Annotated in this window: 49 protein-coding genes (1 of these 49 only partly in view); 17 read left to right on the top strand and 32 right to left on the bottom strand. The window is 41.6% G+C overall.

All coding sequences use genetic code 11. The features are described 5' to 3' along the window. The first annotated feature begins 306 nt into the window (after nucleotides 1-306). On the top strand, nucleotides 307-1,167 hold the full coding sequence (gene aroE, locus AAEY80_RS06600) for a shikimate dehydrogenase (RefSeq protein ID WP_025651097.1): 861 nt from the start codon (nucleotides 307-309) through the stop codon (nucleotides 1,165-1,167). Between the two features lie 81 nt (nucleotides 1,168-1,248). On the opposite strand, the gene AAEY80_RS06595 is transcribed toward aroE, so the two are convergent. Beyond that, nucleotides 1,249-2,388 carry an FUSC family protein gene (locus AAEY80_RS06595; RefSeq protein ID WP_201616920.1) on the bottom strand — a complete coding sequence of 380 codons (1,140 nt, stop codon included), beginning with the start codon at nucleotides 2,386-2,388 and terminating at the stop codon, nucleotides 1,249-1,251. Between the two features lie 447 nt (nucleotides 2,389-2,835). Between AAEY80_RS06595 and AAEY80_RS06590 the strand changes: the two genes are divergently transcribed. Next, nucleotides 2,836-4,656, top strand: a complete 1,821-nt coding sequence (locus AAEY80_RS06590; RefSeq protein WP_025651099.1) for an acyl-CoA dehydrogenase C-terminal domain-containing protein — start codon at nucleotides 2,836-2,838, stop codon at nucleotides 4,654-4,656. A gap of 199 nt (nucleotides 4,657-4,855) precedes the next feature. Then, complete coding sequence (locus AAEY80_RS06585; protein ID WP_025651100.1) at nucleotides 4,856-5,332, top strand: hypothetical protein; 477 nt, start codon at nucleotides 4,856-4,858, stop codon at nucleotides 5,330-5,332. A 14-nt stretch (nucleotides 5,333-5,346) separates the two neighbouring features. Here AAEY80_RS06585 and AAEY80_RS06580 read toward each other — a convergent pair whose 3' ends face one another. Both AAEY80_RS06580 and ybaK read right to left on the bottom strand, forming a co-directional pair. After that, nucleotides 5,347-5,721, bottom strand: coding sequence for a 5-carboxymethyl-2-hydroxymuconate Delta-isomerase (locus tag AAEY80_RS06580; protein WP_025651101.1), 375 nt, complete (start codon nucleotides 5,719-5,721; stop codon nucleotides 5,347-5,349). A gap of 136 nt (nucleotides 5,722-5,857) precedes the next feature. After that, entirely contained in the window at nucleotides 5,858-6,346 is a 489-nt protein-coding gene (gene ybaK, locus AAEY80_RS06575; RefSeq protein WP_025651102.1) for a Cys-tRNA(Pro) deacylase, read from the bottom strand. Nucleotides 6,347-6,623: 277 nt separating this feature from the next. Between ybaK and plsB the strand changes: the two genes are divergently transcribed. Next, nucleotides 6,624-9,410, top strand: a complete 2,787-nt coding sequence (gene plsB, locus AAEY80_RS06570; RefSeq protein ID WP_025651103.1) for a glycerol-3-phosphate 1-O-acyltransferase PlsB — start codon at nucleotides 6,624-6,626, stop codon at nucleotides 9,408-9,410. A 100-nt stretch (nucleotides 9,411-9,510) separates the two neighbouring features. Here plsB and ettA read toward each other — a convergent pair whose 3' ends face one another. After that, nucleotides 9,511-11,172, bottom strand: coding sequence for an energy-dependent translational throttle protein EttA (gene ettA / locus AAEY80_RS06565; RefSeq protein WP_350588087.1), 1,662 nt, complete (start codon nucleotides 11,170-11,172; stop codon nucleotides 9,511-9,513). 515 nt (nucleotides 11,173-11,687) lie between these two features. On the opposite strand from ettA, the gene AAEY80_RS06560 reads away from it, so the two are divergent. The 4 genes from AAEY80_RS06560 (at nucleotide 11,688) to AAEY80_RS06545 (ending at nucleotide 15,898) form a co-directional block, all read left to right on the top strand. Continuing rightward, on the top strand, nucleotides 11,688-12,959 hold the full coding sequence (locus AAEY80_RS06560; RefSeq protein ID WP_350588086.1) for a flavin reductase family protein: 1,272 nt from the start codon (nucleotides 11,688-11,690) through the stop codon (nucleotides 12,957-12,959). Between the two features lie 437 nt (nucleotides 12,960-13,396). Then, nucleotides 13,397-14,731, top strand: coding sequence for a fatty acid desaturase family protein (locus tag AAEY80_RS06555; RefSeq protein ID WP_025651107.1), 1,335 nt, complete (start codon nucleotides 13,397-13,399; stop codon nucleotides 14,729-14,731). Between the two features lie 181 nt (nucleotides 14,732-14,912). Beyond that, a complete protein-coding gene (locus tag AAEY80_RS06550; protein WP_025651108.1) occupies nucleotides 14,913-15,206 on the top strand; it encodes a GNAT family N-acetyltransferase in 294 nt (97 codons plus the stop codon). A 398-nt stretch (nucleotides 15,207-15,604) separates the two neighbouring features. After that, complete coding sequence (locus AAEY80_RS06545) at nucleotides 15,605-15,898, top strand: 4a-hydroxytetrahydrobiopterin dehydratase (RefSeq protein ID WP_025651109.1); 294 nt, start codon at nucleotides 15,605-15,607, stop codon at nucleotides 15,896-15,898. A 164-nt stretch (nucleotides 15,899-16,062) separates the two neighbouring features. On the opposite strand, the gene AAEY80_RS06540 is transcribed toward AAEY80_RS06545, so the two are convergent. Next, nucleotides 16,063-16,218: a DUF1328 domain-containing protein gene (locus tag AAEY80_RS06540; RefSeq protein WP_350588085.1), complete on the bottom strand. Its 156-nt coding sequence runs from the start codon at nucleotides 16,216-16,218 to the stop codon at nucleotides 16,063-16,065. Between the two features lie 596 nt (nucleotides 16,219-16,814). On the opposite strand from AAEY80_RS06540, the gene AAEY80_RS06535 reads away from it, so the two are divergent. From AAEY80_RS06535 to AAEY80_RS06525, 3 genes are all read left to right on the top strand, one after another. Further along, the gene (locus tag AAEY80_RS06535; RefSeq protein WP_350588084.1) at nucleotides 16,815-18,119 is read left to right on the top strand and encodes a saccharopine dehydrogenase family protein; all 1,305 of its coding nucleotides are present in this window, start codon (nucleotides 16,815-16,817) and stop codon (nucleotides 18,117-18,119) included. A 608-nt stretch (nucleotides 18,120-18,727) separates the two neighbouring features. Next, nucleotides 18,728-19,564: a hypothetical protein gene (locus AAEY80_RS06530; protein WP_101212165.1), complete on the top strand. Its 837-nt coding sequence runs from the start codon at nucleotides 18,728-18,730 to the stop codon at nucleotides 19,562-19,564. 530 nt (nucleotides 19,565-20,094) lie between these two features. Next, nucleotides 20,095-20,523, top strand: a complete 429-nt coding sequence (locus tag AAEY80_RS06525) for a hypothetical protein (protein ID WP_101212164.1) — start codon at nucleotides 20,095-20,097, stop codon at nucleotides 20,521-20,523. A 342-nt stretch (nucleotides 20,524-20,865) separates the two neighbouring features. Here AAEY80_RS06525 and AAEY80_RS06520 read toward each other — a convergent pair whose 3' ends face one another. Next, a complete protein-coding gene (locus tag AAEY80_RS06520; protein ID WP_350588083.1) occupies nucleotides 20,866-23,415 on the bottom strand; it encodes a helix-hairpin-helix domain-containing protein in 2,550 nt (849 codons plus the stop codon). A gap of 361 nt (nucleotides 23,416-23,776) precedes the next feature. On the opposite strand from AAEY80_RS06520, the gene ompR reads away from it, so the two are divergent. Continuing rightward, the gene (gene ompR, locus AAEY80_RS06515; protein ID WP_025651114.1) at nucleotides 23,777-24,535 is read left to right on the top strand and encodes an osmolarity response regulator transcription factor OmpR; all 759 of its coding nucleotides are present in this window, start codon (nucleotides 23,777-23,779) and stop codon (nucleotides 24,533-24,535) included. Nucleotides 24,536-24,590: 55 nt separating this feature from the next. Further along, the gene (locus AAEY80_RS06510) at nucleotides 24,591-25,796 is read left to right on the top strand and encodes a CobW family GTP-binding protein (RefSeq protein ID WP_051395056.1); all 1,206 of its coding nucleotides are present in this window, start codon (nucleotides 24,591-24,593) and stop codon (nucleotides 25,794-25,796) included. A gap of 109 nt (nucleotides 25,797-25,905) precedes the next feature. On the opposite strand, the gene AAEY80_RS06505 is transcribed toward AAEY80_RS06510, so the two are convergent. The 5 genes from AAEY80_RS06505 to ubiG form a co-directional block, all read right to left on the bottom strand. Continuing rightward, nucleotides 25,906-26,172 carry a DksA/TraR family C4-type zinc finger protein gene (locus AAEY80_RS06505; RefSeq protein WP_025651115.1) on the bottom strand — a complete coding sequence of 89 codons (267 nt, stop codon included), beginning with the start codon at nucleotides 26,170-26,172 and terminating at the stop codon, nucleotides 25,906-25,908. Nucleotides 26,173-26,349: 177 nt separating this feature from the next. Then, a complete protein-coding gene (locus AAEY80_RS06500; RefSeq protein WP_025651116.1) occupies nucleotides 26,350-27,144 on the bottom strand; it encodes a substrate-binding domain-containing protein in 795 nt (264 codons plus the stop codon). A gap of 242 nt (nucleotides 27,145-27,386) precedes the next feature. Further along, entirely contained in the window at nucleotides 27,387-28,223 is an 837-nt protein-coding gene (locus AAEY80_RS06495; protein WP_025651118.1) for a YciK family oxidoreductase, read from the bottom strand. A gap of 161 nt (nucleotides 28,224-28,384) precedes the next feature. Beyond that, entirely contained in the window at nucleotides 28,385-29,095 is a 711-nt protein-coding gene (locus AAEY80_RS06490) for an HAD family hydrolase (protein WP_101212160.1), read from the bottom strand. A gap of 71 nt (nucleotides 29,096-29,166) precedes the next feature. Beyond that, nucleotides 29,167-30,051: a bifunctional 2-polyprenyl-6-hydroxyphenol methylase/3-demethylubiquinol 3-O-methyltransferase UbiG gene (ubiG, locus tag AAEY80_RS06485; protein ID WP_350588082.1), complete on the bottom strand. Its 885-nt coding sequence runs from the start codon at nucleotides 30,049-30,051 to the stop codon at nucleotides 29,167-29,169. A gap of 429 nt (nucleotides 30,052-30,480) precedes the next feature. On the opposite strand from ubiG, the gene AAEY80_RS06480 reads away from it, so the two are divergent. Further along, the gene (locus AAEY80_RS06480) at nucleotides 30,481-31,101 is read left to right on the top strand and encodes a thiol:disulfide interchange protein DsbA/DsbL (RefSeq protein ID WP_350588081.1); all 621 of its coding nucleotides are present in this window, start codon (nucleotides 30,481-30,483) and stop codon (nucleotides 31,099-31,101) included. A gap of 229 nt (nucleotides 31,102-31,330) precedes the next feature. On the opposite strand, the gene yjgA is transcribed toward AAEY80_RS06480, so the two are convergent. The 8 genes from yjgA to mazG all read right to left on the bottom strand — a co-directional run bounded on the left by yjgA (nucleotide 31,331) and on the right by mazG (nucleotide 39,227). Next, nucleotides 31,331-31,843 (bottom strand): ribosome biogenesis factor YjgA, encoded by a 513-nt coding sequence (yjgA, locus tag AAEY80_RS06475; protein ID WP_101212158.1) that lies wholly within the window; start codon nucleotides 31,841-31,843, stop codon nucleotides 31,331-31,333. Between the two features lie 52 nt (nucleotides 31,844-31,895). Continuing rightward, nucleotides 31,896-32,819: an RNase adapter RapZ gene (gene rapZ, locus AAEY80_RS06470; protein WP_037024744.1), complete on the bottom strand. Its 924-nt coding sequence runs from the start codon at nucleotides 32,817-32,819 to the stop codon at nucleotides 31,896-31,898. A gap of 118 nt (nucleotides 32,820-32,937) precedes the next feature. Continuing rightward, complete coding sequence (gene panC / locus AAEY80_RS06465) at nucleotides 32,938-33,837, bottom strand: pantoate--beta-alanine ligase (protein WP_201577407.1); 900 nt, start codon at nucleotides 33,835-33,837, stop codon at nucleotides 32,938-32,940. A 64-nt stretch (nucleotides 33,838-33,901) separates the two neighbouring features. Beyond that, the gene (gene panB, locus AAEY80_RS06460) at nucleotides 33,902-34,702 is read right to left on the bottom strand and encodes a 3-methyl-2-oxobutanoate hydroxymethyltransferase (protein WP_025651125.1); all 801 of its coding nucleotides are present in this window, start codon (nucleotides 34,700-34,702) and stop codon (nucleotides 33,902-33,904) included. 93 nt (nucleotides 34,703-34,795) lie between these two features. After that, the gene (gene folK, locus AAEY80_RS06455; protein WP_025651126.1) at nucleotides 34,796-35,362 is read right to left on the bottom strand and encodes a 2-amino-4-hydroxy-6-hydroxymethyldihydropteridine diphosphokinase; all 567 of its coding nucleotides are present in this window, start codon (nucleotides 35,360-35,362) and stop codon (nucleotides 34,796-34,798) included. A 67-nt stretch (nucleotides 35,363-35,429) separates the two neighbouring features. Continuing rightward, complete coding sequence (pcnB, locus tag AAEY80_RS06450; protein ID WP_350588080.1) at nucleotides 35,430-37,775, bottom strand: polynucleotide adenylyltransferase PcnB; 2,346 nt, start codon at nucleotides 37,773-37,775, stop codon at nucleotides 35,430-35,432. 166 nt (nucleotides 37,776-37,941) lie between these two features. Then, a complete protein-coding gene (locus tag AAEY80_RS06445; RefSeq protein WP_201606579.1) occupies nucleotides 37,942-38,334 on the bottom strand; it encodes a ComEA family DNA-binding protein in 393 nt (130 codons plus the stop codon). Then, on the bottom strand, nucleotides 38,331-39,227 hold the full coding sequence (gene mazG / locus AAEY80_RS06440) for a nucleoside triphosphate pyrophosphohydrolase (protein WP_201616905.1): 897 nt from the start codon (nucleotides 39,225-39,227) through the stop codon (nucleotides 38,331-38,333). The genes AAEY80_RS06445 and mazG overlap by 4 nt, the downstream gene beginning before the upstream one ends. Before the next feature lie 225 nt (nucleotides 39,228-39,452). On the opposite strand from mazG, the gene AAEY80_RS06435 reads away from it, so the two are divergent. The 3 genes from AAEY80_RS06435 to AAEY80_RS06425 all read left to right on the top strand — a co-directional run bounded on the left by AAEY80_RS06435 (nucleotide 39,453) and on the right by AAEY80_RS06425 (nucleotide 43,983). Further along, nucleotides 39,453-40,934, top strand: coding sequence for a phosphohexomutase domain-containing protein (locus tag AAEY80_RS06435; protein WP_201616904.1), 1,482 nt, complete (start codon nucleotides 39,453-39,455; stop codon nucleotides 40,932-40,934). Nucleotides 40,935-41,171: 237 nt separating this feature from the next. Continuing rightward, nucleotides 41,172-42,572 carry a glycosyltransferase family 4 protein gene (locus AAEY80_RS06430; protein ID WP_201616903.1) on the top strand — a complete coding sequence of 467 codons (1,401 nt, stop codon included), beginning with the start codon at nucleotides 41,172-41,174 and terminating at the stop codon, nucleotides 42,570-42,572. Between the two features lies 1 nt (nucleotide 42,573). Further along, nucleotides 42,574-43,983, top strand: coding sequence for a glycosyltransferase family 2 protein (locus AAEY80_RS06425; protein ID WP_201616902.1), 1,410 nt, complete (start codon nucleotides 42,574-42,576; stop codon nucleotides 43,981-43,983). A gap of 75 nt (nucleotides 43,984-44,058) precedes the next feature. Here AAEY80_RS06425 and AAEY80_RS06420 read toward each other — a convergent pair whose 3' ends face one another. From AAEY80_RS06420 to AAEY80_RS06360, 13 genes are all read right to left on the bottom strand, one after another. After that, the gene (locus AAEY80_RS06420; RefSeq protein WP_350588079.1) at nucleotides 44,059-45,339 is read right to left on the bottom strand and encodes a UDP binding domain-containing protein; all 1,281 of its coding nucleotides are present in this window, start codon (nucleotides 45,337-45,339) and stop codon (nucleotides 44,059-44,061) included. 25 nt (nucleotides 45,340-45,364) lie between these two features. Then, nucleotides 45,365-47,023, bottom strand: coding sequence for a glucose-6-phosphate isomerase (pgi, locus tag AAEY80_RS06415; protein WP_350588078.1), 1,659 nt, complete (start codon nucleotides 47,021-47,023; stop codon nucleotides 45,365-45,367). 182 nt (nucleotides 47,024-47,205) lie between these two features. Then, entirely contained in the window at nucleotides 47,206-48,066 is an 861-nt protein-coding gene (locus tag AAEY80_RS06410) for a UTP--glucose-1-phosphate uridylyltransferase (protein ID WP_350588092.1), read from the bottom strand. Nucleotides 48,067-48,177: 111 nt separating this feature from the next. Beyond that, the gene (locus tag AAEY80_RS06405) at nucleotides 48,178-49,155 is read right to left on the bottom strand and encodes a DHH family phosphoesterase (RefSeq protein ID WP_350588077.1); all 978 of its coding nucleotides are present in this window, start codon (nucleotides 49,153-49,155) and stop codon (nucleotides 48,178-48,180) included. Nucleotides 49,156-49,166: 11 nt separating this feature from the next. Then, complete coding sequence (gene cysC / locus AAEY80_RS06400) at nucleotides 49,167-49,769, bottom strand: adenylyl-sulfate kinase (RefSeq protein WP_350588076.1); 603 nt, start codon at nucleotides 49,767-49,769, stop codon at nucleotides 49,167-49,169. Between the two features lie 64 nt (nucleotides 49,770-49,833). Next, a complete protein-coding gene (locus AAEY80_RS06395; RefSeq protein WP_350588075.1) occupies nucleotides 49,834-51,561 on the bottom strand; it encodes an SLC13 family permease in 1,728 nt (575 codons plus the stop codon). 151 nt (nucleotides 51,562-51,712) lie between these two features. Next, nucleotides 51,713-51,877, bottom strand: coding sequence for a hypothetical protein (locus AAEY80_RS06390; protein WP_350588074.1), 165 nt, complete (start codon nucleotides 51,875-51,877; stop codon nucleotides 51,713-51,715). A 153-nt stretch (nucleotides 51,878-52,030) separates the two neighbouring features. After that, nucleotides 52,031-52,714, bottom strand: a complete 684-nt coding sequence (locus AAEY80_RS06385) for a Rossmann-fold NAD(P)-binding domain-containing protein (protein WP_350588073.1) — start codon at nucleotides 52,712-52,714, stop codon at nucleotides 52,031-52,033. A 244-nt stretch (nucleotides 52,715-52,958) separates the two neighbouring features. Beyond that, nucleotides 52,959-54,158: a hypothetical protein gene (locus AAEY80_RS06380; RefSeq protein WP_350588072.1), complete on the bottom strand. Its 1,200-nt coding sequence runs from the start codon at nucleotides 54,156-54,158 to the stop codon at nucleotides 52,959-52,961. Nucleotides 54,159-54,284: 126 nt separating this feature from the next. After that, nucleotides 54,285-55,157: an alginate O-acetyltransferase AlgX-related protein gene (locus AAEY80_RS06375; RefSeq protein WP_350588071.1), complete on the bottom strand. Its 873-nt coding sequence runs from the start codon at nucleotides 55,155-55,157 to the stop codon at nucleotides 54,285-54,287. A 27-nt stretch (nucleotides 55,158-55,184) separates the two neighbouring features. Further along, the gene (locus AAEY80_RS06370) at nucleotides 55,185-55,940 is read right to left on the bottom strand and encodes a sulfotransferase (RefSeq protein ID WP_350588070.1); all 756 of its coding nucleotides are present in this window, start codon (nucleotides 55,938-55,940) and stop codon (nucleotides 55,185-55,187) included. A 486-nt stretch (nucleotides 55,941-56,426) separates the two neighbouring features. After that, the gene (locus AAEY80_RS06365) at nucleotides 56,427-57,242 is read right to left on the bottom strand and encodes a glycosyltransferase family 4 protein (protein WP_350588069.1); all 816 of its coding nucleotides are present in this window, start codon (nucleotides 57,240-57,242) and stop codon (nucleotides 56,427-56,429) included. 211 nt (nucleotides 57,243-57,453) lie between these two features. Further along, nucleotides 57,454-57,671 carry the 3' end of a glycosyltransferase gene (locus AAEY80_RS06360; protein WP_350588068.1) on the bottom strand. 2,569 nt of this gene lie beyond the right edge of the window, so the window shows 218 of its 2,787 coding nt (coding positions 2,570-2,787); its start codon lies off the right edge, out of view; it ends in the stop codon at nucleotides 57,454-57,456.

The raw sequence follows: 57,671 nt of genomic DNA, 5'->3' as shown, positions 1-57,671 counted from the left end.
ATAATGAAGAATGTTGTTATTAAAAAGCTTGGTTGTAACCTAGCAGTTCCTGGCGTCTATTGATATCGATTTTTATGCTCACTAGTTTACCCAACTGCTGAACGCTTGACTACCCTTTAGGTTACGGATACCGCTCCCAGACAGTACAGATTTGTTAAAGACCTCACGTCTTAAAACGCTGTGTTTAATCGTGTATTTATTCCTTAACCGCTCCATTTGTCAAACATAACGTTATCCCTTATGATGAGTGGGTTTGAATGCTTACCAATCTGACCACTCCATGCCCTTACTGCCAGCGGACTATTTATGACCCAGCACTTTATTGTTATTGGCAATCCGATTGCCCACAGCAAATCCCCTGCAATCCATACCCAGTTCGCCGCGCAGGCAGGGATTGAAATTAGCTATCAGCGCCAGTATTGTCCCGATGAGGCAGCCAGTTTTATGGCGGTTATTGAGGCGTTTTTTCATGGTGGCGGTGTGGGTGCTAACGTGACGGTTCCTTTTAAACAAGTCGCTTATGCGTGCTGTCAGGCACGTGGTGGCTTATCAGAGCACGCCAAAGTCGCTGGTGCGGTCAATACGATTCTGCTCAATAAAGCGCTATTAAAAAGCGGCGCGCCAATAGCAGAGGCACTATACGGCGACAATACTGATGGGCAAGGATTGGTCAATCATATCAGTAGCTTGGGTTGGCCGCTAGAGGGTGCACGCGTTGCCCTCATTGGCGCGGGCGGTGCGGCACGCGGGGTGATACTACCCCTGATTCAAGCAGGTATCGGAACCCTGACAATTGCCAATCGCACAGTGAGCAAAGCCTGTGACTTAGTCAACGACCTTAGTGCCGCCAGTACCTCTATTAGTCAGCAGCAGATTACCGCTTGTACCACTAGCGAGCTGCGCGGACAGTTCGATATTATTATTAATGCCACATCGATTGGTCTATCAGGTGAGACTTTGCCACTGAGCGACACCCTACACGGTCACTATGCTTACGACATGATGTACGGTCGCACGCTACCGTTCTTGGAGCATTTCGCGGCACGTGGTGCGCAAATATCAGACGGCTACGGCATGCTTATCGGTCAAGCCGCCTTAAGTTTTGAGCGTTGGACGGGTCACAGTATCGATGTAGTGCAAGCCACTAAAGCCCTCAACGTCAAATGACTTACACGACCATTTAGTGGCTTGTGTGTGAACAGCAGAATTATAAGGCTCTCTCATATGCTTTGAATTTATGGTGTTGATTTAGTGTTTCGTTGTTTGACCAAAACGCGCCAGCATCCAGTTTTCTATCTGGCGTAACGGTACGCGCAAACGGTTTGAATGAATCGCCAGACCACCGCTAAGACCGACGACGCAGCCAATCGTGGTATCAAGCATGCGCACACGAATGACTTCCTCAGCCACGGGCTGCAACAGCGACATGCTGCCATATTCAGCGATAAATATGGTTAATGGGGTGATAAATACCACCGCCAAGCCATAATGACGATCAACCAACGCCTCGATACAGAGCATCATGAGCAGCACTGCTATCGCAACGCCCCATATCGACAGCCCCCACGATAGCATCCAACCTGCCACTGCCATTCCGACCAACGTACCGAGCAAGCGATGCACTTGTTTGATCCACATCGTGCGTAGCTGCATACCTTGAATGATGATAAAGCAGCTCATGGCCGCCCAATAGGGATATGGCATCTTTAGCAATACTGCGATTGCCAACGCCAAACTCACAAAGCTGGTCACAATGAGGCTGTCGCTAATCATGTCCGGCTCATAGGTATAAAGCGGCACAGGCACTATAGGACGCGTGGCTAACAAAAACAGACTATAAAGCAGCGCGAGCAACATCGAGATGCCACTACCCAACATCACCAGCCCTGTCGCTGACAATACTTGCGCTAATGGCACAGGTATGAATAAGGCGATTGCTCCCGCCATCATGACAAACAACCCTGCTGGTGGTGGCTGCTGATAATAGCGACCCAACATGACAATAGTAAAGGCAAGTAGCGCAAATACAGGCAGGCGCAGCACAGGTATCTGCTGAGCGATCAGTCCAAGCGCAAAGCTCATCACTATGGCAAAGCCCCACGCCATAATCGTCACCAGACGATACGGTAGCGTGCCTGACAATGGCAAATTAAGGATAATCATCGCCCCCAACGAGGCCTTGATACCTGAGGATAAGGCGTCAAAATAAGCACCAACGAATACGGGAAAGCTAATCGCAATAGCGGCGATAATCGGCATATGCCACGGTCTTTTACTGCGGTTAACCGTTAACAGATGCGTCAGCTCACCTGAAATTAAAGACTTAATATAGGCAAATAGGGTTGTCAACCAAGATACCAGACCTGCCTTGCGCTTTGGTGCGCTCATAACTCGCTTTCCTTATTCTGTCGATAGTCGATCGATATTTCTTAAATGGTTTTTGAGATTTCTTGGATTAATGGCGCGGTACTTATTTGCTATTAATTTACATGCGGTTTATATAAAAATTATTCATGACGCACAAGTACTGCCAATTTAAATACCGCATTATTAACTTATAACTTAATTTGATGTATAATTTAACGAACTATGAATATTAGTTATACGTTATATATTTGTGGCTGTAGAAGTCTTATACTCGTATCACCGTCATAGTAGTTGACTTTTATTAAGTAACGCTTGACCATACCTATAGCGGACAAGAATTTATTCATAAGTCCCATCGATCCTCCATAAGATCATTCATTTGCCACAAAAAATAAGCAAACATTCACTTGAATACACTTAGGTTTGAATCCTAGTGCTATGACAGTGAACCAACCAAAGAGACCAACTATGTTAACTTACAAAGCACCTTTACGTGATATCAAGTTTTTAATAAATGATGTGTTCGACTTTCAGACGCATTACAAAGATTTAGACAACGGCGCAAATGCTGATCCTGAAACGGTCGATATGATTTTGCAAAGCTTTGCTGACTTCTCTGAAAATGTCTTAGCCCCTTTGTACCAGCCAGCAGATGCAGAAGGCTGTCATTTTGAAGAGGGTGTTGTCACTACCCCTAAAGGCTTTAAAGAAGCTTACGATCAGTTTGTAGACGGCGGCTGGCAAGGTATTTCGTACCCTGAAGAGTACGGCGGTATGAACTTGCCTATGTCAATCAACCTCATTAAGTCTGAAATGATGGGTACGGCGAACTGGCCGTGGGCAATGTATCCTGGCCTATCGACAGGTTGTATTAACACCATCATGCAGTACGGTACTGATGAGCAAAAAGAAACGTACCTGCATAAATTGGTTGAAGGCACGTGGGCAGGTACGATGTGCTTGACTGAGCCGCAGTGTGGTACCGATTTAGGACAAGTAAAGTCAAAAGCGATTCCGCAAGAAGACGGTAGCTACAAGCTTAGCGGCACTAAGATTTTCATCTCAAGTGGTGAGCATGACTTGACTGACAATATCGTCCATATCGTCTTAGCACGCCTACCGGATGCGCCAGAAGGCACCCGTGGTATCTCATTATTTATCGTACCAAAATTCTTGCCGAATGCCGATGGCGAAGCAGGCGAGCGCAATGGCGTTACTTGTGGCTCTATCGAGCACAAAATGGGTATCAGCTCATCAGCGACTTGTGTACTGAACTTCGACGGCGCGTTAGGTTATCTCATCGGTGAGCCGAACAAAGGCCTAAAAGCCATGTTCACCTTTATGAACACCGCCCGTATCGGTACTGGTATCCAAGGTTTGGCACACACTGAGCTGTCTTTCCAAAACGCCCTACCGTATGCGAAAGATCGTCGTTCAATGCGTACGTTGTCAGGGACCAAAGATCCTGAAAAAGTAGCCGATGCTATCATTCATCACGCTGACGTTCGTCGTATGCTATTGACGCAAAAAGCCTTTGCTGAAGGCGGTCGCTCAATGATTTATCACTCAGCGCGTTATGCCGACAAAATGTCGCAAGGCGTTGCCAACGGTGATGATGCTGAGTTTGAAAAGTGGGATGACAAATTAGGCTTCTATACGCCTATCCTAAAAGGCTTTTTAACCGAGCTAGGTATCGAAGCGGCCAAGCATGGTCAGCAGATATATGGCGGTCACGGCTATATCAAAGAATGGGGCATGGAGCTGATCGCTCGTGATGCACGTATTGCCACTATGTACGAAGGTACCACTGGCGTACAGGCACTTGATTTGTTAGGTCGTAAGGTTATCTTACAGTCTAAAGGTAAAATCATCCGTGATTACACCTCAAGCATCATGAAATGGTGTGGCGAGTACGCACTTGATAAAGACATGCGTAAATTCGTTTGGGCATTGACCAAGCTTTGTGCTGAGTGGAACACCCTAACCGTACGCTTGATGCTAATGGCACGTAAAGACCGTGAAATCATCTCAGCCGCATCAGAAGATTTCTTGATGTACTCAGGCTATGTCATGATGGGTTACCACTGGGCGCGTATGGCGGCTGTCGCTTATGACAAGCTAAAAAATGGCGGCACTGAGTCACCAGAATTCTACAAAGCTAAAATCCAAACGGCTGAGTTCTATTTTGATAAGATTCTACCACGTACCTCAGGCCACGCCGAGGGTATGGTGGCACCAAGCGAAAGCATGACTGCCATGAAAATCGAAAACTTTGCTTTCTTAGACTAAAATCATGACTAAGACTGTACGAGTTACTTGATTATTAATAAAAAAAGCGCCTATTTATTAGGCGCTTTTTTATGTTTAACTAGGGGGTGTCCTCACTTCAAACGCTTGTATCTAAATGGGCTAAAAATGGCTATGGTATTGCTGATATTACTTTTCACTGACTATAGTAGATAAATAACAAAGTCAGTTAGGAGGTACGATGTTTTTGGTTAAAAATAAAACTACTTTAACAACCGCACAAGTGCTAAAAACGCTGTTGCTTAGTGCCACATTAATAGGCGTTAGCGCACACAGTGCGTTGGCTAAAAATAGCGACATCCCGATTCGTTTTGCCAAAGGCGCGCTTAGTAGTACAGTGACGGGACAGCTTAAGCCTAATGAAAACGAGCGCTGGTATCGCTTTAATGCCAGCAGTTGGCAATATGCCATCATTAATATTGCGCCCCTTACGGGCACCCCAGAGACTGCCAATGTCGGCGTACTGCATATGCCGAATGGCACACAAGATGGCACCAAAGGCGGTATCATTTATCAAGGCTGCTTGCCTGCCACTGGCACGTATCGATTGCGCATTGCTCGTAATCTGATGGCCACTCAAGGTCGCACCGCAGGTTATAGCGTTGAAGTGATTGTCTTACCTAAGTATGCTAGCGAGTCACTGTGCGAGTATTTGTAAGTATTCAATACGCCCTAGTCACCTAGCATTTTCTTATGATAAATCGCGCTGATTTCTTCCACCTCAACACAGATTTGTATGCCTACGCGCTCTGATTGCTCGGTATCTAACACCTCTTCTATGGTAGCCGTTAATAGCTCAGCAAGCTGATGGCGTATGACCTCATCACGACCGGTCATGATTTTTAGATGCGCATAAACAAAGCCATATGCCTGTTCGTCGTCTTCAACACCCACCAAAAATGTCTCAATAGGTATGATGCGTGCTTTGATATCCGTCGGCTTGCCAAAATGTCCACTATCCCAAAGCGCTTTGTTCAAAGATTTAAGTAAGGATTCTGCATGAGGGATACTGACATTGGGCGTGACTTGAATGGTTAAATGTGGCATGAGACTATCCTTAGAATATAATTACCTTAAAAATATAAGCACCTTAAAAATATAAATATCTTAAAAAAATAAGTACATTAAAAAGCATGGAAAACGGATAAAAAATGAGTGTGCTTGGTCAGCACGAACCTAACCCTTATTCATCAGTGATGGCGGCAAAACGTGCGTCAAGGGTGGCAGCCAATTGTATCGGTGGCAGTTCAATCTCTAAGCCGCGACGCCCCGCACTCACATAAATGGTTGGCTGCTGCTCAGCTGAACTGTCTATAATAGTCGCTAAGCGCTTCTTTTGTCCCAATGGACTGACCCCGCCCAGTACGTAACCTGTGCTACGTTCGACTTGCTTAGGGTCTGCCATCTGTACTTTTTTGCATATCAGCATTTTATTAGCAGACAGCGCTTTGGCCATTTTTTTGAAATTTAAAGTTCTATCAACGGGCAAAATAGCCACAGCTAGCGAGCCATGGTCAGTCGACACCACCAAGGTTTTGAATACTTGTTTTACCTCCACGCCCAGCTTTTCGGCAGCTTCTAAGCCATAAGATGCGGCACTACTGTCGTGAGTATATTCGTGCAGCTGATAATCAAGGCCGCGCTGTTTGGCAAGTTGGATAGCAGGAGTCATAGGCGTTAAACTTTTGGTTGTTTGAAGGAGATTTGTTTAACAGCAGTGAGTGCGTGTACAGACTGGTCTGAATATTCATTCATGCTCGCTGACGCTATTATATTATTACGCTAAAGCCTTTAGACTTCAAATAATTGAGCCTTTTAAGCGGCATTTCACTCACAAAATAATTACCGATTCGTATTAATATTAGCAGTATATACAGACATAATATATCGCTTTGATGGCTTTTATGGCATCATAAGAGTAATACATTTCACTAATTTTGATACCCATTATGATACCCAGTTTCTTAAAGAATAAGTTCCTAAAAAAACGGATTTTTAAAGCGCCAGTCACGGCCGATAGCCAGTCAGCGACAGACAACGATGCAATAACTGACGGCGAGCCAGTCGTTACCAAGCCTTACTCGAATGCGCCCATCAATCAGCTCTATCGTAAGGTATCGGGTCAGCTACTCGATGTCGCCGTTAAGCCGAAGCTGTTGGGCGAATTGCCGGAGTTTGATACGGATGATCAGACGCTCAGATTTTATGTGCTGCAAGATTATTCGCGCTCCAACAGTATTTTGATCGACTTGCAGACGCAAGAGCACAACCTACCACCAGCATTGGTCGGGGTGAATGATGTCGCCCATAACATTAAAGAAAACGCGGCCATTATATTTTTGCACCATCCACATTCTAAAGACAGTCAGCTGTCGCCACGACTATCACGCTTGGTGTCTGCCGTTTTACAACATCCAGAGTTAAAGGTTCGTTTAGTGCCCGTCTCTATCCTGTGGGGACGCGCACCCGAAAAAGAAGACTCCCTCTTTAAGCTATTGACCGCTGATAACTGGGAAGACCCTAGCATCACCAAGCAGTTATTTAATATCGGAGTGATGGGACGCGATACCTTTGTCCAGTTCCACCCACCGCAAGACTTGCGCACCCTTATCAATGACAATCTCCAAGGTCATGGAGAAGGCCCCGCTGTCTTTGATTCTACTGCCACTGATTCAACTGATTCGAGCCATTCAACTGCTGATAGCACAAATGAGACCACTACCGTAGCGAATTATGCGTTAGTCGCGGCTGCCGATGGCAATCGTGAGTTGGTGCGCATGCTACAACAACAGCTTAATATTTACCTAGATAAACAGCGGGCCAGTATGCTTGGTCCTGATTTATCAGACAGGCGCAACTTGGTGGATAAGCTGATATATTCACCAGCGATTAAGCATGCGATAGAAGCTGAGGCCACAGCGTCAGGCACCAATGTTCGTGATGCCCGTATCCTTGCCAAGGGCTATGCAAACGAGATGGTCAATGACTACTCGCACTCTATCATACGCGGTTTTTATAAATTTTTGACATGGCTATGGACGCAGCTCTATGACGGTGTAGAAGTCCATCACTTCGAGCGTGTACGCGAGCTTGCCACCGACTACGAGCTGGTATATGTCCCTTGTCATCGTAGTCATGTCGATTACCTTCTACTGTCTTATGTCATTTATAAACGTGGCCTGAGCATTCCTTATGTTGCAGCAGGTGATAACTTAGATGTGCCCATCTTAGGCCCACTATTGCGCGGCGCGGTGGCGTTTTATATTCGTCGAAGCTTCCGTGGTAATGCGCTTTATACCGCCGTACTCCGTGAGTATATGCATACGCTTATTACCCGTAATACCCCAATTGAATACTTCATCGAAGGCGGGCGCTCACGCTCAGGGCGTCTATTACCACCGAAGATGGGTATGCTGGCCATGACGGTACACAGTCAGTTACGCCAAACCAATAAGCCAGTAGTCTTCATCCCGACTTATATCGGTTATGAGCGCATCATGGAAGGCGGCACCTATGTTGGTGAGCTAAAAGGCAAGCCAAAAGAATCTGAGTCGTTAATAGGCTTACTCAAAGTTGGGCGTAAGATTGAGCGTATTTTTGGTAACGTGCATTTGAGCTTTGGCACACCGCTACACCTTAGCGACTTTATGCAAAAATTTGATGTACCCGCCAACAGCTTACCTAGTGATCGCACGGATACCCCACTCGATGAAAAAACCGGCGCGATGGTCGATAACATCGGCGTCAAAGTGATGCAGCATATCAATAAAGCCGCCGTCGTCACTCCGGTGTCACTATTGTCATTAGTCCTGCTATCAGCACCAAAAGCGGCGCTCGATGAAGAGATCTGCCGTGAGCAAATCGCCCTATATCAAGGTCTGGCTCAGCAGCTGCCCTACTCTGATGATACGGTGGTCACTGATATGTCACCACAGCAAATCATCGATTATGGGGTTAAGCTCAAGCTTATCGAGCGTATCCCGCATATTTTAGGGGATATCATTCAAGTCGCTGGCAAACAAGCCGCCCTGCTCAGCTACTTCCGTAATAACATTTTGCATGTCTTTATTCTGCTGTCATTCCTAGCCGCTTTGGTTGCCCGTAACGGTCGTATCGAACGCAGTCGTCTCAATAGCATTGCCGAGCAGTTATATCCGTTTTTACAAAGTGAGCTGTTTTTATACTACCCAGCGCATGGCCTAGCCGAAACGCTCAATAAAAAAGTGGATAACCTGCTCAGTCATGGACTGATCGTCGAGTTGGGCGATGGTGTGCTTAGCGTTCCTGAGTCTAATAGTAAATGCTATCAGCAGCTACAGGTACTCGCGACGCCTGTCGAACAAAGCCTTGAGCGTTACTTTATGACGCTTGCGCTTTTGGCTCAGCAAGGCTCGGGCAATTTGACCGAAAACGAAGTGGTTGATTTGTGTCATCTACTTGGGCAGCGCTTGTCCGTCTTATATGCTGATGATATTCCTGATTTCTTTGACCGCGCCTTATTCACCAGCTTTATTAGTGCCTTGACCCGTCTAGATTATTTGCAAAAAGATGATGAGACGGGTGTGTTGACTTTTGATCAGCGTATCAACGACATTGCCCATCATGCCAAATACGTGCTCAGCCCTGATATGATGCAAATATTACAGCAAGTGGCCAGCTTAGATGAAGAGGAAATCACTCATGCGATTACTGAGATTAGCAATAAAAAGCAGCGTAAATTTGGCCGTAAACGTTAATTTATAGCAAATTAAGTATAAAAAAAGACCTCTAATTAATTAGAGGTCTTTTTTTATGTCTAAAATTATTGTCTAAAAACTCTTATGATAAACAAAGGTTCTAGGTAGAAATCTTTTTATACTTCATACGCTTAGGAGTGGCAGCATCACCCATGGTCTTTTTACGATAAGTCTCAAACTCAGAGTAGTTACCATCGAACCAAATTGGACCTTCTTCTTCGAATGCCAAAATATGGGTGGCGATACGGTCAAGGAACCAGCGATCATGCGAGACGACCATGACCGTGCCTGGGAATACTTGAATTGCATCCTCTAGCGCACGTAAGGTTTCGATATCCAAATCGTTTGATGGTTCATCAAGGAGCAAGACGTTTGCACCCTGTTTTAGTGTCTTAGCAAGCTGCAAGCGGTTACGCTCACCACCTGATAATTGACCAACGTGTTTTTGCTGGTCTGAGCCTTTAAAGTTAAAGCGACCGATATAAGCACGACTTGGTGTGGTGTAATCGCCAACCGTAATAATATCAAGACCGTCAGACACTTCTTCCCAAACGGTTTTACTGTCGTCTAAGTTGTCACGTACCTGACCAACATAAGCGACTTTGACACTTTCACCCAAATCAACGGTTCCAGTATCTGGCGTATCACGTTCAGTAATCATGTTAAATAGTGTGGTTTTACCCGCCCCATTTGGACCAATGATACCAACGATAGCACCTGCTGGGACGTTAAAACTTAGGTTTTCATAGAGCAAGCGATCGCCAAATGATTTAGAGATGTCATTAATCTCAATAACCTTGTTACCCAAACGTGGACCAGGTGGAATATAAATCTCAGAGGTCTCATTGCGCTGCTGGAACTCTGTTGAGTTCAGCTCTTCAAAGCGCTGTACACGAGATTTCGACTTGGCTTGTTGGCCTTTTTGGTTTTTACGAATCCACTCAAGCTCTTTTTTCAGCGCTTTAGCAAAGGATTCTTCTTGCTTGTTCTGCTGCTCTAGACGGGTGTTCTTTTGCTCGAGCCACTCGGTATAGTTGCCTTCGTACGGATAGCCATGGCCACGATCCAGCTCCAAGATCCACTGAGCAACGTTGTCCAAGAAATAACGGTCATGGGTAATAGCCACGATAGTACCGCTGTAGTTCTGTAGGAACTGCTCTAGCCACGCGACAGATTCGGCGTCCAAATGGTTAGTCGGTTCGTCAAGTAACAGCATATCTGGGCGTGACAATAGTAAACGGCATAGTGCCACACGGCGTTTTTCACCACCAGACAGTTTGCTAACGTCAGCATCCCAAGGCGGTAGACGCAATGCATCAGCCGCTTTTTCAAGCTGGGTATTTAAGTTATGCGCATCCCATGCTTGGATGATGTCTTCCATCTTGCCTTGCTCTTCAGCAAGCTTATCAAAGTCTGCATCAGGCTCAGCGTATTCAGCATAGATAGCATCTAAACGAGCGAGCGCATCCAACGCTTCGCGCATGCCGTCTTCGACGTTACCACGTACGTCTTTGCTGTCGTCAAGCTGTGGTTCCTGCGGCAAATAGCCGATTTTGGTGCCCGTTTGCGCGCGTGCTTCGCCACTAAATTCTGTATCCACGCCTGCCATGATGCGTAGCAAGGTTGATTTACCTGAGCCGTTGATACCGAGTACACCGATTTTGGCACCCGGAAAAAACGATAGGTTGATATTTTTTAGGATTTCACGCTTAGGTGGAACAAGTTTTGACACGTTGTTCATCGTGTAAATATATTGAGCCATTAACACTCCGATAGACTGCATAGAAGAGGCAAGCAAATCATACTTAGCAATGATGCTAAGCGTGCTGTACCTCAAAATCAGGGTTACAAATTATAGGCCATTATCGCATTGTGGCGCATACCCTGCAAGCTAGTAGATGGCTTTAGCACTCTTTGGCATTGATTTCGTATTTTTGCACCTATAAGCGCAAGTTTTTACGCCTATCAGCACAAGATTATTTGCTTAAATGCAGCCTATAATAGTCAGTATAAGCTCTAATTTGAACAATAATCATATTACCCTGATACGCTTCTGTTTTATAAACCTCACAAAAAGTTGCAGCAAATTTTTCGCAAAATTAATGAATAGCCGTTAAGATATTAGATATTCTTAATAAAATATTTTAATAATTGTAGAGTTTTTTTATCTGTTCTAATATGTATAAGCGCTGATAAAAGCGACGGCAAAAGCAGTTAAGTGAGCAGTCAAACGCACGACTTTACAATGATTGAAAAGCATATGATAAAAGGTATTCTATGACGACCGGCTACCGCCCTGAGATTATCCAACGCGCGTTCGTTGATTTTATTGGGTCGCGCTTGCATCCGTTTTGGTCGTTGACCACGCCCAAACTACGCCTTATTGCGCGACAGACGATCAACGAGGAATTGGTCGCGCTAAAATTTGAAGCCAATCAGGCCTTTAAACGTCAAGCATTTACTATCGATGATAGCTGGCACGGCGGGCAACATATTCATCTGACTGTGCCTATCGAAGGTATCAACCATCAGCGCAGCTACTCACTGGTTGGGATGTTTCCGCAGCCAGCAGATTTGCACAACGCTATCTTTGATGACAACGCTAAAAATGCCGTTAATGACAGTGCCAGCAATAATTTATGTGCCACCGTTACTATTGCCATCAAACCGCAAGGGTTGGTTTCAGACTATCTGACTCAACAAGCGCCACTTGGTACGGTATTCGATAGTAGCTTGCCAAGCGGTGATTTTACCTTGGCGGATACATCAGCAAAATTAACCAAACAGAAAAGTGAGCTGTCACGCTCTAAGCAATCGCCGTTATTATTTATCGCTGGTGGTAGCGGCATTACCCCGATGTTAGGATTGATTACCCAAGCATTAGCACAAAGCCGCACTGTCACTTTGTTATATTATCACCGTACGTCATTGGCAAAATCACCTTTCCAAGCTTACTGGCAACACTTAGCAACTGCCTATCCCTATTTTGCTTACTATATGGTGAATACCGCTGACCCAAATAACTACAGTAGCCAGCTAGCAGGCTCGCGACACTTAGACGTAGACACCTTATCACTGCTGCCGTTGTCACTAGCAGAGTCAACGATATTCGCCTGCGGCTCATCCTCGTTATTGGCAGGGCTCTACCGTGCTCTAGAGACGTTAAGCCTGCCTTCAGATAACCACACTCTAGCACCTAAGCGCTCGCTGCGAGATAACGTGATTGTCGAACGGTTTGGCACTGCATTGCCTGATTCTGATATGAGCCTTGGTACAAATGAGGAAACGGCTGATATAGCAGTGCAAACGGTCTATTTACGTGGGCGACAGCAGCAGTTTAGTAGTGGCACCACTTTACTCTTGGGCGCGGAGCAAGCAGGTATCAGACTGAGCTATGGTTGTAGACAAGGAATCTGTCAACTGTGTCGCTGCCAAAAAATCAGCGGTGTCGTCAAAAATATCCAAACGGGCAAGCTAAGCAGTCATGGTGTTGAATCTATTCAGACCTGTATCAATATCCCGATGACAGACGTCATTTTGGATGTATAAAGCAGGCTTCTTTTATTAGATAGCTATTAGGTGTTGGTACGCCTCCACTCACGGTTTATAGTGTAGAAAAAACCTTGCAAACTCAAAATTAAATACGATTTTCTTGTTATTATTACTGATTAATTAGGGCGTGTTCTCATTTTGAAAATGGCGATAAAAATGAGATAAATTGCAGGTAAATAAGGAAAATAGCGCAGATAATATCGAGATATTGACTAGCTATTTGACGCAGTTTGGCAAGATTTAGCCATTTTTAGACCATTTAGGCAGGTTCGTTCAGATTGAGGACATGCCCTAAGTAAACTAAATAAAATACAGCAACTTGTACCAGATTTAGATAGCTTAACGCTTTAGCATATTATATGCTAAAGCCCACTTGAATCATAAAACCGGCGCTGTCGTCTGACACCCTAAGCAGTCTCGGTTAAGGACTATTTATGCGCTTATTACCGCCTATGTTCACCGCCCAGTCTGCCGTGCCTACATTTGCTGGTTTAACGAATCTATCGCCAAAACAAGGTTTATATCCAACCCTGAGCGGCGCACAATTACCAACAGCGCGTACAGAAGCCTTGGCTGCTGAGCTAAACACGCTGTATCAGAGCGTGATGGACTCACTGGGCGCTGATGACGCTCGCTATATTCAGCGCGTTTATAGCACCGTCGTCTATAGTGAAATACTGGCCCGTGGTCTACTCGCTGTGTCAGGTCGACTGTCATCACGACAAAGTAGAGTAGTCACTTGGTTACTTGGCACTTCCCTATTAAGTTTTAGCAAAATTTTAAATAATATGGAGCTCGGTCATAATGTCATGCACGGACAATATGACTGGATGCAGCATCCGCATCTGAATAGTAAGCAGTTTGATTGGGACATCGTTTGTCCAGCGCCGCTCTGGCAGCATTCGCATAACTACCTGCATCATACTTATACGAATATTGTTGGGCGCGATCACGACGTTGGTTATCATTTGATTCGGGTAACTGATGAACAGCCTTGGACGCCAAGCGACCGTTATAATTTACTGAAGACCATGATATTGGCATTGGGATTTGAGTGGGCGGTGGCTTTTCATGACATCCAAATCAGCGTTGACGAATATGCAGAGTCGCCACAGCTAACAGAGATCATGCAGCCAAAGTCTCATGCGTTACTGAGTAAAATCGCCCGGCAAGTGGGCAAAGATCATCTTGTTTTTCCGACGCTGGCTGGCTTAGCTTTCGGTCGCCGTAGTGCGATGACGACGCTGAGTGGTAACCTTACAGCCAATGTCGCTCGCAATATTTGGACGTGGGCGGTGATATTCTGTGGTCACTTTACCGAACAGGCGCATATCTATACCCATCTGGCTGATAATGAAAGCAAAGGCGACTGGTATGTGCGCCAAATCCTTGGCTCTAGTAACATTCAAGGCAGCAAATGGTTTCACCTTTTAACGGGTAACTTGTCACATCAGATCGAGCATCATATCTTCCCTGATATGCCTGCTCGCCATTACGCGCGTATCGCGCCCCAAGTACAGGCAATATGCCAAAAGTATGGCTTGTCTTATAACACGGGTCGGTTTGGTCGCCAATTCAAACAAGTACTGGGTCGTATCAAGCATTTTAGCAAACCAAGTGCAGAAGAGTGGCAGGCACATTTGCAAGCGCAATCTAACGTGCCAGCGCATACAAGTAATGTTACAACGCCAAAAGATGAACCACTTATGCGCGGCTTAAGCAAATATCTGCCACCTGTCGTGCAACAAGCCTTATTTTATTCCAAGTAAATGTTATAAAAATTATGGTAAAAACTTTGTCTGTAGCGCTCATATAATATTAACGGTAACATTTTACCTATCTGTGTTTACCATAAGCAGTCGTACATGACTGGTGTAACAACGGATAATGTCCCATAATATAAAAACGACAAATTAGCCTTTTAGAAAAATCATAATAATGGAGTGATATATGAACGATAATACTGAAAAAAAACCATTAGATATTGTCCATGATGACCAAGCTAAACGTTTTGAGACCTCAATTGATGGTCATACTGGCTATCTCAGCTATCAGGAACACGATGATAAACTAATCTACGACCATACTATCGTACCGCAAGAATTGGGCGGGCGCGGTGTTGGTTCTGGTCTGGTCAAACATGCCTTGAACTATGCACGCGAACAGGGTAAAAAAGTCGTACCACAATGCTCATTTGTTGCCTCTTATATAAGCAAGCATCCCGAGTATCAAGATTTGGTATAACTGGCTCCTCTTATAGTCCGTTCAATTCAAAAATAAGACAGCGGAACTGAGATACATTTTTTGCAGCCTCTGTCAGCGTAGACACAGCAAGCAAGGAAAATTTGTCTCAGTTCCGCGTTATGACACTTTGTACCTATTTTGTTTAGAGCCTACTATATAGGGTCAACTATATTAAGATCTAACCATTGCTACCACACTACCCTCCTATTTATTTGCTGTCTGCAATCATGTATTTATTTTTAAATATATGACAAGATATCGAATATAGGTGGGTTTTTTGTCCTATTTAGAGTATAAAGTTGCTAGCGCACTTATTAGAATTTTTATCAATCCATTAAATAATGAAAGTTAATAAAAACTCGACCAAATCATCCAACATAATAATAAGGGAGACCACCATGAGTAGTTTATCTGACAAACAAATTGACTTACAGCTAGAAGACTTAGCTGGCTGGCAGCGTGACGGCAACAGCATTATTAAAAGCTATGAATTTAATGACTTTATTGAGGCCATCAGTTTTATGAACCAAGCCGCATTTCATGCCGAAGCGCTCGAACATCACCCTGAATGGCACAATGTTTATAATGTTGTAGACGTACGCCTAACCACGCATGATACGGGCGGTATCACCAGTCTTGATATTCGTTTGGCCAAACGAATGGAACATATTATTCAACCCAAACGCTTGTAATACATTTGGACGTATTCTTTATTAAGTCATGTTCAGTGGCTTAATATCTAGAGCAAAACAATTAGTAAAGTAGGTAGTAAATTGATTAGCGAAGAGTTTCCATAAAAAAAGTCCTCAATTGAGGACTTTTTTGCTTAATAACGTTTATTTATTCAAATTCACTGCTACATTTTACGGCTAACAAATGCGACGATAAACAAAATCACCGCCAATGCTAATAGAATGTAGGCAAAGTTTGCAGACAGTCCAGCGACACCACCAAACCCTAAGAAACTTGCAATCAGTGCGATTACTGCAAATATAATAGCCCAGTGAAACATAACTTTCTCCTCAATAATTATCAAAAATCAGATAGAAAGACAAATAGCAGATCTAAAACGCGATCGTTGCTAATATTCGTCTTACTTCATCTAATGTCCATTTAAGTTGTTGTTTTTTTAATACTATTTACAACTGTGTACGGGGATAGATTAGCAATATTTTTCGCCAAAAAACGTTCATTTTAGTAATAATGTCGGTAGGTTATGTAATCTTTGTAGCAAATCTTAATATTTAGACATTTTTGCTTGGCTTTGCAGCACTTATGTGTAGAGATGGTGAGGTATCACTCAACTCCGAGCATTTTCACCCTATAATTTACTATAAACCATGACAGTTCACACTAACTGGTTCCTACTTACCATTACTATGCCTTAGAATAGATTGACGACTTAGAATCCATTTAACGATATGTAAATATGGATCTTTTTTTATTCCCATCACTCATTTATAGTCGCTTCAATCTAAAAATGGTACGAAGCCATCGAATGCAGATGTATAGACCCTACTTCAAGCAAGGTTAATGCTATAACACTTTTATAACGGATCGGCTCTAGCATTAAATTATGCAGAAAAACACTTATTAAGGACAATAAATATGGCTAATAATATGGATACGTCAAAGAATACGAATGCAGCAGATGATAATAAACAAACCAACAGTAACCAGCGCCATTACGCCATTATTTTATACGGAGCGACCAGTTTTGTTGGACAGATTACTGCTCATTATTTAACAAGCTTTTTGTCTAATGCCAAAAATAAGGATGGCTCTAACGTCACGTGGGCGATAGCGGGTCGTGACGAAGACAAGCTTAACGAATTACAGTCCAAGCTTGAGAGCAAAGTAGATATTATTATCGCTAATAGTAAAGACGCTGCTAGCCTAGATGAGATGACCAAGCAGGCGCAAGTCATCATCTCAACCGTTGGCCCTTACTTAAGATATGGCGAGGCGTTGGTCAAATCTTGCGCCGAAAATGGCACTGATTATGTCGACCTTACTGGTGAAGCCATCTTTATTAAAGATATGATGGACAAATACCAAGAGACCGCTGAGCAAAGCGGTGCTCGTATCGTCAATTCCTGTGGCTTCGACTCTATTCCGTCAGATTTAGGCGTTTATTTTACCCAGCAGCAGGCAGAAGCTCAGTTCGATAGCACTTGTGATGTCATTCATATGCGCGTAAAAGCGGCGAAAGGTGGCTTATCTGGTGGTACGGTTGCCTCAATGGCGACTATTTTTGAAGAAGTAGGAAAAGATAAATCACGTCGTAAGCAAGTGGCAAACCCTTATCTGCTCAATGATGATAAAGATGCGCCTAGCGTGCGCCAAGCCAATGTCAGTAAGCCAGAATACGATAATGAGCACAAACGCTGGTTGGCCCCGTTTGTAATGGCAAGCATCAACACTCGTATTGTACATCGCAGCAACCAACTGCTTGGCTACAAATATGGTCGCGACTTTAAGTATGACGAAGCGATGTGGATGAAAGATGGGGTAAAAGGCAAACTGTCAAGTTATGCACTGAGCGCTGGACTGTTAGGATTTGCCACCGCGATGATGATTAAGCCAAGCCGCGAATTGCTGTCCAAGCATGTCTTACCAAAAGCTGGCTCTGGGCCGTCGAAGTCTGACCAAGATAACGGTTACTACGATATTCGTCTCTTTGGAAAAACTGCCAATAAAGACACCATCAACACCAAAGTAACGGGCGATAAAGATCCTGGTTATGGCAGTACGTCACGCATGCTGGCACAAGCAGCCTTATGCTTAGCGCAAGATATTAGCAAAGATGATGTCGGTGGCGGGTTTTGGACGCCAGCAGCCGCGATGGGTGATAAGCTGCTAACACGTTTAGAAGCGCATGCAGGTCTTAGCTTTGAGGTAGTCGATGGTTAGCCTTTACAGATGACACTTAACAAACTGTCAATAAACGAAGACTAAAATCTGAATAGCCGTATTTTTAATGATCGTATTTTTAATAACCGTATCTTGGTAACAAGGTACGGTTTTTTTATGGACAAACTCTTTAAAATTTTCAAGCAGATGTTAATGAATAATAATAACGTACGTTTTTGGTGAACAATGTTGCCAGTTTTCTCTTTTTTTATACATTACGCTACACATCCTTAGCCTGATGTCACAGCCATGTCTTAGCAACTGACGTAGTATTAAAAACGTTAAAATAATAAATTAAAGCAGAAACGTCGAATCAAAAATTATGACGTTATTTATTAAAAACTAATTCGTTTTACTAGGGTGTGTCTTCATTTTAAAAATGGTCATAAAAGTGAGATAAACTGCCGTCAAACGAGGAAAATAGTGCAAATAATATCGGGATGTTAATCAGCTATTTGACGATGTTTGGCAAAATTTAGCCATTTTTAGCCCATTCAGATACAAGCGCTTGAATTGAGGACACGCCCTAATAACTTGATATAAAAATAAGCCATATAAGAAATAATACTAATTCAAACACATTTATTAATCATTAAAAGGATGTAACCATGAAATTGAATATATTGACCGTTGCTGTTATTACATCAGGTCTAACCATGCTTGCGAGCCATGCAAATGCTGCAATGACAACCGATAATCACGGTAACGTAGGCTATGACAGTTACGACGAATGCGTCACTGCTGTCCAAGATGGCTCAGCCAAGTTTTATAGCCCTTATACCTATCAAAACCCCAAACGCCAAGCTGGTGAAGCCTCTGTCAAAAAGATGCGCTTATCTGAAGTCATGATTCCACAGAGTGTCGTCGACAGCAATAACTTAAATGCTAACAATTATTCAGCAGGTGCTTGTGATTTAGGCGTGGGACAATCGAATGGTCGCTATGGCGTATCCGGTGCTTTGGTCGGCAAATATGTTGCTATCGCCGCTGATATGCCAGTCAACGTCTACATGGATAAAAACGGCAATCCTGTGCGTTTAAGTATGCAACAGTGCGACAATCATTTTGGCGCCAAGTTCCCTACACCAATTATGTCTGAAGCTGTGGAAAGTGAAGCGTTAGAAGCGGAAGTTGCCATTACTGAAGAGCGTAGTATAGAACCCGTTATTATCGAAACGACTCGTGTTATTCGTCCTGCTAAATATAAAGTAAAAGAAGTCATCATCGCACCACAAGATCAAATTAAACGCGTTAATACAGCAAATGGTACGGCCATTGCGGTAGAAGATGCTGGGCGTACTGTAATCGTTGGCGAGGTAGCAGATGATGAAGTGATTGATAATACTGAAATCAGTCAGACCTTCCCTGTCATCCGCGTTCCTGATAGCGATTTACAGCAGCGCGTTATCGATCCCAATACTGGTAGATATGTCATCGTTGAATAATTTTTTTACAAAAAAAATCTTGGATGCAAGTAAATTATATTCTTATAGTTGATTTAATTTAAAAGTAGTACAAGGCCACCGAGTGTAGATGTATATTTAGTACTTCAAACGAGGTTAACGCAGTAATACTTTTATAGTGGAATGACTATATTTAATAGTCACTGTGTTTAAAGCTAAGGTAAAGAAACTTTATATATTTGCCTGACAATAAGAATACAATAGTTGCACAAAGTCACCTGCGAGCGCACGTCTGTTAGATTTTTAATCTATGTACTACTGAAATAATAATCGCTTAGTTGCTATTCTCTTGCTTAGAGTTTTATTAGATTATTTTATAAAACTCTTTATCCACACCAATCATGATAATCAACAAATGGTTATCATGATTTTGTTTTATCTACACATTGAATGTTAAATATATAGATTCAAAATACACCATTAATTTGTGCTATACGAAATCATGCAAATAAGCGTCAAGTTTGAAATACTTTGAGCTGACGCTATGAGAATGCAAACTGAGGAATAAACTGATGAAAAACCGTACTCTACCTTTATCATTACTGATTGGCGCTATGCTCACTATTCCAAGCTTGGCTATGGCTGCACCTGCTGATACTGCACAAGCAGATATGCAAAATGCTGCTACTACCACACTTGAGACTGAAGCTGAAAATTCAGCCAATGTATCAGTACCAAGTCCATCTAACTCGGTTCAGATTAACGAAACCCAGCGCATCTCAAGAGCAAGCGTAAATAGCAACGCCACTCAACAACAGATGGCTCCTGAGCAACAGGCACAACAACAGGCTATGCAGCAAGCGCAACAACAAGCCATGCAAGATTCAGAAGAAGCAATGCCACAAAAAGACCTACAAGAAGATATGTCACAAGAAGATATGCTAGATGAAGAATCAATGCTGGAAGAAGAAGCTTCGTCAGAATCACAAGAAGAGCTATAACAAACTCCCCAAGAAGCAACAGAAAATCTATAATACGGTATAAGCGCTTCTGCTAACTGATAAAAGCAGTAATATTTATTTACTACAGCACCTTAGGGTCTGTTGAACGAATCTTTAAATATTAGACTGCTGATATCAATTTTTCTTGCTTGCTGTGCCTGCGCAGACAGAGGCGACAAAAAATTGATATCAGCAATACCGTCGTGTTTTAAAAATATTTTGACTATAGCTAAAGTATTTATCAAATATATTTCCAATAAAAAAGGCAGTCTAATGGCTGCCTTTTTTATTGGTTATTTCTGTTAATTATTTAGAACTAACTTAAGAAACTGACCAAACCCATTACTTCTTAGTTTTAGTGACGCCCGCTTCTTGCAACAATGCACCCAATGTACCCATTTTGCTAGGTGCTTCTACTTTTTCAGCTTTAGGCGCTTTGCTGCGGTTATTGGCGCTGTCTTTATCTTGACGATTACCGCGCGGTTTTGACGGACGCTTATCCGCTGCTGGACGGCTGTTATTTGGGCGATTGCTATTTGCCTGATTACTACGTGGACGACTGGCTTTCTCATCATTACCTGTACCTTCTGCAGTCGACTTCGCTGCTGGACGCGCGGGCTTTTCAGATTCAGGCTTCATACTAAAACCAATGCGACCACGCTTTTCGTCGATAGAGATGACACGCACTGAGACAATATCGCCCGGCTTGACGCGATTCATCGGATCGGCAACGAAGTCATTGGCCATCTGTGAGATATGCACGAGACCATCTTGATGGACACCGACATCAACGAAGCAACCAAAGGCTGTCACGTTAGTAACCACACCTTCTAGCTGCATGCCTTCGCTTAAATCTTTAATGCTATTAACGTCTTCACGGAAGTTAGCCGTTTTAAACTCAGGACGTGGGTCACGTGCAGGCTTGGCAAGCTCTTCGATGATAGCTTTGACACTGATATTATCATCATTTGCCGCTAGTGCACTGGTGTCGAGCGTGTTTAGTACACCGTCGTTACTGATGACTTCTGGCAATGCTTTACCGGTTTGCGCCAGTAAGCTATCGACCAGCGCATAGCTTTCTGGATGCACACCAGTCGCGTCAAGTGGATTACTACCACCATGTATGCGTAAGAAGCCTGCTGCCTGCTCAAAGGTCTTAGCACCTAAACGCGGAACGTTTTTGAGCGCCTCACGGCTATCAAATGCGCCGTGCTCTTTACGATAAGTGACGATTTGCTGGGCGACATTTTTATTCAAACCCGCAATATGCGCCAAGATAGCAGGACTTGCCGTATTCACATCAACCCCAACCGCGTTCACGCTATCTTGGGTCACTTTATCCAAGCTATCAGCCAACTGGTTTTGGTTGACATCATGTTGATATTGACCAACACCAATGGCTTTTGGATCTACTTTGACCAGCTCTGATAACGGATCTTGCAAGCGACGAGCGATAGAAACCGCACCGCGTACAGATACGTCTAAATTACCAAGCTCATCAGTGGCCAGCTCACTGGCTGAATAGACAGAAGCGCCTGATTCATTAACGATAACCGCTTTGGCTTTTAATTCAGAATTGGCGGCCAAAATCTCTTTAATCATCGCATCTGTTTCGCGGCTCGCCGTACCGTTACCGATAGCGACTAGATCGACGTTGTAAGTACTTAATAATTCATCGATGACTTTTTTGGCTTCATCCATTTTATTATCAGGGGCGAATGGATAAACGGTTGCGACGACAGGCTTGTCTTCGCTGTCTAGCATGACATGGCCTTGGGCATCGACAATCGCCATTTTAACGCCATGGCGGATGCCGGGATCCACACCTAAAATCACTTTACGACCAGCAGGTGCTGACATGAGTAAATGCTGTAAATTATTGGCAAACACATCAATCGCGTCAGCTTCAGCAGTTAGGCGTTTTTCCGTCAATAAGCGATGCTCGATATGCGGACGCCATTTTTCTTTCCATAAGCTACTAGCGGCTTCTGTTAAAAACTCACGGCGCGCGTCAGGTGCTTTGGCATTAACATCGAAATGCTTGATAGTTTTTTCGATAAAGGGGGCATCTTCGCCTTCGATTTTGAGACCCAAAACATTCTCTTGGCGACCACGTAGCATTGCTAATAAACGATGGTTTGGCAGACGCGCAAGGCTTTCACTATGTTCAAAATAATCTTTGAATTTCTCACCGACTTCGCGTTTTTCTTCGCTAGCAACCGCAGATACGATACTCGCCGTTTTGGCAAAACCACTACGTAAATTATCTAGCAAGTCTAGTGCTTGTGTCCACTCATCAATGATGATGGCTTGCACGCCCGCCAATTGCTTATCGATATCGCTAAAGTCGACCTCAATCTCGTTACCGCTGTCGTCAGAGATGCTAGATGGCGCTTGATAGTCAGCCAGTGCCTCTGTTGGGGTAATCTCTTGCGTCAGTACCGCCTGAGCAGCAACGTCGAGACCAGCAGCACGTGCTTTGGCAGCTGGTGAACGGCGACGTGGACGATAAGGCAAGTAGATGTCTTCAAGCTCAAGCTTGGACGTCGCGTTATCGATACGCGTCTGTAGCTCGTCAGTCAAATTGCCCTGCGTGCTGAGCAGCTCAGTAATTTTGAGGCGACGCGTTGCCATGTCGCGCTCATAATTGAGAGACTTCTCTAAAGCACGCAGCTGCGCATCGTCAAGGTTTTGGGTTTTTTCTTTGCGGTAACGCGCAATGAAAGGAACGGTCGCGCCTTCATCGTAAAGTTTGACAAACGCATTGACTTGAGCAGTCTTAATGCCAAGCGCGCGAGCAAGCTTGTCGTGAATATTCGCGTGTGTGGTTGCATCCAAAACCTGTGCATTTGTCGAGGTTTGAGATGGCGTTAAGGTATCAGTGCTACTCATAGACGTATCAATCGTTGATAAATGGTGTTTGGCATTATAGCAAAAGCTGCATGAATAAAAATCCTTTTTATCTTTTCCTTATTTATCTGCTGTTTTCTACCCTAAATTGGCTGCTATGCTAAGTTCTGTAGCCTTGTTAAACAAACGCATACAGCATTTATGCCGATGGGTGATGCAATTGGCAGTGCAATCTTATACACTAAAGTATCAATAGCGCAAATATTACTACGCGCTGAAATATTGAACAGAAGTCTTTAATTTTACGAGGTTTCATTAATACCTAATAGATTAATGATTAAATAACGACAACGTTTTTGCTGAAACTTTCTACTAATAATAATTTTTATAAGAGGATGCCTGTATGCCTGATAATAACAGCCCCGATACTTTAACTCAGCGTATCTTAGTGGTCGATGATGATGCTCGTCTGCGTTCTTTATTACAACGCTTTCTAGAAGATGATGGCTTCGTCGTTCGTACTGCCCATGATGGCAGTCAGATGGATAAGTTGATGCAACGCGAGCTTTTCTCTTTAGTCGTACTGGATTTGATGCTACCGGGCGAAGATGGCATTAGTATCTGTAAGCGGCTGCGTGAAGACAATGGCGATATTCCAATCATCATGCTGACGGCCAAAGGTGGCGACGCCGATCGTATCGCTGGTCTTGAAGCGGGTGCGGATGATTATCTGCCTAAACCCTTTAATCCAAAAGAGCTGCTTGCTCGTATCAAAGCCGTATTACGTCGTCAAAATCGCGAGCTACCGGGTGCACCAAGTCATCAGCTAGAAGTGGTTGAATTTGGTCCATGGACGCTTGATTTATCGACTCGTACGCTTAAACGTGATGGCAATGTAGTTACCTTAACGACCGGTGAATTTTCAGTATTAAAAGCATTGGTTCAGCATCCACGTGAGCCATTAACTCGCGATAAATTGATGAATCTTGCCCGTGGTCGTGAATGGGGTGCGATGGAGCGTTCTATCGATGTACAAGTCTCACGCCTACGCCGCCTCATTGAAGACAACCCGTCACAAGCGCGTTACATCCAAACCGTTTGGGGTGTAGGCTATGTGTTCGTTCCTGACGAAGCTGAAGTTGAAACAGCAAAAAGTGAATAGTATTTACTTTATAGTTGCTGCTTTACACCCACTTATGACGATAGTTTAGACGACAATGGCTTTGACCACATCTACCATGATTCAAAACATACCCTGCACCTTGGTGACAGGGTTTTTGGGTGCGGGTAAAACTACCGTCATCAACCAGCTACTCTCTAGCAAGCCCGCCGATGAGCGCTGGGCTCTATTGATTAACGAGTTTGGACGTATTGGCATTGATGGCGCGCTGCTAGCAAGCGCACAAGAGAACAACGTTGATACAGGCAGCATTGCCATTCGCGAGGTCAGTGGTGGCTGTATTTGTTGCACCAGTCAGCTGCCCCTACAGATTGCGATTACCCGCCTGCTTAGCGATCATCGTCCGCAGCGCCTTATTATAGAACCCACCGGATTGGCACACCCACGCGAGTTGATACAACAACTGAGCGCGCCACATTGGCAAACAGCACTCAATATGCAGGCTGTAATAACGGTGCTAAGTGGCGGGCAATGGCAACAACAAAAGTATCGCTCGCACGATGGTTTTCAAGCGCATGTCCGTGACGCTGATGTCTTGGTGATCAATCGCTATATGCAGCTGAGTGAAAATGAGAGGCAGGCGTTACAAGAATGGATAACACGGCTCAATCCTGACGTGACCACTATCTGGACAGAATCTGAGCCTCACACCGTGGATGATCGCTCAAATAAGATAACTGCTTTGAATACCGCCTTATCAATGCTGATAGCACAGCTGACCAAACCAAGCCATACCATCTCTCGGCAACGCGCTACCAATAAAAGCCAGCCTAATCAGATTCGCATTTCCTTACAGCCACTTACTAGACAGCCACTTACTGGCTTGATGTCTAATCAAGCTATACAAAACAATGAAAGTCATGACGGCATAGCGGCAGATACTGAGCTCCCCTACCGCTATCACGAACAACAACAAGACATGCTGTTAGGGGGCTGGCGCTTGCCTGCACATTACGTATTTAACGCTGATGGTTTACAAGAATGGTTGTTAAAATTGCCTAACTGGCAACGTATTAAAGGCATGGTTCATACCTCTGACGGCTGGTTAAAGATTAACTTTACACCTGACAGCTTGACTATCACCACGACGAGCGCCCACATCGATAGCCGATTAGAAGTCATTTTGCAGACCGATAATGATTTGCCGATAGACAACGTTAGGTCAACCATCAGTCTTAGTAAAGATGATTGGCAGGCTTATGACCAGCAGCTGATGGCGCTGGTGCTTGAAGACAGACTCTAGTTACCTATAAAAAGACTACCTTTCAAAAAATGCCACACTCACAAAAAAGACCACCGTTGCTAAGTAAAATAGCAACGGTGGTCTTTTTTTATTGATTCGCTTTTACAAATTAGCGCAATTGGCTGTCTTTACTGCCGCGACGATTAAACAGCTCAGCTGCTCTCGCCTCTTGTTCAAGTTCGCTTTGGCAACTGACACAATGCTGTACACCCGGTAAAGCTAGGCGCCGCGCTTCTGGAATAGGATTGCCACATTCATCACAGAACTCTGCACTCTCCCCTTTCGGTAGCGCACTGCGTACTCTGTCTAGAGCATCATTGACCGTTGCATCCATCTGTTCGTGCTCAGCACCATCTCTTGACCAGCCACCTGCCATAATCCCATCCTATTTATTTTTTAATGATCATTGCTTTATAGATAAATTCTTTAATAACAAATAGATGGGGTGGTTATTGCTAATTACAATATGCAAATAACAAATGTGTTTGAACGATTAGTGAGAATTATATTTAGGGTATTTACTTTTTAAGAGTGTATGCCTAAAACCTTCTACTCAGCGTTGCCACCCTTCTGTTTTCATGATTTTTTGTCCTTTTTTAGTGATTAAAAAGTTAAGAAAATCTTTTGTTTGAGGATCAGCTTTTGGTGATACAACGATGTTTAAATCACGCCAGATAGCTCGATCCTTATCTATACTAACCATGTCCATATCTTTGGAATTATTAAGCGGCCAATTCGGCCAAGTTATCCAAGCATCTGCTTTTTCATCTTTAAATGCTTTAAAACTGGCTCCAGATCCTAAAGAATACGCTACTATATTATCTCGAAAACGAGCAATATCGTTTAAGCTTCCTTTGCGTCCTGCGAGATCCTCCCAAACTCCAGTACCCGAAGTGTTATATGTTCCTTTACCTTCGGTCACAACTATTTTAATCCCCTTAGCTAATAAATCATCAAAGCTACGTATATTTTTAGGATTTCCTTTTTGTACAGCTATGATTGCTGGTCGGATATAAATGGGTTCAACTTTTTCATGATCAAAAGTTTCGTATGTCTCAAGAAATGCAGTCATTGATTGCTCAGAAGTTCCCCACAGAGCATCGGCATCAGCTTGAGCGTCAGCCGACCATTTGTCTTCAGGTCCTGCTATTAATTCTACCTTGGTACCACCTTGCTTTTCCCAGACATCTGCCACTTTTCTTAAAGCGGTATGTGGGCCACCTGCTCCATACAGCTTTATGACACCATCCTGAGGATTGTGCTCGATGGAAGGATCAAAAAGCGTGGTTTGCGCAAAAGCTGAAGTACAACTTAGCAGCACACATGCAGCAGCAATGGACTTATTCATAAGTATTATCCTAAGTAAAAATCATTGGTAGTTTTGACAAAAAACAGAGTCGTATTTACTATAAAACAGATATCTTGCTGTTGGTATATATTTTTTGTAGCTTCTATTAGCACATCAAGCAACTAAAGAAAATTTATACCAGTTTCGCATCCTAGTACGACGCATCTATTTCATTTAGTATCAACTATAGCTACCCAAATTACTTTTACGCTTTGTATTCATGCAAGTTTAAGTAACACCTCTTAATCTTTTGGCTGTAGCTCAACCACTTGCCCGCGTACACCAATACTTTCGTTACTCATCAAGCAGACGTAGGCTGACATGATGTCTTCCGGCGTTTTTAAACTCATGGGATTTTCTCCTGGATAAGCATGAGCGCGCATATTGGTACGCGTTCCACCAGGATTGATACAGTTAAACCGCAAATTCGTGGTATTTTGCGTCTCTTGAGTAAAGATATCACTCATCCCTTCGACGGCTTGCTTGGAGAGTGCATAAGCGCCCCAAAATGCACGAGGATGGGTACCAACCGTGCTAGACGTAAAGACAATAGAGCCATGATCAGCATCTTTTAATAGCGGTAACAACGCTTGCGTGAGCATAAAAGTCGCCGTAAAATTGACCTTCATCACTTGGGCAAAGATATCGACGTCATACATCTCAAGCGGCGTCAATTGCCCAAGCATGCCAGCATTATGTAAGATACCATCGAGCTGACCCACTTCTTTATTAATCAGGCCTTCTAACTGCTGCATATCTGCGTAAGTTGCGCCTTCTAAATTCATCGGTAGCATGGCTGGCTGCTTGCCACCCAAGCTCTCAATCTCATCATAGACGTATTCAAGTTTGCTACTTGTGCGACCCAATAATAGTACCGTAGCACCATAACGGGCGTAGGTTAAAGCGGCGACGCGCCCAATACCATCACCTGCCCCTGTGACCAAGATAGTCTTGCCGTCTAAACAGTCAACAGGTGGCACAAACTGACGAATATCGTCGTGCGTTAAAGGCTGTCTAGGATTTTGCGCGGCTGCTTGATGATTCTGCTCGGTCGCTGACTGTTTAACATTGTCACTCATAGTATGACTCACTGCGTATTATTTATTATTAGAGGTATTTGCGTTCAAAAGCGTTTATTTTCAGAGATGCGCGTTTACGAGCAAATATTTAAGATTACATATTTATAAGATATTTGCTTGTAAATGCTTTTTTATGACTGATTTATTGATAAGTGTTTTAGTTATAAATATTCAAACTTACCAGAAGACAGTAATAGCTTATTCAACTGCTCAGGGGTATCCGTAATATAATCAGCGCCCCACTTCTTAAGGTTTTTTTGATCTTGCGGCGGAATATAGCCATAAGCGGCCAAAATTGTTGACATACCAGCGGCATTGCCAGCATCGATATCGCGTATATGATCGCCTACATAGAGCACGCAACCAGCAGCGCCGCGCGGGATACCAAGTTTTTCTAATGCCATATACATCGGCTCTGGATCAGGCTTAGGGCGCGATACATCTTCAGGACAGACCAAGGCAGCACAGCGCTCATCCAACTGCATTTTCTGTAACAGCTGCTCTGCTAGATAACGCGGCTTATTGGTCACAATACCCCAAGGCACACCTTTTTTCTCAAGCGTGGTCAGGACCTCTTCTAGCTCGCTAAATACACAGCTGTCCACACAAATCTCTGCTTCATAATCATCTAAAAACTGCTGGCGAAAGCCAAGTAAAGCTTCTTCGCTGACACTGTCTTGACCATTTTGATGCAGCATAAGCTTGACCATGGCTGACGCACCAGCAGAGACTTGCTCTCGAATAAGTGCTTCAGGTGGGGCTTGCCAATCATTTTCGCGGCTCATTTTAGCAATAATCCGTACGAAGTCGGCAGCGGTATCGATTAGCGTCCCATCAAGGTCAAATAAAACGGCTTTGACGAATTGGCTCATAAGGCATACTCTTTTAATTGGTGAGGTGTTTGGCGCATTAATGATGGGACAGTAGGCAATTAGTTAAGCTATTAAGCCATTGGTTTTTGTACCGCTATCATATAGTTGACATCGACATTTTGTGCCAGCCAATAGCGCTTAGTCAGTGGATTGTAATGTAGTCCGGTAATATCTTGGCGCGTAAATCCAGCAGTAACCGCCATCTTATCAAGCTCAGCAGGCGTGATAAATTTGGCATAGTCATGGGTGCCACGATCCAGTAAACGCAATACGTATTCGGCGCCCACGATAGCAAACAGATATGACTTAGGATTGCGGTTAATCGTCGATAGCACACAAACACCACCAGGCGCTAATAGGGCAAAACAAGCTTGCACAATCGAGCTTGGATCAGGCACATGCTCAAGCATTTCCATACAGGTCACCACATCAAACTGACCCGCATGGGTTTTGGCCAAATCTTCTACTGGGATATGCTGATAGCGAAGCGTCTTGTCTAAACCACTTTGCTCTGCATGAATCGTCGCCGCCTTTAGGTTTTCAGTCCCTAGGTCGATACCGGTCACATCAGCACCGCGGCGTGCCATCGATTCAGATAATATGCCACCGCCGCAACCGACATCGAGCACTTTTTTGCCCGTCAATCCCATCTCTGCAGTCTTATTAGCGTTTGTACTATCATCGCTATTTTGATAGCCGCGCTTAACGTTTTCTTCTATCCAATTTAGGCGAAGCGGATTGATTTCATGCAAGGTCGCAAACGCACCGGTAGTACTCCACCATTCGCTCGCCAGTTTATTGAATTTGTCGACTTCGCTAGGATCTACATTTATCGTGGTAGCCGTTGTACTATCAGCAACAGTATCATCAGCAGCAGTATTGTTATTATCAGCAGCATCGAAATGGCTGTTCGCTGGATCATTCAAAGAAGGCGAAGAAGATAAAGCTGAGCTCATAGCGTTTTCCTTTAGAGTTATTATCGGATACAGTGCACAATTATATTGTTAATATTAGCATGCGAGCGCCATTTTTGTCGTGAGTACATCGTCACCGATTGTGAGTAAAAGCAGAAAATACTTACATATCATGTCTATAGCGCAGTGCTAACTTGATGGTAACCGATATCTAAAAAGCCTCTTTGCAAACGTTATATGATAAAATTTTTAGTCATAAGAGTCATAGGTACTGTTAAGTAAGATACCTTAAATAATAGCTCACAGCTTTACAACCGTTAGTTAAGAATCGGGTTCACAACCATACCTGTTTTACGTTATTATAGTCGGTACTCTGATATAGGTTGATTATACTAGACGCTTTGTCATTTATATTATCAAACCTATAGAAACTCCTAAAAACTCTCAGCCTCTACCCCTCAAGGAAAAAGTATGAAACGTGTCATTGCATTGACTGGTCTGACTTTTGCTATTGGAATAGCCAGCATGGGCGCCCAAGCAGCCGATTATGTCGCCGGAAAAGACTATCGCGTGCTAGACAATCCAGAAAAAATCACTGGTGATGCTATTATTGTCCGTGAGTTTTTTTGGTATGGTTGCCCGCACTGTAACGCGCTTAATCCTCATATGGAAAAATGGGCAAAAAATAAAGACAAAGATGTGGCTTTCTTCAAAACTCCAGCAGCGCTCAACCCTGTTTGGGAAGCCAGTGCCCGTGGTTTTTATGCCGCTCAGCTGTTAGGCTATGAAAACAAAACCCATGATGCGCTCTTTGATGCGATTCATAAAGATGGCAAAAAGCTGTTTGATCAAGCCTCATTAAGCAAATGGTATGCAACCCAAGGCGTTGATCAAAAGAAATTCAATAGCCTTTACAACTCATTTGCCGTGGGTACAAAAATTGGTCGCTCACAAGCAGGCGCTAAGCGTTATCAGCTGTCTGGTGTACCAGCCGTTGTGGTACAAGGCAAATATGTCGTCACTGGTGAAGATGCCAAAGTACCTAAAGTGGTTGATTACTTAGTTGATAAAGCACGTGCCGAGAAAAAATAAGCGTTAATTATATTTAATTAAACCGTATTAACGCTGCACTAAAAAAGCCAATCATTAACGATTGGCTTTTTTGTATTTGCATTTTGATAAGCTTATTTTTCAGTACAGTTATTAGTAGTTGTGCAGATAATCGCTATGCTGCTATTGGTATAGTGAGTGAAAAGTAATATAGAAACATCTACACTCGGTTGTCTTGTACTACTTTTAAATTGAATCAACTATAGAATAACTAGCCTTTTAAATCCGATAAGATGGTCACTTCGCGGATATAGCTGGCCAAATCTGCTTTAGACTCCAGCATCAGCTCATCATCCTGCGTGTGCTTGGCGTATTCAATCCAAAGCAATAATTGATACAGGCTATTACGCTCAGAGACTTTATATTGTTTGACAAACTGCTTTAGCGTGCCTTCGTCATTGATATTTAGACGTTCAGACCAGCTTTCTATTTTAGAGACTTGTTCTTTTGGAAAGTAAGCATCGAATAAGGCTTTTACCAATTCATGGCGGTTTTCTTCGCTGATCAATTTACCGACGCGCTTGGTCTGTCTAATACGCGCATTGGCACTGGTAATGTCTGCTAATGCCATCAACTCCGCCATAAAATAATCACTGGCTGGCAAGTTTTTGAGCTGTTTTTTCGATAAGCTGGCGAGGGGTATCGATAATTGTTGCAAGCGCTCATGGGATTTTTTGAGTTCTGTGCGCGAGACGCGCATATCATGTTCTGACCAGTCAATCATAAAAGCGTTCCAAAATAATAAAATGAATAGATTCTTTAGCCATTGATAATCACTACCAACGACTTTTTTCGCGATGTTTCGCTACAACTTTCACGCCTTGCGGCATTGCAGCAGCCAGACGTCGCTGTAAGATATCGGTAATAAATACGGAGCGGTGCTTACCGCCCGTGCAGCCAATCGCTACTGTCACCGTATGGCGGTTATTGTGTAAAAAGTCGGGCAGCCAACGACTTAAAAATTTATCGAGATCATCGGTCATCTCAGCCACTTCTGGATAATCTGCAAAGAATGCGTCGACTTCAGAGTCAAGACCAGTCAAGGCGCGTAGCTCAGGATTCCAGTGTGGATTTGGCAAAATCCTAACATCAAATATAAAGTCAGCATCCACTGGGTTACCGTACTTAAAGCCAAAAGACAGCAAATTAATGACAATTTGATTGTCCATACCGACATAAGCACGCAGTGTGTCTTTGAGCTGATGGATATTCAGCATACTAGTATCAATTTTGATATCGGCATGGCTGGCAATAGGTTCTAACAGCTCAACCTCTTTTTTGATCGCGGCCGGTAGATTAAAAGCAATATGCCGAGCATTATCACTGTCAATATCTTGTGACATTAACGGATGGACACGGCGCGTCGCATTAAAGCGTGCGACCAAAGTGCTCTCTTGCGCGGTCACATATAGCACTTCAACAGCCTGCTTACCATAAGTCTGTTTTAGGATAGCATGGGTCGCTGCAAAGTTAGACAAATCAGCGCGCGGCGTCCGAATATCCACACCAAGGGCGATACGCTTAATACCACTATCGCTGACCAGTTTCTTAGCAGCATCAGGCACTAACGACAAGGGTAGATTATCAATAGAATAATAACCCAAATCTTCTAAGATATTTAATACAGACGTTTTACCCGAGCCGGAACGACCCGATACGACTAAAATACTTAGCCGCTCATCGTTCGGGGCAGCAAGCATTTTCTGCTCTGCTTTCTCGTTGCTTTTACTGTTTTTTTTACTGTCGCTTTTATCGTTACTGGCATCCATGATCCGTTACCCTGTCCATTGCATCCGTCAAATTACTGTGTCATAACGGTTAATGTACCGTTACTACTTGGTTGTCCAACAAGCGTGCCCGCCCTAGCCAAGCCGCGACGAGGATAATCAAATTCTCGTTTTCCACATTAAAAACTTCGGCATCATTAATGACCGATTTCAGCGCATCTGTTTTTACTTCTAGATAGTCAATGTTGAAGCCAGCGTTACTAATACGCTGAGACGTCTCTGCAAGTAACGCTTCAAATTCTGGCATACTCAGTTTATTACTCATTAACTGCTGTGCTAGACGTTGCAGCTCTGCATGAAGCACGGGGGCTGTTTCTCGCTCAGCTGCGCTCAAGTATTGATTGCGCGAAGATAGCGCCAAGCCGTCAGCAGCACGCACAATAGGCGCACCAACAATCTCAATGGGATAGCTTAAATCACGCACCAGTTGCTTAATGATGGCTAATTGCTGGTAATCTTTTTGTCCAAATACTGCCACACCAGGTTGCACGATATTAAATAACTTGGAGACAACAATGCCCACACCATCAAAGTGCCCAGGGCGCGATTGACCACATAATTGCGTGGTAATGCCGCCAGCAAGAACAGAGGTCGGTGGCGGCATTACTGGGTACATCTCAGCGATACTTGGGGCAAAGACATAGTCCGTACCAACTGTTGCTAGCTTGGCGACATCTTCATCTAATGTGCGTGGATAACTCTCAAAGTCCTCTCCTTCCCCAAACTGGGTAGGATTGACAAAAATACTTACCACCACGATATCGGCATACTGTTTAGCAATGCTGACCAGCTCAAGATGACCTTCATGCAGGTTGCCCATCGTTGGTACTAAGGCAATACGCTGAGCGCTATCTGGCTTATCATTTCTTTGACCACGATAAGGCTGTAGCGCGGCGCGCAACTCTGAAATCTGCTGATAAATGATTGGCATCGTTAAATATTCTTCTACTGATAATCGTAAAAACCAAAAGACTTATTAATACTAGCGCTACAGACTAGCTAAATTGGTGCTGCTCTGTTGGGAAACTGCCTTCGCGTACTGACTGCTGATAAAGGGCAAAGGCGCCTTCAATACTGCGCGCACTGTTACGATCATCAGTTAAAAAGTCATGAACAAAGCGCGGCACGCGTCCATGCACCATACCCAGCATGTCATGCATGACCAACACTTGACCATCCGTATCTGCACCAGCGCCAATGCCAATCACCGGTGCTGTAACCGCTTCTGTTACGGCTTTGGCGAGCTCAGCAGGCACACATTCTAATACGAGCAAGGCAGCGCCTGCAGCAACGACCGCTTTGGCGTCCGCCAGCAACTTATCAGCCGCTTCATCACCGCGACCTTGGATTTTATAGCCGCCAAAAACGTTGACCGATTGCGGAGTCAAGCCAAGATGGACACAAGTAGGCGTGCCTGCTTGCGCTAAGGTCGTGACCAAATCACAAAGCTCACTACCACCTTCAATCTTTATGACATGTGCGCCTGCTTGCATCAACTTGCGACTATTAGCGATCGCTTCTGGCAACGTCACATAACTCATAAATGGTAGGTCAGCTAAAATCAGAGCATGCTGATTACTACGGGCAATATTGGCTGTATGATAAGCCATATCATCAACGGTCACGGGCAACGTTGAGTCGTGGCCTTGTACCACCATACCCAAGCTATCACCAATCAAAATAGTATCGATCTGTGCCTTGTCCATCATGCGTGCAAACATCGAGTCATAGCACGTTAAGCAAGTAAACTTGGTGTCTTCTCTTTTGAATTTTTTTAAAGTAGATAACGTCGTCATATGATTCTCAATTAATCTGCAATGCCTTTATTTATCAATGCTTTTATGTATAGATATCTCTAATTATCATCGCGCCTGTGATTAGAAGCATTATCAGTCGCTCGATAATAATTGTAAGCCTGTCCGATCATGACTTTGCGGATAGCTGTCTATCGGTTTTCCTGCAATCGTCAGCTTTGGCGCGAGCTCTCGCAGCGGTATCAGGACAAAATTACGCTCAAGCAGTCCAGCGTGCGGTATGGTCAGCTGCGGCTCCGCAAGTTGTACGTCGCCATACAATAAGATATCAACGTCCAAACTACGCTCACCCCAATGACGTAAGCGTGCCCGCTTAGCGTGCTCTTCTAGCTGCTGGCAAAATGTAAGCAACTCAAAAGGCGGCAATATTGTCTTAAAACCAGCGACAGCATTAACAAAGTCGGGCTGGTCTTGTGGCCCCATAGGCGCTGAGGCATAAAATGAGGATACTCGAACCTCACGTATTTGCTCATGCTCTCGCAACCCTTGCAATGCCTGCTGTAAGTGCTCTACCGGCGAGCCTAACTCATTGGTTAGATTGCTACCTAAGCCCACATAACAGCTAACCCAAGTCGCCTTGTCCGTCTCGTCAGGTGTTTTATTATGACACTTAGCACTTTTATTAAAGTGATTTTTTATCATGAGCACTTTACTCTAAAACCTGCGGTCCATCACCATCATCAATATCGGTTAAGGTCGTTTATCAATACTAGACATTATCGGTACTGGGCTGACGACGACGGCGTTTCGATGGTACAGGGCCTTTATTATCAGTTACTTTAGTGTCAGTTGCCTTATTGCCATTAACCTTGTCACTTGCTTTACTAGTAACTGTCTTGCTATTGGCAGACTTTGACCCTGTCGTTTTAGCTGATCTCTTAGCTTTCGCAGGCGTAGTCGCTTTATTAGTTCCTGTCTTGTTTTCTGGCGAAGCTTCTACATGCTCTACCGTTTTCTCAGCTTTAGTATTAGCATTACTAGCAGGTTGAGCAGCTGGCTTAGGCGCTTTCTTCGCGTATTTCTTAGCAGTTTGTCCGTTATCGCTAGTTGGCGACTTTTCTGCCGTGCTTGCACTATTATCAACGTCTACCGTAGGCTCACGGCGACGACGCTTATGCGGTATCGGCTCGTTATTCATACTGACTAGCGCCGGTGACCTTGCCACCGAACGGGTCGGATAACTATTGGCTGCAGGTGACGTAACCTCTGGTTGTTTATCCTTAGGTTGCTGAGCCTTATTTGAGCGATCAGCTTTACCATCAGCTTTACTATCAAAGTTAGCATTCTGACTAGGTAGATCTTTCTCAGCTGTTGGACTCGACATCACTGCTTTTTTCTGCACGGACTCTTGACGAGGCTTAGGCTTATCAGCACTTGCTAGCTGCTTTTGTAATGGCGGCACGACTTTTTCATGCTCGATCACAAACAATGGCGCAGGCTTGGAATGATGGCGCTTATTTGCCGCTCGGTTACCGCTACTAGCAAGAGACAACTGCTGTAGCTGAGCAAGCTCATTACTGTCTTGTTTGACCTGCTGCGCGTTATAACCTGTGTCTTTACTACTGTCAGATTGCTTAGCAGCTGTAGACTGGCTGGCGGCCCGGCGACGACGTGATGGAATATTTGACGCATCGTTCACCATGTTCTGCTCATTGCCATTTTTTTCAGTGCCATTTCTTTCAAGGCCATGCTTTTCAGTGCTGCCATTGGCTTTGCTACGCTTAGTGTTTTGTTGATTAGATACCGACTCATCGGCTGTATTTGATTCTGGCTTTTGACGATTACGTCCGCGTCCACCACGCTGCCCTTTTTTATAGGCGCCGCGACGAATATTTTCATCAAACTCATCAATCGCTTGTTCCTGCTCTGATACAGACAAGGTTTGATAAGTTTGCCACCAGTCGCCCATGTCGTTGGTCGATTCTGATAATGGATGCTCAGCATCACCGCACTGCTCACGCAATAATAAAAAGTCAAAGCCTGCACGGAAGCGAGGATGCTCAGAGAGCTGGACAATTTGCTTGCTACGCGGGGCTGCAAGTTTTGGCTGCAATATCCAAATATCACGGATAAATTGCTCAGCAAATTTAGGAATAGCGGTTTTAATACGTTGACGGTCAATGACCTTGCCAGCCGCATGCATCTGCGCTTCAGCAAATGGCATATTGCGCTTTTTAGCTTTTTCTAACTGATGCAGATAGTTTTCCCATAATATGGCTGCATAGAAAAATGCTGGATTGATACTTTTGCCCGCTGCAATGCGTTTGTCAGTATTAATGGCCACTTGTTTCACTAAAGCGCTAGGCTCAGAAGGCGGATAAATAATTAAACTATCAATCGCGCCCGACTCAAATAATAGCGGTAATAATGGCACCAAATAACCACCGGTAAACATCTTTTGCGTTTCATCATAGAGGCGATGCGGTGATATTTGCTCAAGCAGCGCCCAGTTACCATCATGAAACTGATCGGCTAACTCGTCATCAAACTCAAAACCGAGCTTGGCTTTAAAACGTAACGCCCGCAATAGTCTTACCGGATCTTCTTCGATACGAACGGGCGCATGGCCTAATAGGCGAATGATTCTATTATCAATGTCTTCAAGCGCACCGCAAAAATCATGCACCACACCTTTTAGTGGCTGATAATAAAGCGCATTGATCGAAAAATCACGACGAGAGAAGTCTTGTTGGATATCGCCCCAAACGTTATCACGCAGAATCATACCGTCTTGATTGGTGGTACCACTGCTGGTCGGCGGACCACGAAAGGTAGCGACTTCGATCAGCTCACGACCTGAATACACATGCGCCAACTGAAAGCGGCGACCGATAATGCGGCAGCGCTTACCAAAGACGTCTTTGATCTCATGCGGCTTGGCATCAGTGACAGCGTCAAAGTCTTTTGGGCGCAAACCCAATAAAGTATCACGCACACCGCCGCCGACGATATAGGCGTCAAACCCTGCTCGGGTTAAGGTGGCAATTACTTCAGTAATGGAATTGGGTAATTCAGATTTATTCAGTTCTAACTGCTTGGCGGCACGCTCGGCCATGCATCTACTCCTCGCCGGTATTCTTTAACCACCCCTGATCAACACAGCGTTTATCAGGCGGATGTAACTGCTAGTTTAACAAATTTTGCGCGTGGTAGGTGCGTTATGACATTTAGTTACGTGCTATTTTGTCAATATTGGGGTTAATTAATGCAAAATAATGCTATTAATCTTGCACGCGTAAACGGGCTCGATTTTTCTCAATCGTTTTTGCGCCAATACCTTTTACCTTTGCTAACTCATCCACTGTCTTAAAATCGCCAAACATGTCGCGATATAAAATAATCGCTTGGGCTTTACTACTACCGATACCGTTTAATGAAACGAGCTCACCTTCACTAGCACGATTGATATTGACGGTAGATTGATCGCGCGCCTCTGTTTTAGCACTCTCTTGTGCCAACAGGTACGCATAAGCACTTTGTGGATTATCAAAACAGGGCGCGGCGTGTGCATTGCTGAACGTCAGGATAACCAAGGCTAGACAACAAGCCGCGCTAGATATTAAGCCGGTCAAACTGGTAAACCCAGCAAACGAGACTTTATGATAAGCGTTCATAACGATCGTTCATGTTGTTTCGCCGCTTCCCATAATGCATCCATTTCTGTTATATCGCTGTCTTCTAAACGCTTGCCAGCCGCAGCCAAATGCTCCTCAATATAGCCAAAACGTGATTTGAATTTATGCACACAAGTAAGGGTCGCTGTCTCAGCATCAAGGTTCAATTTACGCGCCACGTTGACCAGCGCAAACATGCAATCGCCCAGCTCTTTTTCAATCTCTCTAATATTGGCTTTGCTTATGTCATATTTATCAGCTTCTTTAGACTTATCTGTTTTAGAGTTCTCTGTCAGTTCAGCCTTTAACTCACTAATTTCTTCCTCAAGTTTTTCAAACGCTCCTGCTACGCCTTCCCAATCAAATCCAAGTTTTGATGCCTGCTTTTGTACATCCTGCGCCTGCATGAGCGCACTGCCCGCTTTAGTATTGTCTAGACGACGTTTGGGTTTACCACGTGCCTCGCGCGCTTGCTGCTCCTCTGCCTTAATCTCATCCCAACGAGCTTTTACCGCCACGTCATCTTCAAGACTTTCAGCCTCAAACACATGCGGATGACGCCGAATCAACTTTTCTTGTAAAGTAGTAATGACATCGCTCATATCAAAACGCCCTTGCTCCGCATACATCTGGCAATGAAAAACCACTTGTAATAACACATCACCAAGCTCGCCTTTGATATCTTCGTCATCATTACTTTGTACCGCTTCGCCTAGCTCGTAGGCTTCTTCAATCGCATAAGGAATAAGACTATGATTGCTTTGTTTTTTATCCCAAGGGCAATCACTACGTAGCCGTGCCATCAACGCCAATAAATCGTCTAACTCACCGCTAGCTACAGGTGTTCCTTGTACAGGTAACGGTGCTATTATTTCATTATCTAAAGTAGTCATAAGGGATGCTCTCATACCTTTTCTGTCATTTAGTTTGGTTAAATCGAGTATATAGCCATTTAATAGTTAAAGTGTATTTCGATGCTCAGAAAAAATCATCCCCTCAATAATGTATTATTTTTTAAGCAAATCGACTATAGTATAGTATTGAATGCTTATTAGCTTATAGTTGTGCTATCTACCTCATTATTTTATCACTGCTTTAGCGCAAGGAATCTTGTCATTATGTCTACTTCTGCGACCACTAACTATCAACCAACAACTGAATTCCAACCTATTATTATCAATTCATTTAAAGCTTATGATATCCGCGGCGAGCTTGGTGTCAGTCTTGATGAAGATATCGCTTACCGTATCGGTCGCGCCTTTGCACAGATTTTATTTCAGCGTTATAACGTAGCTGATGCCTCTACTGAACTAAAAAACTTAAATCCAGCAGTCGTTATCGGTAGCGATATCCGTGATTCAAGCGAGCAATTAAAACAAGCGACAATCAAAGGCATGATAGATGCAGGCGTCGATGTCATTGATTTGGGTATGACTGGTACCGAAGAGGTGTATTTTGCGACCAGTCACTATCAAGCGTTAGGCGGTATTGAAGTGACAGCCAGTCATAACCCTATTAATTATAACGGCTTAAAATTGGTAAAAGAGCACTCAAAACCGATTAGCGCCGATGATGGCTTAGCAGAGATTCAAGCGTTAGCAGAATCGGGACAATTTACCACTGCTAAGCCATCCGGAAAGTTGCAATTATTGACTGATAAAAGCGCTTATATTGACCATGCCATGAGCTTTATAGATATGGATAAATTGAAACCGTTAAAACTGGTTATTAATTCAGGCAATGGCAGTGCTGGGCCAGCGGTGGACTTATTGATTGAGAAGTTAGCACAAGCTAATGCGCCTGTTGAAGTGATTAAATTGCATCATGCCCCTGATGGCAGCTTCCCTAATGGCATTCCCAATCCTATGATTGAAGCCAATAGAGTGGCTACGCAGCAAGCTGTTTTAGAACATAATGCCGATCTTGGCATTGCCTTCGATGGGGATTTCGACCGTTGCTTTTTATTCGATGAAAGCGGTGAATTCATCGATGGCAGCTACATCGTCGGTATGCTTGCACAAGCATTTTTGAATAAATACCCAAACGAGTCAATCGTCTACGATCCACGAGTGATATACAATACTGAAGCAGTAATTAAAGAACACCATGGCAAGACCGTCATCAGTAAGTCTGGACATTCATTTATCAAGCAAGTGATGCGTGACTCTGGTGCTATATACGGTGGTGAGATGTCTGCCCATCACTATTTCCGTGATTTTTTCTATTGCGATAGCGGCATGATTCCCTGGTTATTGACCATTGAGCTACTCTCTATCACTGGTAAAACCTTATCAGAATTGGTCACAGGCTATATCCAAGCATACCCTAGCTCAGGCGAATTAAACTTTCACCTCACCACTCACGATGCACCAACTATCATCAACGCGATTGAAAAGAATTTTAGCGTGCACAATCCAGTCAAATCAACGCTTGATGGCTTGAGTCTGAACTTTGGAGAGTGGCGCTTTAATTTGCGGGCATCTAACACAGAGCCGTTGATCAGATTAAACATTGAAAGTCGCGGTGATAGAGAGTTATTAGATACTAAGATACAAGAAATAAATGAATGGTTAGCAGCACAAGGTGCGAGGCCAGCTTAACCTTAGTTCTCCATAACCGTACTTCTGAATATTATGTGGCTATTTACAGCTAATAGTATTCAGAGTATCTCTTAAATTGATCTTACTCACTATGAAAGTATACTAATACCCAATGTGTGGAATGATTACTTAGTAGATCTCTTGCAAAAGTACCAGTTCATTGACTTCCACTGACGGAGTTACAAGGGCTGACGATGACTTATGCAAGAAGTCTAGTACAAAACCAAGGTAGATAGCTTGTTTTTACTCAATCAAATAAATGCTAATTACTATAAGTATCAGGCAGAAAAAGCCTATCGAAAAAAAGACTGGCAGACCTGTATTCGCCAATTTTCTGGTGCCTTAAAACATAGATCTAAACTAACAGCACGCCAAGCTGACAGGTTTAATGCCGCCAAAGAAAAATATCAGAGTAAAAACCTTGATAAAGGAAAAAAAATAGCAGTTTGTGGCTGGGATTTGTCTCATAATGCCGCAGGCAGAGTTCTAACTTTAGCAGAGCTTTATCAAAATTGTGGTCAAGACATCTCTATTATTGGCTGTATTGTTTCAGTCAATCGTAAGCAGCCCAAATGCTTGTGGGAGCCTATGAAGCTTTCAAGCATTCCATGTGAATATATCACGGTCAAAGATGTTTCCGACCTAATTTACAAGGCTTATGAGTTTGTAAGCTCACATCCTTTCGATGTTGTACACTTATCAAAACCACGTCTTCCGAACCTCATTATAGGTAGACTTTACCAGCTAATTTGGAATGCCAATATCATTATGGATATTGATGATGAGGAATTAGGTTTCAGTAAAGCTAACGATAGCCACTTATCCATTAATAATATAGAAACTATCCGTAGCAACTATTGGCTTATTAGAAGTGTCCATCTATACTATACATTTGATGCAATAACTGTTTCCAATACTGCTTTACAACTTAGATACAGTGGTACAGTTATTCCTCATGTTAGAGATGCTAAAAAATTTATACCCTCTAAAAGGCTTAGTTCAATGATGCGCGAGAAATATGGTATTCCCTCCTCTCAAAAAGTAGTATTATTTTCCGGAACGCCTAAACCTCATAAAGGCCTAATTGAGACTGCACACGCTATTTCAGAGATATCAGGAGACAATCCTTTATTTTTAATTATTGGGGACTTTATTGATCAGAATTTTAAGGAAAAGTTAACCTCTATAAAAGGAGTTAACTTCAAATTCCTACCCAACCAACCCTATCATCTTATAAGCAATTTTGTCGCTATGGGTGACGTCTGCGTCATTTTGCAGGATCCTGACTCACTGATTAGCGAACATCAATTACCCGCAAAACTTATTGATGCCCTAGCTATGGGCTTAACTGTGATATCGACTCAAACACCCGCGTTAAACTCATTAATTGACGCTGGTGCCGTCATTGCAGCTGACAAACACCAACTACCATCGGTATTAATGCAAGCACTATCTGAACCGAGTCGAGCAGTGTTTAACCGAAGATATTTTTTGCACAACCTTAGCACCCAAGTCTTCACCCCTATACTTACAGGTGTGTTACACAACCTACTACCACAGAATCACCTGATTTGCTCAAACAAACATTACGATATGATAACTTTGACTGGGTCTCACCTACCTCAAAAAGGTACTTAACATGCCAAAATTCCTGCTTAGTTTTCCCTATTATCATAAACACTTCCGAGATCGTGAGTTTGTGAAAGCTTTGGCTCTATTGCCAAATCATCAGTGGACAGCGACAAGTAAACGGCGTTGGATGTGTGCGAGATTGGGCATCTATACACCGCTATTAGAATCTAAATGGCAAGGGGTTAGTGTTAGATCTGGTGTGGCTTATGCACAAGCGCTATCAGCATATGGCCATTTAGAAGAGTGTCAAATAGTTATCAAAAAACTTGAGAAGAGTCCATTCATATCTCGCTACAAGTCTGAGTTGATCCGAGAGTTTGCAAAATATAACTTACCGTTGGCTATCCAACTTATAAATACCCTCCCTTCCGCCAAACGTACAATCTACCATCATGGATTGCAATCAGCCTATCTACTTCAACATGTAGCTAAAGAAACCGAATCAAGTAGATTTTCTGACAGTCAAATAAATATATCGTATAAAAAGCTGATGTCAAATAGCGACGACTATCCAGACCTACTGTTATTAGACAGTAACTGGCAATCAAATAATAATGCAAATAAGTTATCTTACTTAAACCATTATCAAGCGCATTTTGGTTTACCTAATTATCAGCTTATTAAAAATCATGCGCCGTTTAGTAGTCTTAACTTACAGCTACTAAAGCCTCCTTACCATTCCCCTTTATCTATTAACAGAGAATGTCAATTTAAGGTCAGCATTTTGACCACTATGTATAATGCGAGCCAATATATACGCTCTACCTTAGAAAGTTTTTTAAACCAAAGCTGGCAAAATATTGAAGTGATTTTAATAAACGATGCCAGCACTGATGACAGTTTAAGTATAGCTAAAGATGTCGCTCGTACGGATGACCGTATAAAAATCATTCATCGAGATAAAAATATAGGAACATTTGTGGCAAAAAATCATGGCCTGAAATACGCATCTGGTGATTTTATCATTTGCCATGATTCAGATGACTGGGCACACCCTCTAAAGATAGAGCAACAAGTAATGCCATTATTTTTAGACAGCTCATTAGTGGCTACCACTTCAGATTGGATCAAAATTGACAACCAAGGAAGTTATTTCGCCCGTGCAGCCTTTCCTTACAAACAAAAAAACCCATCATCTTTGATGTTTCGGCGTAGTGCTTTAAAGCCTGCTTTACAAAATGGATTTTTATGGCAGCCTGTCCGTACCGGAGCAGATAGTGAGTTGTACGAGAGGTTTAAGTTATTATTTGGCAATCAAAGCATACATCATATTGGCAAACCACTAACGCTTGGTGCTCACCGTTCCGATTCGTTAATGAATTCAGCAAGTACAGGGATTCAGAATATTGAGTCTCGTATTCAAAGACTAGAATACTGGGAGAAATGGCGATTAGAACATATCGAAATGTTAAGATAAATACATTATTAATGATATTTAAGTTTAGTCTAATATTTTAGAAGAAAACCACAGGTAGAATTTGAAAACAGTATCTCACCCTATTCCGCGACCAATTCCTGTGTAATGGCTTTCTAGCTGCTGAATCTCCTCTTTACTAAGAAGGTTCTTAGCATCGAATATGGGAGTCTGGCTCTTATTAATTACTGAGATGTCTGGACGATATTCCTCCGACCAGTTTATGATAATAATAGCATCTACTTGCTCAAGATTTTCATAGGGAGAGTTGGCAAATTTCAGGCGCCTATCAGAACTATACTCTTCGCTCAATTCATTTTTAGCCAAAGGGTCATAAATAGTCGTAATGGCATTGTGTCCCCATAACAAAGGTAGAACAGTATGGATCGCACTACCTTTAGTTCTTCCTGTTCCCTTTTTATAACCGGCACCCCAGATCATCACAGATTTATTTGCGACGTGTGAATCAAAGTATTGCCATAACTTGCGAAAGATCAATTCTTTCTGATCACTATTTATATATTCTACTTCATCAACAATATTGGCAGACAAATTTAAACCTAGTAAGTGTTTTTTTAAAATCTTGGTCTCTTTAGGCAATGTGCTCCCGCCATATCCCCAACCCGCTTTCAAAAACCCTACGCCCAAGCGATCATCTTGCTTCAATAGCGTTTCTACCTCTAGCATGTCCACAGAACAATGATCAGCCAACCGCGCTAACTCATTGATTAAACTCAACTTACTAGCCATAAGATTCATCATACAACTTCGTGTAAACTCAATAGTTTTTAGGGTATGTAAATGGAAATTACTGGTACTATCCATAAATGTTTTACAAACCAGATTTTTCATTGCCGTATTTTCAGTTTTTTCACCTATTAATAATAATCTTGGTTTAATAGTGGCTAAAAAAACTGAAGCTTCATTAAGGAATACAAATGGAATATAGAATACATTTTCTGTATTAAGTCGCTTGCTAATACTTTCAATACGGCCTATCTGCACAATACCGCTTAAGCAAACATCGCAAGTTTGAGGTTCTATATATTTAAGGACTTCTTCTTGTAAACAATCTGTTAATTGATCTAAAAAAACCCAATAAATATCAAACGATGGCTGAGTTAATAGAAAGTTATCCAGCACTTGATAACTAAGACTGCCTTCATCGAGACTTTTTTGCCATTGGTTACACAATGTTTTATCAAACTGGTAGCGTTTTATATGTTCGTTTGCCGACTTAGACAATGCATAAAAGGTAACTGATAACCCAAAATGAGTGAGCGCCATAGCACCGGCTGCCGCTTTAGCATTATTACCAATAATACAAATACTACTGGTTTGTGTAGATGTTTTTTTCATAAGTTATTATCATGCTTCAAAATAGTTATAGGTTGCAAATACGTTTGAGCAAGGCATTCGTTGAGTCGTCATAATCCAGAGTATGCTGATGAATGGCGTCATTTAACTGACTCGCCATTACCTTACCAACTTCTACTCCCCATTGGTCAAATGGGTTAATACCCCACATGACAGACATTACGTAAACTTTATGTTCATACATAGCAAGCATCATACCTAAGGTTTTTGGTGACAGCTTATCAATCAATATCGTAGAAGAGGGTTGATTACCTCGATAGTTTTTATGCGTAGTGGATGTTGTGCTACATGGTTCTTGCGAGCCAAGAGCCACATTCCCAAATGCCAAAACTCGACTTTGAGCCAGACAGTTAGCCAAACTTAGTTTATGTTGAAGTAATAGCTGCTGGTCGATGTCTTGACGATTTTCATCATAGCGATTAATAAAAGCGATAAAATCGCAAGCCACATCTTGTGTACCTTGATGTAAAAGTTGGTAAAAAGCATGCTGGGCATTTGAACCAACTTCCCCCCATAATATAGGGCAAGTATCAAAAGTAACCTTTTGACCGCTTAGGTTAACTGACTTACCATTACTTTCCATCTCTAATTGAGTTAAATAGTTAGGAAAATACTTTAAACGCCCATCATAGGGTAAGACAGCTTGAGCATTTATACCTAAAAAGCTGCTATTCCATACACTAAGCAACCCCATCATCACCGGTATATTATCGGCAAAAGGAGTGTGAATAAAATGCTCATCCATCAAATGCGCACCAGCTAATAACTCACGAAAGTTTGCCATGCCAAGTTTTAATGCTACTGAGAGGCCTATCGAAGACCACATAGAAAAACGCCCACCAACCCAGTCCCATAGAGTCAATTGATTGGCTTTATGTATACCCCATGCATCCATTTTTTTAGCATTCGCAGAGATACCTATGAAATGATTTCTTTTGATACTCTTTTCATCATTATGACTATTAGACAACCATGCTAAAGCAGTTTTAGCGTTAGAGAGTGTATCAGAGGTAGTGAAAGACTTAGACGAAATAATAAAGACAGTGGTTTCAGGATTGAGCGTAAATAACAACTTATCTAACTGAGTACCATCCATATTAGAGACAAAATGGGCTTCAATGCTATTATACTCTAGCCCTTTTTGTATAATCTGCGCTTCTCCTGTCCATTCTGATAATGCCATACAGGTCATTAGTGGCCCAAGATCGGATCCTCCCACGCCAATATTAACGATATCTTTAATTGCTTTACCTGAATAACCTCTCCAAAGGCCAGACGTTAGCCTTTCTACGATAACGCCCATATTATCCAAGCTTTGATGCACTTGTTTAGTAATATCAACATCATCCACAACTAAGCTGGCACCTTTAGGTAGTCTTAAAGCGGTATGTAATGCTGGGCGGTTCTCTGTCGTATTTACTTTATATCCAGATACTAACTTATTAATCGCATCTCTCAAACCCATTTGCTCTGCAAATTCGATAAGCACTTTTTTAGTCGCTCTATCGATTAGCTGCTTTGAATAATCAAAGCACACACCTTCAAAGTCAATTAAGAAGTCTTCTGTTCTCTTATCATTATTTTTAAAAAGGGTCACTAAATCTGGGATTGTATTAGAGTGATCAATCAGCTTTTGCCATTGAGGCGTTAAGGTAGGATTATTCATAGTTTCTATCCAATATGGCATCTAAAAATACTCACTTTCGTTAGCAGTGTTTTTTATTTCTAACAAGTATCTGCTTAATTATTAAAAAAGTCGCTAATCAGCTAGTACTTGTCACTCATTAAAATGTGAGGGTTAAAACATAGACGCTAATTTATGGCGCAAGAACTCATCCAACGGACTCATTACGTCTGTTGCTCAGCAAAATAAGCAAATGCTTGCAAGTAGGTTGACATATTACCCGCATCAAAGCTAGCTCCGATCATGGTAGTTACATCAACTCTTGCTGATGCAATTAACGCATCAATAGCATCTGTCAGTTGGATCTCACCTTTTTTGTCAGGTGCTGTTCTATCCAGATAATCCAAAATCTGATGATCAAACACATAGCGTCCAACTACAGCCAAATTAGAAGGAGCATCTTTAGCCTCAGGTTTTTCTACAAAGCCAGCGACTGATAAACTCTGATTAACTTTAGATTTGCTATAAATTTGGTTTTTCCCATCTAGCCTTGCGATACCATATTTATGGATATTCTCTTTTTCAACAGGATCTACCAATATTTGAGAGTGCCCAGTCTCAGAGAACTTCTGAGTCATATAAGCTAGGTTTTGTTTTGCATAATTGGTTTTGAAGGGGTCAATCACCACATCAGGCAACAACACGGCAAAATCGTGGCCATCGATGATAGGCCTAGCCGCAGCGACTGCATGGCCAAGACCCAAACGTTTGCCTTGTCGTATGCTTGAAATTTTTACATCCTCAGGCAGCCATTGCAAATTATCTGCTAAAGATATTTTTCCGCCATCGCGTAAGGCTGTATCTAACTCGACATTGATATCAAAATAATTTTCAATAGCCTGCTTTTGTGGGTGTGTCACCAGTACAATATGTTTAATACCTGCTGCGATAGCTTCTTCAATCACATAGTGAATAACAGGCAGATTGCCCAAAGGCAAAAGCTCTTTAGGGATACTTTTGGACAAAGGTAACATTCGTGTACCAAAACCCGCTACTGGTATCACTGCGTGTTTTACTTTTCTAATTTTATTAGTCATGTCAAATTTATCCCGCTAAATTCTTTTAACTTTTATTATTAATAAGCACGTTTGCTTTATACTGAGATAACAAGATACCGAGATAATCAAGACTTGTCTCTAAATATAGTATGTACGTACCACCTCTATAAAGTGTCCTAACTCAGCCTTTGGTAGTTCGTTGACTCCAGCAGCTCCTTCACGGCCACCTCCAGTATTGAACTGACTACATATATTGCTTGCCCCATATGGATTAACTTTTGGTGCTCGCAAACTAATGGAATAAGAACCGCTTGCGTTGTCAGTGACTATCACGACAGGCTTATCTGAATGTTTCGCTGCTAACTGATTACCATACGTACCACTAATTCTACGGGCCCAAGGTGCATCCTCTAAGATCACCACTATAAGGTCATTATCAACCAACTGTTTACTTGTCTCAGCTTTCGCAATGTCTGCTTCATAACCTTGCTTTAGCAACGGATACGGAGAGTCTGGGTCCACAATAACATCAAGTGGGCTCTCGTAATTCACTAACCGCGTATAAAGTTCGGCAGGATCAAAATACAAATCAGCGACTGAGTTGCCATAACCGTTATAATTGACCAATACCCCCAGCTCTTTTAGCTGCTGACATTGCGCTTGAGTTAGCCCTAAACGCTCAACATATTGAGTGGCGACACTGTCCAAGCCATCACCATAAATCGCAGCTACTGCCCATAATATATGTTCGTCTTTTAATACATTATTAATTAACAACCCTGTACATACTGTGGGCGCTGTATCAATGACTGACATTAAATTATTATGCTCAAATAGCTTATCAGCTTTATGATGATCACAATAAAATAAGGAGTGACAATGCTCCATGACTCGCTTTACAGCTTCATGGTTTTTATCAAATGATACATCTAATACTGTGATCTTAGACTGATTTGCTAGCGCATTATCAATCTTACTAACTAAAGCAATATCACGCTTTACACCAGTAATAAGTATTTGCTGATCATTAGCAGTGATAGGATGAGATTTTCGCCACTGTATCAAAGAAAAAATACCGTCAGCATCACCATTAAACACATCTATATACTTACTCATTATCGAGTCGCCTATTTGATGAACTTATTATTGAGTAAGTAGTCCACCACTTGGTTGGCGCATTGTTCGATATCATCGCAATTGGTTGATAAATGGATTCTTGGTGAGAGTGGTGATTCATACGGTGAATCAATCCCGGTAAAGTTTTTGATCATCCCATCACGTGCTTTTTGATAAAGTCCTTTAGGATCGCGTTCTTCACAAGTCTTGAGTGGTGCATCAACGAAAACTTCAATGAAACGCTCATCACCGATCAATGCTTTTGCTTGCAATCTATCGGCTCTAAACGGTGAGATAAATGCCGTACTCACTATCAGCCCTGCATCTAAAAAAAGGTTGCTTACTTCAGATATACGACGAATATTCTCCACCCGATCCTCGTCGCTAAACCCTAAGTCTTTATTCAGACCGTGTCTCACATTGTCCCCATCTAAAAGATAGGTGGTATATCCCTTATCAAACAACAGTCTATCTACCGCATTTGCCACAGTCGATTTTCCAGAGCCCGAAAGTCCTGTATACCATAATATACAAGGTTTAGACCCAATATTTTCTTGTCTCTCTTTAGGAGACACACCTGCATCATGCCATACAATGTTGGTAGCTTTACTCATGTTTCATCCTCAGTTTCAATAAAGTCTCTAGTACAACTAGTAATTAAGTATGTTCAATGGCTATTTAAAATGGGTAAATGATAGGAATCATAATAACACAGACAAAAGTGTACACCACCGTGATCAACCCGCCCACTTTTACAAAGTCTTTTATCTTATACAGTCCTGTATTATAAACCATCAAATTGGTCTGATAACCAAAAGGACTAATAAATGAGCAAGAGGCACCGAAGCACACTGCCAAAACTAATGGAAAAGCGTTGACATTCATGCCACTCGCTAAGCTATAGGCAATTGGGAACATCAATGCTGCTGCTGCGTTGTTGGTCAAAAGCTCAGTTATCGCGATTGTGAGAACCATCACACCAAGTAATGTCCATACAGGTGCATAACCGACCAAACTATTAGCAGCAAAGCTGGCGATTTGCCCATCCATTCCTACCGCTTGCATTGCGTTTGCTAAACTCAAAGCACTGACTACAATCAGCCAAATACTCACGGGAAAATGACGTTTCACCTCGTCGACACTAATACAACCTGTAAATAATAAAGCCGCAAATAAAAACAACGATAAATCAAATAGCGATCTGCCAGTGACTACTGAACCCACAATCATCGCTACAAAACCTACCATCACGAGCTTTTCACGCCAGCCCGAGATCATATTGTCTGGTGTTACACCTGATAATATATAAAAGTTTTTGCGCAAATTGTCACGACTAGCGAAATCAGTACCTGTTGCGAGTAGCAATAAGTCTCCTGCTCGCAGGTGTACTTCACCCAGCCTACCACTGACTTGCTCTCCTTCACGGCGTATTGCGACAACAGCAGCATCAAACTTTGCTCTAAAACCAGTATCCTTCAAGCTTTTTCCGACTAAATTAGAGTCTTGCTTAATAGCAACCTCTGTCAACTCTTGAGTTAACAACCCAGTTTTATGCGCAAATAACTTAAGTCCATCAAACTGATCTAACACTTGTATTCTTTTTACATTACCGCTAAACAGTAATTTATCCCCAGCTCTTAACACTTGAAAGTGTGAAACAGGCCTAACCAACCGATCACTACGTATGATTTCTACCAAAAACAAATCGACTAAGTTTCGTAACCCTGCCTCTTCCACTGTCTTACCGACTAAGCTTGAAGTGCTCTCCAGCTTCGCTTCTACGAAGTACTCTTCAACAGCCTCTTCAGGCATCTCTTTTTCGGGTAACAGGAGGCTGGTAAAATAAAGGACAATCGCCCCTAGTACAAAAATAATGATGCCAATGGGGGTTAAGTCAAAAAAGCCGATCGCATCATGGCCTTGCTTTACCCACATACTATTAACCACTAGGTTAGTAGAGGTCCCTATCAGTGTCATCGTACCGCCTAACGTTGCGGCAAAGCACATAGGTAGCAGTACTCGGGCGGTATTCACTTGGGGGTTTTTTTGTATGCTACTTATCATTGCAGCGACAACGGCGGTATTGTTTAATACCGCTGAGGATATACCTGAGAAGGTAATAGTGCGTACTATCGATGATCGTTCAGATTTAGAGAATAAAGATCGAGTCAGATGTGTCAGTACGCTGGTCTTCTCCAATGCATACGCAATAAGGATTAACAACACTAATGTTGCCAATCCTTCGTTTGCTGCGTTGCCAAGTAAGGTGGCGCTATCCACCCATCCTAGGGCAAATACTAGAACAAGCACACCGCCAAAGATGGCCGTAGTATGTTGCTGAAACTTGACAAGCAATACAACTAAGCTCACCAAAATAATGGTCAGCAACCACATGGATAGGGTCATAACATATAAACCTAAGTATCCTTGCCCCTGGCAAAGTCAACTGTTAATAAAATGCTCAGATTAGCGCAAATGGTCTGAGAAAGTGCTACAAATAAAGATAGCGAACAGACTTATAGCTAATGAGTATACATGCTTATCCTATCTGTGACTCCTAGTCTTGTGATTCATACCCGTTAGGGTTAGCTTGCTGCCAACGCCATGTGTCTGCCATCATATCTTGTAAGCTTAATTTGGCGTACCAACCTAAACTATTTTTGGCTTTATGCGGATCAGCAAAACAAGCGGCAATGTCACCGGCGCGTCTAACTACCTCCACATTATTATTAATTAGAACAACACCAAGATATCCGATACCATGACATAATGTTTAGTATCAAGCAACTAAGACAGCATATGTAAAAATATATCTCACACACTACCAGTGAATAACACGTAACACTTACAAGGATTAAGACAACTTCTATAATGACTAAACTTTAGCCTTAAGTTTTTGATATAAGTAATCTTCACAAAAATCAGTTTTTATACCAAACTCTTCTATAAAACTCTTCATATCAGAGAGGTCTAGTTCATACCCATCATTTTTTTCGATTAACTCATAATTAGCTTTTTTATTTAAGAGCTTCTCGAATATATAGACGATATCTAACACCTTGTACCTATAAGGGTTCGCAACATTCAAAATAATAGGAGTGCTAGAATACTTTAAGAAATCACACACTAAATTAGTTAGGTCGTTTATTTCAATAACATACCGATAAGCTTCATCATACAACCTAAACTGTCTTTCATTTAAGATTGAATAATATAAAAAATTAATTAAAGTCTTATGCTCTTTGAGACTACCAAATAATTGAGGCACTCTAAAAATACAGTAATTGTTAGTTGACTGAATTATCAACTCCTCCATATGCTTCTTATGTTGATAATACCTGCTATTTGAATAAGACGGAAAAGACAATGCTGAACTACTAAAATATACAATACGGCCGTCCTGAAGATTTTGTATGTATTTCAACAAAAGCTTTTTCTCTCTAACGAACTGGGTTGGATCAGTACAATTTGAATCAGAAACCCCACTAGCAAAAATTATCAAATTATCATCATCATAACTTTTAAAGGCTGTCGCTATTTGTCCGCTACCTACTATCATAAGTTTCTACACCTCTAAAAAAAAGCAAATAAATTTTATTAGCTTACAACATCCAATAAGCCTTACACTTCATAAATAAAGTTAAACTATATATTTATATTGAACATATTTTTTATAAAAAATACTACTGAAATAAATTATTATCCAGAGTAAAAAAAGATATAAATAGGTAAACTTTATTATCTAACTAAAAAACTACTTAGTTTAGAAAACCCGATGCTAAACTCTTCTAAACTGAGCTTGACTAAGATGAATACTCTTTAACTTTATTACTGATAAACTCACCATTAGGTCTAGCTCTTTGTGCAAGCATCATAAGGTAGCATGCATCTTGTTTTGACAAACGGATATTTTCGTCATATTTAAGAGCTATATCCCTTAATATATTAGCGTCTGAATCTTTCAAATTCATATATTCATAACCTAATATTCCGGAAAGAAGATCTTCTAACATTAATGCAACTTCAGTTATAGGGACGCACTTTTCATTAAGATCAATATCTTGGGTAGTAGCGGGCGCTTTAAAGAGATATTTACCATCAAAATATTTATCAAAAAATCGTTTGTTAGAAGACTTAAATCTTTCTGAAATCTCACTGCTCAGCTCGTCATTAAACCTTCCTAATTTTATTTTATCACAGTTACTAACAATTGATTTCAAGTGACCATTCTGAGTATTTATACCTTTTCCACTACTATTGAATAATGGTATCGATGCGTTAATTTTTCTGTATAATACACCCTCAATAAAACTTAGCGATTCATTAGCACCATTAAGGTCATAACAGAGATCTTTATAATGAACACCTATATTAATAGAATTAATAAAATCCATTCTCAAATCAGAGTTTAAGAACCGCTCTCTGTCATACACTTTAAAGATACAATTTCCTAATCCAAAGATATCTGACCATCTATTAGCTATTTCATAAAAGTTATAATAATACGTAGTCTCACTGATGTCTTGCTGAAACTCTTTGAAATTATCAACTGAGGAAACCTTTAGAGCTGTACTATACAAGCTCTGGCGCATAGCAGACTGTTCACGAAAATAACAAATAACTTTAACATTCTCAAAGACCTGATATAGGAAATTCTTAAGTTTAACAATTGAATCTGCATTAACTAATCTGCTATGAAAGTGCTCAGAAGTTATGATCATATAATCATGATTTTTACTGGCTTCATTGATTTCTGAGCATAACTCCTGTCTGAAGTTTTTAAAAAAAACATCCTTTTCATGTTGAGTGTCAATTCCTTTAGTTCTAAACCAGTCATCGAAATGGTCCATAAAATAACATACTAACAGCCTGTTATTTGGTTTTCCCAAAAAATTACTCAGATAAACTCTATTCTCTGATAGTTTATCTTTATTGTAATAAAGCCAATTTTGTAAAACTGTGGTACCTGTTTTCTCTGTACCAATATGTAAAATACATTGCATTTAATTACTCTCAGGTGATAAAGAACTTAATTTCCATAGCCTATCAAAAAGCAAGTGTTAGACTAAAATCAGGAATTCCAAAATAATATATACTTAAAAAGCGACAAAGAAGTTTTCAATTATCCACTATAAAAGCTCATGTTCATATGAAAAATCAAAAATTTCTATCAGTTTACTTATAAAACCTCTAGAAGGATTGTCCTTTATTCGATTTATTAGAGGAATTAAGAAGAAGTCATTTCTATATTTATCTTCATTGACAAAAGATAAATACCTCTCTGCATTACCTGTAAAAACTACATCTGGGGAACATCTTTCTACTACTTCATAATGAAAGAAAGGTGTTCTACAAAAAATAATTTCAGAATAGAAGTATGAAAGTTCGTTTAACATATTTCTGAAGAAAGAGTCGCCAAATATTAATAGTTTTTTGTCCCAGATTGCAGTTTCATTCACATAAATATCTATAATCCCGTTATTACCACTGACCAAGCCATTTGTGTGTTTTTCTACATTCGGATTGACATAATTTAATTTAACTTCCGTTATTTTTTCAGTTAATTTACTAGACAAATCCCCTACAAAACCTTTTTGAGCTTTAATAAAATCAACCTTATCTATTTTAAATTTTTCTATATAGTTTTCCTCAATTATCATTTTAGATAGAGCGATCTCATTTCCTTTAGCACTTAAATGAGTATCGCCACGTAAATAACAATCCTCAGCCTCTTCAAGATTAAACTCTATAAAATTTACTGGTTCAGCATTTATTTTTAACTCATAACTTGACTTATATAGAGAAATAATATCTCTATCAATATTGCTTCTTAAGCTATAAATCTTGTCAGGGAAGATATAATGTTGATAATCAATATTTAACTTTTGACAGTAGTCACTACGAGATTTTATATTATTCCAAAAATTATTAATTGAAACTTCACTGGGTTTTTTGCCTGTAAAATAATTTAGCACATCATGTTTACCCTTCTTTAAAAACAAGTGAAAACCCTTGCCTTTTAAAATAAACTATTCACTTTTTTCAGCCCTTACTAATCTTTCATACATCTCTTGACAAGCTAAATCTATTTGGCTACTTATATTTACATACGACCCTTTCATTAAACTTTCTGTATTAAGTCTATGGTTTTTTTGAACAACTTCTATCCCATTTATATATTCATCAATCTTGTTTTGTATGTAATTATTCTCGCTCACGAGCCTTTCATATGAAACAAGTGATATTCTAGAATCTTTTTCAAGACCTTGATCAAAGTATAGTTGATTTCTCATCAACCACATGAGCGCAACTGACTCTTCAATGGACATATCAGGATGATAGAACTTATTGAAAAGTTCATAGCAATTATGAGTTAAACCTTGAGATCTCCAGTTATTCTCATTTCTATTAATGATTACTTTAAAAAAGTCCTCCGCTGTCCTATTAGGCCACTTCGTTATATTTGATGAAATCACATCTTTATAGTTCCTAAAAGACCAGAGCCCAAATGAATCTTCAAAGAAATTTAAAATTTTATCGGCATTCTGGCTCTCAACCAACGGCTTACAGACAATCAGTCTATACTTCTCATCAAGATTATTAAATATTTCTTGAACTTCATTGAGCTCTTTTAATCTAATAGTTTGGCCTGCTTCTTTGTAATCCTCCTTATTAATCGGCACATTTGTTTCAGCGTAGTGTTTAACATTAGGGTGCTCACCAATAATACTTGATAATATAGACGTTCCAGAACGTTGAGCACCAAAAATAAATAACTTTTTCATAATTACGACCCATATGTATAATAAAACTTTATAATTTTTAAATAAAACTAAATATCAATTATTCGTACGGTAGGATTTACAACAAATATTGACTGAATAAAACACATAATACTGATTAACCAATAAGATATATCTTTAATAAATATAATTAATTAATATCGACTAAACTTAGTAGTTAACGCATTAGGCAATTAAAAGCTTGCAAATTTATTAATTGCTCTAGAGGTTTTACAAAGCATAAACCGCTTAAATGAGGTATAGGAGCTTTACCCAAAAAAATTGGAAAATTTACCAGCATAGCAGGACAAATTTAGAGGTTTATCGTCAGCAGTGTATAAATAAAAAACTAGAGCTTCAAATATTACATTCAATTTTTTATAGCATGATATTGCAATCTAAGTTAACCTTATCTTTTAAAAGATTAATTTAATTCACTACCTTTTTATTTAAACCATTTCACATAAACAAGGTATTAATAACACTAATTTAACTTATTAGCTGTGAATATAATTTCCGATACTCCTCGATCATAATACTCATCTCAAACTTTTTGAAATTACGACCTGAATTTCTTGATAAATCTTGATATAAGTTATTATCTTCGTATAATTTAATCATAGACTCCTGTAAATCCCCAACATTAACTGTGTCATTTTCTAAATCTAAAATTATCGCCCCATCACCTACAGAGTCACATGTCATATTTACAATTTCGCCAATATTGCTGGATATGATAGGCTTAGACTGAGCCATATACTCTATTAGTACCAATGGCATGGACTCGCCAATAAAGAAGCTGGGTAACATGCATACATCTGATATAGAGATATAATCTTCTACATTAGACACTTGACCTGTAGAATGAATAAAATCGTAATTATATGAATCACTTACTACTTGTTCATATTCCCCCGATCCCACTAATAACAAATCAAACTTATAACCCTCTCGATTAAGATTAGTTATCGCTTCACACGCAACCCCCCAACCTTTCGACGAAATTGCACGGCTTACTAAGCAGAAGACAAATGCATCTTCACGTATGCCCAACTTTTCTTTTTCTAAAGATTTAGGAGTTTCTGCCTCATACCCGTTTAATATTTTAGTTATACTCAAAGGTTTCTGATTAATAACATCAAAAGCCTTCATATTCTTTTGAGCAATATAGACCCAATGATCGACTTCAAACTGCATTTTGATAAATTGAGCTATAAAATCACCATCTGTATCAGGATGCATTACTAACGATTCGTAACAACCATGCATCGTCACCACCCATCGTACGCGTTCAGGAATTTTCATGAAGTTTTCATGTATATATTTATCTGCCCACCATAATGAACTATGTATAATATCTATATCATAAGTAAGACATACATCATTTATATTATTAGACAAATTAATAATGGGAATCTCAGGATTTATCTTCTGGATAACATTTTTATGGGATTCGTATTTATTAACATTCAGTAGTACTACACGCCCCCCTAACCCCATCCATGCATTAGCAAGTCTAATTGCGAATACTTGCCCCCCCTCCAGGTCCTAAATCACTAACAACTACTGCAATATTGGGCAAGATCTTTCTTGATATAAGTAGATTTTCTCTAACTTTAGCTATGTATTTATGATCATAAAGTTGATCTACAGTTTCGTGAAGATGCGCAAACCTATCAATTTCATTATTTATTTCAGAAAACGCTCTAATTAATAGTTGTTTAGAAGTCTTAA

Source organism: Psychrobacter sp. 78a-MNA-CIBAN-0178 (assembly GCF_040309625.1).
Taxonomy (GTDB): Bacteria; Pseudomonadota; Gammaproteobacteria; order Pseudomonadales; family Moraxellaceae; genus Psychrobacter; species Psychrobacter okhotskensis.
Note: the sequence above shows the minus strand (reverse complement) of the source record. Positions and strands in the feature narration are given on the sequence as shown.

What these genes read in the sequence shown, in the direction of transcription:
- ettA (WP_350588087.1), bottom strand. Translation starts at nt 11,172, where the DNA reads ATGGCTCAATATATTTACACGATGAACAACGTGTCAAAACTTGTTCCA.
- AAEY80_RS06380 (WP_350588072.1), bottom strand. Translation starts at nt 54,158, where the DNA reads ATGCAATGTATTTTACATATTGGTACAGAGAAAACAGGTACCACAGTT.
- AAEY80_RS06370 (WP_350588070.1), bottom strand. Translation starts at nt 55,940, where the DNA reads ATGAAAAAGTTATTTATTTTTGGTGCTCAACGTTCTGGAACGTCTATA.
- AAEY80_RS06405 (WP_350588077.1), bottom strand. Translation starts at nt 49,155, where the DNA reads ATGAGTAAGTATATAGATGTGTTTAATGGTGATGCTGACGGTATTTTT.
- AAEY80_RS06510 (WP_051395056.1), top strand. Translation starts at nt 24,591, where the DNA reads ATGGCTTTGACCACATCTACCATGATTCAAAACATACCCTGCACCTTG.
- pcnB (WP_350588080.1), bottom strand. Translation starts at nt 37,775, where the DNA reads ATGGCCGAGCGTGCCGCCAAGCAGTTAGAACTGAATAAATCTGAATTA.
- AAEY80_RS06590 (WP_025651099.1), top strand. Translation starts at nt 2,836, where the DNA reads ATGTTAACTTACAAAGCACCTTTACGTGATATCAAGTTTTTAATAAAT.
- AAEY80_RS06580 (WP_025651101.1), bottom strand. Translation starts at nt 5,721, where the DNA reads ATGCCACATTTAACCATTCAAGTCACGCCCAATGTCAGTATCCCTCAT.
- AAEY80_RS06425 (WP_201616902.1), top strand. Translation starts at nt 42,574, where the DNA reads ATGCCAAAATTCCTGCTTAGTTTTCCCTATTATCATAAACACTTCCGA.
- panB (WP_025651125.1), bottom strand. Translation starts at nt 34,702, where the DNA reads ATGACGACGTTATCTACTTTAAAAAAATTCAAAAGAGAAGACACCAAG.
- AAEY80_RS06365 (WP_350588069.1), bottom strand. Translation starts at nt 57,242, where the DNA reads ATGAAAATTCCTGAACGCGTACGATGGGTGGTGACGATGCATGGTTGT.
- ybaK (WP_025651102.1), bottom strand. Translation starts at nt 6,346, where the DNA reads ATGACTCCTGCTATCCAACTTGCCAAACAGCGCGGCCTTGATTATCAG.
- aroE (WP_025651097.1), top strand. Translation starts at nt 307, where the DNA reads ATGACCCAGCACTTTATTGTTATTGGCAATCCGATTGCCCACAGCAAA.
- AAEY80_RS06520 (WP_350588083.1), bottom strand. Translation starts at nt 23,415, where the DNA reads ATGAGTAGCACTGATACCTTAACGCCATCTCAAACCTCGACAAATGCA.
- mazG (WP_201616905.1), bottom strand. Translation starts at nt 39,227, where the DNA reads ATGACTACTTTAGATAATGAAATAATAGCACCGTTACCTGTACAAGGA.
- AAEY80_RS06505 (WP_025651115.1), bottom strand. Translation starts at nt 26,172, where the DNA reads ATGGCAGGTGGCTGGTCAAGAGATGGTGCTGAGCACGAACAGATGGAT.
- plsB (WP_025651103.1), top strand. Translation starts at nt 6,624, where the DNA reads ATGATACCCAGTTTCTTAAAGAATAAGTTCCTAAAAAAACGGATTTTT.
- AAEY80_RS06395 (WP_350588075.1), bottom strand. Translation starts at nt 51,561, where the DNA reads ATGACCCTATCCATGTGGTTGCTGACCATTATTTTGGTGAGCTTAGTT.
- AAEY80_RS06545 (WP_025651109.1), top strand. Translation starts at nt 15,605, where the DNA reads ATGAGTAGTTTATCTGACAAACAAATTGACTTACAGCTAGAAGACTTA.
- ompR (WP_025651114.1), top strand. Translation starts at nt 23,777, where the DNA reads ATGCCTGATAATAACAGCCCCGATACTTTAACTCAGCGTATCTTAGTG.
- AAEY80_RS06595 (WP_201616920.1), bottom strand. Translation starts at nt 2,388, where the DNA reads ATGAGCGCACCAAAGCGCAAGGCAGGTCTGGTATCTTGGTTGACAACC.
- AAEY80_RS06555 (WP_025651107.1), top strand. Translation starts at nt 13,397, where the DNA reads ATGCGCTTATTACCGCCTATGTTCACCGCCCAGTCTGCCGTGCCTACA.
- AAEY80_RS06525 (WP_101212164.1), top strand. Translation starts at nt 20,095, where the DNA reads ATGAAAAACCGTACTCTACCTTTATCATTACTGATTGGCGCTATGCTC.
- AAEY80_RS06500 (WP_025651116.1), bottom strand. Translation starts at nt 27,144, where the DNA reads ATGAATAAGTCCATTGCTGCTGCATGTGTGCTGCTAAGTTGTACTTCA.
- AAEY80_RS06385 (WP_350588073.1), bottom strand. Translation starts at nt 52,714, where the DNA reads ATGATAGTAGGTAGCGGACAAATAGCGACAGCCTTTAAAAGTTATGAT.
- folK (WP_025651126.1), bottom strand. Translation starts at nt 35,362, where the DNA reads ATGATAAAAAATCACTTTAATAAAAGTGCTAAGTGTCATAATAAAACA.
- AAEY80_RS06420 (WP_350588079.1), bottom strand. Translation starts at nt 45,339, where the DNA reads ATGAAAAAAACATCTACACAAACCAGTAGTATTTGTATTATTGGTAAT.
- AAEY80_RS06495 (WP_025651118.1), bottom strand. Translation starts at nt 28,223, where the DNA reads ATGAGTGACAATGTTAAACAGTCAGCGACCGAGCAGAATCATCAAGCA.
- AAEY80_RS06540 (WP_350588085.1), bottom strand. Translation starts at nt 16,218, where the DNA reads ATGTTTCACTGGGCTATTATATTTGCAGTAATCGCACTGATTGCAAGT.
- AAEY80_RS06560 (WP_350588086.1), top strand. Translation starts at nt 11,688, where the DNA reads ATGACGACCGGCTACCGCCCTGAGATTATCCAACGCGCGTTCGTTGAT.
- yjgA (WP_101212158.1), bottom strand. Translation starts at nt 31,843, where the DNA reads ATGATTGACTGGTCAGAACATGATATGCGCGTCTCGCGCACAGAACTC.
- AAEY80_RS06530 (WP_101212165.1), top strand. Translation starts at nt 18,728, where the DNA reads ATGAAATTGAATATATTGACCGTTGCTGTTATTACATCAGGTCTAACC.
- AAEY80_RS06480 (WP_350588081.1), top strand. Translation starts at nt 30,481, where the DNA reads ATGAAACGTGTCATTGCATTGACTGGTCTGACTTTTGCTATTGGAATA.
- AAEY80_RS06550 (WP_025651108.1), top strand. Translation starts at nt 14,913, where the DNA reads ATGAACGATAATACTGAAAAAAAACCATTAGATATTGTCCATGATGAC.
- pgi (WP_350588078.1), bottom strand. Translation starts at nt 47,023, where the DNA reads ATGAATAATCCTACCTTAACGCCTCAATGGCAAAAGCTGATTGATCAC.
- AAEY80_RS06490 (WP_101212160.1), bottom strand. Translation starts at nt 29,095, where the DNA reads ATGAGCCAATTCGTCAAAGCCGTTTTATTTGACCTTGATGGGACGCTA.
- rapZ (WP_037024744.1), bottom strand. Translation starts at nt 32,819, where the DNA reads ATGCTTGCTGCCCCGAACGATGAGCGGCTAAGTATTTTAGTCGTATCG.
- ubiG (WP_350588082.1), bottom strand. Translation starts at nt 30,051, where the DNA reads ATGAGCTCAGCTTTATCTTCTTCGCCTTCTTTGAATGATCCAGCGAAC.
- AAEY80_RS06585 (WP_025651100.1), top strand. Translation starts at nt 4,856, where the DNA reads ATGTTTTTGGTTAAAAATAAAACTACTTTAACAACCGCACAAGTGCTA.
- cysC (WP_350588076.1), bottom strand. Translation starts at nt 49,769, where the DNA reads ATGAGTAAAGCTACCAACATTGTATGGCATGATGCAGGTGTGTCTCCT.
- panC (WP_201577407.1), bottom strand. Translation starts at nt 33,837, where the DNA reads ATGCCAATCATTTATCAGCAGATTTCAGAGTTGCGCGCCGCGCTACAG.
- AAEY80_RS06435 (WP_201616904.1), top strand. Translation starts at nt 39,453, where the DNA reads ATGTCTACTTCTGCGACCACTAACTATCAACCAACAACTGAATTCCAA.
- AAEY80_RS06535 (WP_350588084.1), top strand. Translation starts at nt 16,815, where the DNA reads ATGGCTAATAATATGGATACGTCAAAGAATACGAATGCAGCAGATGAT.
- AAEY80_RS06445 (WP_201606579.1), bottom strand. Translation starts at nt 38,334, where the DNA reads ATGAACGCTTATCATAAAGTCTCGTTTGCTGGGTTTACCAGTTTGACC.